Source organism: Microvirga terrae (assembly GCF_013307435.2).
GTDB lineage: Bacteria > Pseudomonadota > Alphaproteobacteria > Rhizobiales > Beijerinckiaceae > Microvirga > Microvirga terrae.
In genome coordinates this window covers 5,043,507-5,101,177 of the sequence record NZ_CP102845.1, presented here as the reverse complement: position 1 = coordinate 5,101,177, position 57,671 = coordinate 5,043,507, and the positions used below count along the sequence as shown (strand labels likewise).

Here is a 57,671-nt window from a genome sequence, read left to right as displayed (position 1 = left end):
TTCGCCCTGTGCGTGTTCAGCGGCAGCGGCGGACCTCGCGATACACGACGCGTCCGTTGGGCCGCACCACGCGCTCGCGCACCGTGCGGCAGCGCTCGACCCGGCCCCAGCCTGGCCGCACGCCGCAATCCCGCACGGTCCGGAAGACCACGCGGCCATTCGGAAGCACGGTGCGGACGCGGCGCGTGACGCACTGCACATTGTCTACAAGGCTTGGCCCCTGCAGCTGCTCGGCGCCGAAACGGGCCTGCGCCTCCTGCGGTGCAGCAAAGAAGCCGGCGCCAAGGACAAGGGCAAAGGCGGGGAGAATGATGGCTCGCATGGTCCATTCCTTATGTTGTGAGGAGGGGCTGACGACAACGACGTGTCTATGCCATGGTTCCTGAAGCTGGAATGAACCTCATGTCGTCACGCGTTATGATCCGTCCCGTTCATGTCTCGGATGCCGCCGAGCTGGTCGCTGCCAACCTCGCCAGCATCGATCTGCACGAGCCCTGGGTTTCGCCCTGCCGCGATCATGCGAGCTTCCTCGGTTATCTCAACCGCTGCGACGGCGATCGCTCCATCGGCTTCATTGCCCGTGAGCGGGCGAGCGGAAAAATCGTCGGAGTGGTGAATCTGAGCGAGGTCGTGCGCGGCTTCTTCCAAAGCGCCTATATGGGCTATTACGGCATGGCCGGCACCAGCGGGCGCGGGCTCATGAGCGAGGCGGTGAGGCTCGTGGTCTCGCATGCCTTCGGCGAGCTCGGGCTGCACCGGCTGGAGGCGAACATCCAGCCGGGGAACGGGCCATCCCGTGCGCTCGTCATGCGGCTCGGCTTCCGTCAGGAAGGCTATTCACCGCGCTATCTCAAGATCAACGGGGAATGGCGCGATCACGAGCGCTGGGCCGTGCTCGCCGACGAGTGGCGCGGCTGATCCGCATCAGGCGACGGGCCCGAGCTTCTTCTGCAGAAAGAAGCGGCTGCCGCCGACGGGATAATCCTTGAGTTCGCCGAAGATCTCGTATCCGAGGCGCCGGTAGAGTTCGAGCGCCCTGGGGTTGAGCGTGTCGATCCACGCCGAGTGGCAGCCCTTGTTTCGGGCCTCGTCCTCGGCCATCGCGATCAGCTGCGTGGCAAGTCCCATGCCGCGAAAGGCTTCAGGCACGAAAAGGAGCTCGATGGCGAGCCAACCGCCGTTCATGCGGCCGCACAGTCCCCCGACAGGCTCGCGGCTGTCGGGATCGATGATGGCAATGGCGAGATCCCGGCCCGGCGGATGGCCGGCGAAAAGAGTTCTGTTGAAGTCTCGCACGCCTTCCAGGACGATCGGATGCAGCGCGCAGGCATCGTCGACGAACGCAATTATCGGAGCCTGCTTCATGATGCGGATCTCACGCGGCAATCTGCTTGACCGTGTCCATCAGCACGCGGGCCGCCACATCCGCGTCCTCGATGGTGATCGACTCAGCCGGGTTGTGGCTGATGCCGCCCTTGCAGCGCACGAACAGCATGGCGGATGGGCAAAGGCCCGCCATTGCGACCGCATCATGACCGGCGCCCGAGGAGAGATGCAGCGGCTCGATGCCGAGGCTCCTCATGGCCTCTTCGAATTTTCCGGCCAAATCCTTGTCCATGGGCGTCGCGGGCGATTCCATGAACGGCTCGATGGCGAAAGTCACGCCGCGCCGCTGCGCGGCGGCCTGGCATTCGGTGATGATGTCTTCCACCATCGCAAGGCGCACGGCATCGTCCGGTGAGCGGGCATCGAGCGTGAAATCGACACGTGCCGGAATGACGTTGATCGCGCCGGGCTGCACCTGCGCGACGCCCACCGTCGCTACCGTGTCGGTGCGCGTCGAGCCTGCGCGCTCGACGATGCCGATCATCTCGGCCACGGCCGCGAGCGCATCGCGACGCATGGTCATCGGCACGGTGCCCGCATGGCCCGCTTCGCCGATTACGCTGCAGCGCGCCCGCGTGATGCCGTTGATGGCCGACACGATCCCGACAGGCAGATCCTTTGCTTCGAGGAGCGGCCCCTGCTCGATGTGCACTTCGAGATACCCGCGGTACCGCGCCGGATCCCGGGCAAGCGCCGCGATCCCGTCCGGGTCGCCGCCGAAGCGGATCAGCGCCTCGCGGAAAGTGGTCCCGTCCCGGTCCCGACCGTCGAGCCAGGCCGGGTTGAACCGGCCGGCAAGCGCCTGGGACGTGGAGAGGTTGCTCGGGAAGCGCACATTCTCCTCGTCGCCGAAGGCGACGACCTCGATCGGGCAGGCGGGGGCAATGCCCTGCTGCCGCAATGCCTCCACCACGGCGATGCCGAGCACCACGCCGAGGTTGCCGTCATAGCGGCCCGCATCGACCACGGAATCGATATGGGAGCCGACGAGGAGGGCAGGGGCTTGCGGATCGGTGCCCTCGATCCGACCGATGACGGATCCGAGGGCATCGATATGGGCGTTCAGCCCCGCCTCCCGCATCAGGCGGAGCGTGGCGTCCGCAGCCCGGCGATGGGCGTCGGAGAGATAGAGGCGGGTGAGGCGGCCGGGTTCGTCCGTGTGCTGGGCGAGATCCTCGATCATCGCCATCACGCGGCGGCCGAGGGTGAGATCTGTCGCGGTGGTCATGGACCGGAGAGTTTCAGGAACCGGCCTGCTTCGCAAGAGGAAGAGCAATGGCTTTGAAGGCGGAGCCGGATCGCATTGGACATCCCACGTCATCACCGGCCTTGTGCCGGTGATCTCGATCGGAAACGCTCGGGGCTCCACGGAATCGGGATGGCCGGGACAAGACCGGCCATAACGTGCAGAGTGTGTTGGTGAAAGGTCGGTGTGAAAGGCCTCAGGCCGCGACGCCGAGCTTCTTCTGCAGGCTCGTGGACGAGGTCGTGTACTGGAACAGGAGCTTCTTCTCCGGATACACGTAGCGGTGCACCTTCTGGGCCGCCAGGGCGCCCTCATGGAAGCCTGAGAGAATGAGCTTCAGCTTGCCCGGATAGGTGTTGATGTCGCCGATGGCGAAGATGCCGGGCACGTTGGTCTCGAACTTCTCCGTATCGACCGGGATCAGGTTCTCGTGCAGGTTCAGGCCCCAGTCGGCAATGGGGCCGAGCTTCATGGTGAGGCCGAAGAACGGCAGCATCACGTCGCAATCGACCGTGAACTCCGAGCCGTCGTCCTTGCGGATCACCGCGCCTTCCAGAACGGGCTCTTCGCCCTTGAGGGAGGTCACCTGGCCGAGATGCAGGTCCATCTCGCCGGACGCCACAAGGGAGCGCATCTTCTCCACCGTGTGCGGCGCAGCCCGGAAGGCGTCGCGGCGATGGAGCAGGGTCAGGCGCTTGGCGATGGGTTGCAGGTTCACGGTCCAGTCGAGGGCGGAATCGCCGCCGCCGACGATGAGGACCTTCTTGTTGCGGAACATCTCCATCTTGCGCACGGCGTAGTACACGCCGGTGCCCTCGTAGGCCTCGATGTTCTCGATCGGCGGCTTCTTGGGCTGGAACGATCCACCGCCGGCCGCGATGATGACGGCCTTGCAGGTGAAGGTGGTGCCGTTCTCGGAGGTCTTGACCCGGAACAGGGGCGCCTCGGGCGTGCCGATGGATTCCAGGCTCTCTACCATCTCGTTGAGGTGGAAGGTCGGATGAAACGGCTCGATCTGCGCCATCAGGTTGTCGACGAGCCCCTGGCCGGTCACCATCGGGAATCCCGGGATGTCGTAGATCGGCTTCTCCGGATAGAGCTCGGCGCACTGGCCGCCCACCTTGGGCAGGATGTCGATGAGGTGGCATTTGATGTCGAGGAGGCCCAGTTCGAACACGGCGAACAGGCCCACGGGCCCGGCACCGATGATGACGACGTCCGTTTCGATATGGTCGGTCATGAACAGGCTCCTTCGAGAGACCCTTTCGAAGCACGGTCTCTTCAGCTTTGGCAATGTGGCAGGGTGACGGTCAGGCCCCGGTCGGCGCGAGGGTGACCTCCAGGCCGTCGAGTTCGGGGGTCCAGAGGATCTGGCAGGAGAGGCGCGAATTGGGCTGCGTCATCACGGTGTCGAGCTGGTCCTCTTCCTCCTCGGTGGGGGGATAGAGCCTGCCGAGCCATTCCTCGGCGACGAAGACGTGGCAGGTCGCGCATTCGCAGGCACCGCCGCACAGGCCCTCGATCGGCAGGCCCCAATCCCGGATGATCTCCATCACCCGCCAGCCCTCGATGGCCTCGAGGGTGTGGCGCTGGCCGGCCCGGTCGGTCACATGGATGACGCCCATGAAGCGGGGATTCCTCTTGCGTACAGTCTGGGATGGGGCGCGGAAGGGGCTGCGCCGGATGGGCTGATATCGTCCTTTCGGCCCGCTCCGTCAACGGTTTAGGGCATCAAACCCCGAGGGTTTCCGCCCTCAGGGCCTTGTCCGCCATGAGCTCGGTCATGGAGCCCTGGAAGCGGATCTCGCCGCGCTCGATGACGCAGGCACGGTCGCTGATGCCGGCGGCGAAGGCCCAGTTCTGCTCGGACAGGAGGACCGCCACCCCCTCCGCCTTCATGGCCCGAATGGCCTCGGCCATCGTCTGGACGATAACCGGCGCGATGCCCTCGGAGGGCTCGTCGAGCAGGATCGCATCCGGGTTGCCCATGAGCGTTCGGGCGATGGACAGCATCTGCTGCTCGCCTCCGGACATCTGGTTGCCGCGCCGTCCCCGCATCTCGGCGAGATTGGGAAATAGGCGGAAAAGCCGCTCCGGTGTCCAGGGCGAGCGGCCGGCTCCGGCGAGGCGCCGTCCCGTCTCCAGGTTCTCCTCGACGGTGAGATCGGTGAAGATGCGCCGGTCCTCGGGCACATAGCCGAGCCCCAGGCGGGCGATCTTGTAGGTCGGCAGCCTGTCGAGGGAGTGCCCCTTGAAGGTGGCCTGCTTGGCCGATGCCGAGACCAGACCCATGACGGCTTTCAGGGTCGTGGTCTTGCCGGCGCCGTTGCGGCCGACGAGGGCCATGACTTCTCCCGCATGAAGGCGGAACGTCACGTCGAAGAGAACCTGGGCGCGGCCATATGAGGCGCAGAGGTTCCAGATCTCGAGCAGCGGCTTGCTCATGCGGGCCTCGTTCCCTTGGGAGCTTCAAGGGCATGCTCGTCCCCGAGATAGGCGCGCTTGACCTCTTCGTTCCGGCGGATCTCGTCGGGTGTTCCGGCCGCGATGATCCGGCCGCGCAGGAGCACGAGAACCCGTGCCGCGTGGCCGAAGACCACGTCCATGTCGTGCTCCGTGAAAAGAACGCCGATCCCTTGCGCGTCGGCAATGGACGCGGTGAGATCCATCAGCTCCGTCCGCTCGCGCGGCGCCATGCCGGCCGTGGGCTCGTCCATCAGGAGGAGCTTGGGCTCTCCGGCCAGCGCAATGGCGAGCTCCACCCGCTTCACGTCGCCGTAGGCCAGGGCGGAGCAGGGGATATCCGCGGCCTCGGCCATGCCCACCCGGGCGAGGAGCTGAACCGCTTTCTCGCGATGACGCTCCCGGGCCGGCGACCAGAGGCCGCCGCTTTGCCGCCGGCAGCTGATCAGGGCCATCTGGACATTTTCAGCAGCACTCATCGACAGGAAGGTCTGCGCCACCTGGAAGGTGCGTCCCACACCGCGACGGAATCGCTTCTGCGGCGAGGCATGGGTGATGTCGTGGCCATCGAGCAGAACCCGGCCGCGGTCCGGGCGCAGCTGGCCGCCGACCATGTTGAACACGGTGGACTTGCCCGCCCCATTGGGCCCGATGACGGCGAGCATCTCGCCGCGCCCGACGGTGAATTCCACGTCGCGGGCCGCCACCACGCCGCCAAAGGATTTCTGCAGGCCGTTCACGGCAAGAAGCGTCATTCACGCGTCTCCCACCAGTCCCGAACCGTGCCGACGAGGCCGCGCGGAAAGATCAGCACCATGGCGATGATGCTCAGGCCGAGCATCAGGCGCCAGAGCGACGTGAGCGGCATGATCCAGTCCCGCAGGGCGTGCAGGACGGCGGCCCCGACGAGCGGCCCCATGACGGTCTGGATGCCGCCGAGGAGCAGCATGGTGAGCGCATCGACGGAGGTCGAGATGCCGAGCAGGCTCGGATCCACCGAGCCGCGGGAGAAGGCATAGAGCCCGCCCGCGAGTCCGGCTGCGGCGCCGGCGATCATGAACGCGAGCCAGCGCTGTTGGCGGATCTTCAGGCCGATCGCCTCCGCGCGGGCTTCCGAGTCGCGGGCAGCCCGCAGGGCATAGCCGAAGGGCGCGTCGATGATCTGTTTCAGAATCAGCACGGCCACGACGGTCAGCGCGGCGGTCAGGAAATAATAGGACACCGGTCCGCCGGCCCAGCTCGCCGGCCAGACGCCGACGATGCCGTTGTCGCCGCCGGTCACTTCGACCCACTGGAAGGCGACAGCATAGAGGATCTGCGCGGCGGCAAGCGTCATCATGGCGAGATAGATGCCGGACAGACGGACCACGAAGGCGCCGATCAGCCCTGCGCCCAAAGCGGCCAGGGCGAGCCCGGCGGGGAGGGCGGCCTCCATCGACAGGCCGAACCACTTCACGGTGAGCGCCGCTCCGTAGGCGCCAAGACCGAAGAAGGCCGCGTGGCCGAAGCTCACGACGCCGCCAACGCCGATGAGGAGCTGCAGGCTGAAGGCGAAGAGCGCAAAGATCAGGATTTCGGTCGCAACCTTCAGCAGATAGGTATCGGCCAAGAGCGGAAGACAGGCGAGCCCTGCCACCACGGCGAGCAGAACGGTGCCGCCGCCAGGCAGGGGTTTGCGGCTGGCAATGCCCACCGCGTGGGACCCACCGATGACCTCGGTCCGGCCGAAGAAGCCGTAGGGCCGGATCGCCAGCACTACGGCCATGAGCAGGAACACCACGACGAGGGTGCTCTTCGGGAAGATCAGGATGCCAAAGGCCTGCAGCTGCCCGATGATGAGCGCGGCCAAAAACGCGCCGGGCACGCTGCCCATGCCGCCGACGACAGTGACGACGAAAGCCTCGGCGATGATCGACAGATCCATGCCAGCATGAGCCGAGACTCGCGGGATCTGAAGCGCGCCGCCCAGTCCGGCCAGGAAGGCGCCGAGGAACATCGTGCCGGTGAACAGCATCGCCTGGTTGACGCCGAGCGACGCCACCATGTCCCGATCCTGAGTGGCCGCCCGCACGAGTACGCCGAATCGCGTCCGGCGCAGGAGAAGCCAGACGAGCCCCAGAACAATAGGGCCGGCTGCGATCAGCACGAGCTCGTAGGACGGGAAGCGCCTGCCGAGAATCTCGACCGGCGCGCGCAAGCCCGGAGCGCGGGGTCCGAGAATGTCCTCGGGCCCGAAGATCTGTACCACGAGATCCTGAACCACCAGCACGACCCCGAAGGTGGCGAGCAGCTGGAAGAGTTCCGGTGCGCCGTAGATGCGGCGCAGGAGCAGGACCTCGACGATGACGCCGATGAGGCCGACGATCAGGGCCGATGCCAGGATGCCGGCCCAAAAGGTCACGGGGCCGAACGAGAGTTCGAGCAGGCGCGGTACCAGGGTGGCGGCCGTGTAGGCGCCGATCATGTAGAGCGAACCATGCGCGAAGTTCACGATACGCGTGACGCCGAACACGATGGTCAGGCCGCAGGCCGTAATGAAGAGCGATGAAGCGCTGGAAAGGCCGCTCAGGGCCTGGACGGCAAGAAAGGAGGGATCCAGCGCCAGCAATCCTCTAGTCCTTCCGCACCGCCTTCACCTCGGCCTCGGTCGGCATGAACGACGTGCCGTCCTTGTAGAACCAGTCCGTCATGCCGCCGGCGGCGCCCTTGAGCACGAGCTTGCCGACCCAGGCGCCCATGCTGGACTGGTTGTCGATGCCGCGCATGGTGACGGGCCCGATGACGGTGTCGAACTTGGCGTCCTCGAGCGCCTTGATCACGGCTTCGGTCTCGGTGGAGCCTGCACGCTCGATGGCATCGCGGATCATGTACACGACCATGTAGCCGAGGAGCGAGCCGAGGCGCGGCGTGTCGTTGTACTTGGCCCGGTAGGCATCGACGAAGGCCTTGTGCTTCGGCTCCGTGATCTGGTCCCAGGGATAGCCTGTCACGGTCCAGCCCTCCGGCACCTCGTCCTTCAGGGGCAGGAGCCATTCGGGCTCCCCGGTGAGGAGCGAGAGGACCGTCGCGCCCTCGAAGAGCCCGCGGGTGTTGCCTTCGCGAACGAACTGGGTGAGATCCGGGCCGAAGAGCACGTTGAAGATGCCGTCGGGCTTGGCCTGTTCGATCGCGGAGACGGTCGCGCCGGCCTCGATCTTGCCGAGCGCCGGATATTGTTCGACGACGATCTGCGCGCCGGGCACGCGCTCCTGGATGAGACGCTTGAACGCCTGCGCGGCCGACTGGCCATACTCGTAATTGGGCGCCACGATGGCCCAGCGCTTTGCTCCCGAGGCCTTCGCCTGATCGACCAGCATGCCCACCTGCATGGTGTTGTTGGGCCGGATGCGGAAGGTGTAGCGATTCCCCTGTGCCATCGTGATGGCATCGGTCAGGGGCTCGGCCGCGATATAGACGATCTTCTTCTGGTTGGCGTAATCGGCCATCGCGACGCCGACATTGGACAGGAACGACCCGAAGAGGAGAACCGCACCCTCACGGGTCACGAGTTCGTCGGCCACGCGGGTGGCGTCACCGGTCGTGGCGCCGTCCTCCCGGGAAACGATCTCGATCTTGCGGCCGAGAACGCCGCCCTTGCCGTTGATCTCGTCGAGCGCGAGTTGCCAGCCATTGCGGTAGGGAACCGTGAAGGCCGCTTGCCGGGCGTAGGAATTCAACTCGCCGATCTTGATCGGGGCCTGTTGCGCGTGGACCGCCGGTGCTCCGAGCGCGAGCACTGCGCCGAGGGCCAGCGAGCGAATCGCGGAAATCTTCACCATTGCGCGTTCCTTGCCATCGAGAGTCTGGGTGGATTTAGGGCCAATCCAGGTACGAAGAAAGCCCAAATTGCCAAGCTTCATGAATTCCTGCCTTGCTTGAGCCCGGGGGGCAATGACACATTCGCCGCCTTCGTTCCTTGAACACCGACAGGTCCCATGCTCCTCGACCGCGATCCTGCCCATGCTTTCATGCCTTACCCGACCGTTCCAGTCCCTCATGCCCCGAACGGTCCCCTGTCGGGCCTGACCTTCGCGGCAAAGGACCTGTTCGACGTGGCGGGCTATCCCACCAGTGCGGGATCCCCCCACATGCTGGCCATGTCTGGCATCAAGTCCCGGACCGCTCCCACGGTGCAGAAGCTCCTCGATTCGGGCGCCCGCCTCGTCGGCAAGACGATCACCGACGAACTGGCCTTTTCCATGAGCGGCAAGAACGCCCATTTCGGCACCCCGGTGAACGGCGGAGCGCCCGACCGCATTCCCGGCGGTTCGTCCTCGGGATCTGCGGCGGCCGTCTCGAACGGCTTGTGTGATTTTGCCCTCGGCACCGACACCGGAGGCTCGGTCCGGGCCCCGGCCAGCCATTGCGGCCTCTTCGGCATCCGGCCGACCCATGGGCGCGTGAGCCTCGAAGGCTGCCATGATCTGGCACCTTCCTTCGACACCTGCGGTTACTTCACCCGCGACGGTGCCACCTTCGTCAGGGTCGGCGAGGTCCTGCTCGGCCCTGACAGCCATCCCCTGCCGCAGAGCCCGCGGGTGCTCCTGGCCCAGGATGCGTTCGCTCTGCTCGACAATGACGTGCAGGAGGCGCTGGCGCCAGCCCTGCGCCGGGCGGAGGCCGTGCTGGGCACGCCGGAGCCGGTCGAGGTGGCGGCGGGAGGCTTCACGGCGCTCTACTGGACGATGCGCTACATCCAGAGCCGGGAAGCCTGGACCGTCGACGGTCCGATGATCGAGCGTTACAGGCCACCTCTCGGTCCGGGCGTAGCCGACCGGTTCGCGTTCTCGCAAGCGGTGACCGACGCCCAGGTGACGGAAGCCCAGGTGATCCGGGCGGCGTTCCGCAAACGGTTCGGTGCGCTTCTCGCCCAGGATGCCGTGCTGATTCTGCCGACCATGCCGGACGTCGCGCCGCTGCTCTCGGAGAGCGACGAGGCGCTGAACGACTATCGCAACAATGCCCTGAATCTGCTCTGCCTGTCGGTCCTGTCGGGGCTGCCCCAGGTTTCGATCCCGCTGGCCTCGCGCTCGGGTGCCCCGCTGGGGCTGTCGCTCATGGGGCCTGCCGGCTCGGACATGAGCCTCGTCGCCTTGGCGCAGCGAATTGCAGACAGCGCAACCGACTGATGGGACCCATCCCGCGCGGCCGGAGTTACCGGCAGGAGCGGGGAAGCACACACCGCCTCACAAGGGGGAAAATCATGACACATCCATCCGTTCATCCGGAAACGCCCCATGTGGCGGTCGCGAGCGCCTGCGTCCTGGGAGAGGGACCGGTCTGGGACCACCGCTCGAACACGCTCTTCTGGGTCGACATCAAGAACCCAGGCGTCTGGCGCTACCATCCCGAAACGAAGGAGCATTTCCGCGTCGACGCGCCCGAGCGGGTGGGCTTCATCGCGCTGACGCCCGATGAGGACGTGGTCATCGCCGGATTCAAGTCGGGCCTTGCCCGGTTCAACCTCAGGACCGGCGACGTGCAGCCCCTCGCGTCCCCCGACAGCGACAAGCCGAACAACCGCATCAATGACGGTCACGTTGGGCCGGACGGCGCCATCTATTTCGGCACCATGGACGACGAGGAGAAGGAGGGCTCCGGCGCCTTCTGGCGCTGGGACGGCAAGGAACTGACGCAGTTCCATTCCGGCATCATCGTCACCAACGGACCGGCCTTCAGCCCCGACGGGCAAAGGCTCTATGCGACCGATACCATCGACGGAACAGTTTATGTTCTGGACGCCCAGGGGGGGAAGATCGGCGCTCCGCAACCCTTCGTCCGCTTCGAGGAGGGATGGGCCCATCCGGACGGCATGGCGGTCGATGCGGCGGGCCATGTTTGGGTCTGCCACTGGGGCGCCTCGCGCGTCACGCGCTTCGCGCCGGACGGGTCGGTAGAGCGCATTGTGCCGGTTCCAACGGCCCAGGTGACGAAATGCGCTTTCGGTGGGCCGGATCTGACCACGCTCTACATCACCACGGCTGCCATCGGCCGCGATCCGCATATCGACGTGATGGCCGGTCATCTCTTCAAGGTCGAAACCGGTATCCGTGGCCTGCAGGCGCACATCTTCGAGGGGTAGAAATCATGACGATCGAACGTTTCGGCACCCTCAATGGTCAGGATGTCTTCCAGGTCTCCCTGGAGGGACCCGACGGCATGGCCATGCAGGTTCTCACATGGGGCGCCGTGGTGCGGGATCTGACGGTGCGCCTGGCCGGGGGCTCACAGCGCGTGGTGCTGGGTCTCAATTCCATCGAGGATTACGTCGCCCATTCTCCCTATTTCGGCGCCATCGTAGGGCGGTACGGCAACCGCATCGGGAAGGCGCAATTCACCTTGAACGGCGAGACCTGGCGACTCGATGCCAACGAAGGCGAGAACCAGCTTCACGGCGGCACGACCGGATTCGGCACGCGCCTGTGGACCATCCTCGACCACAGCGCGAGGAGCCTGACCCTAGGACTCGTCTCCGAGGATGGCGACATGGGCTATCCGGGCCGCCTTGTGGCGACCTGCATCTATACGATCCTGCCCGGATCGCGCCTTCGGATCGCCCTCGAGGCGACCAGCGACGAGCCCACGCCCGTCAACCTGACCACGCACGGCTATTTCAACCTGGACGGCAGCCCCGACATCTCCTCGCACGAACTGATGATCGCAGGGGATTTCATCACGCCCACTCGCTCCGATCTCATTCCGACGGGGGAAATCACGGCAGTTGCAGGAACCGACTATGATTTCACGGCACCGAGGCCGGTCCACGGGACTCAGCACACGCTCTACGACATCAACTATGTTCTGCGCGGATCCTATGGCGAGCTTCGGCATGCCGCGACCCTCGCCTCACGCCGGAACGGTCTCGCCATGGAATTGTGGACCACGGAGCCCGGCGTCCAGTTCTATGACGGCCATCTGATCGACATCCCGGTCAAAGGCCTGGGGGATGCCCAGTACGGGCGCCATGGCGGGCTCTGCCTTGAGCCGCAGCGTTTCCCCGACAGCCCCAATAAAGCCCATTTTCCATCGTCTATCCTGCCGCCCGGCCAGGTGTCACGGCAGGTGAGCGAACTCCGGTTTGCCGGCTGACCATGGGAACTTTGCTGTAACAGAATTGTTCTTCTTTGTAGGCGTTGCGTTTCCGGTCCGACACGAACCAAGAAGGGACAGTCCCTCATGCCGGTGCTCGATGCGAAAGCCCTGGAGATCGATCCGAAGGGAGCGGCTTTCCTGAAGAGCGTTCTGCGTCCTGTCCCGACGCCGCAGGCGCCGCCCAAAGAAGCGTCCCGCGTCGTCAAGATCCGCTTCTACGCCCTGAAACGGTCAAGGGAGCTCGCGACAGGGTCGGTGTGACGGGCCGCTGCAGGCCCGCCGGCCACGCTCACGCATCTCCGACCACGGCAGCCAATCCGCGCTTGGCGAGAAGGGCGTCTGCCGTGGGCAGGCGCCCGCGGAAGGCCTTATAGGCCTCGGCCGGGTCGCGAAGGTTGCCCGCGGAATAGATGAAGCGCTTCAGCTTGTCCGCCATGTCCCTGTTGAAGGCGTCGCCCGTCTCCTCGAAGGCGGTGAAGGCGTCCGCGTCCAGAACCTCCGACCAGAGATAGCTGTAATAGCCCGAGGAATAGCCGTCGCCGGAGAACACGTGCGTGAAGTGCGGCGTGCGATGGCGCATGATGATCTCGCGCGGCATGCCGATGGACTTCAGTGTCTCCGTCTCGAAGGCCGAGACGTCGAAATTGTTCAGATCCTGGCGCCGGTGCAGCGCGAGGTCGACGAAAGCCGAGGCCAGATACTCGACCGTGGCGAAGCCCTGGTTGAAATTGCGCGCGGCCATGAGGCGCTCGAGCAAATCCTCCGGCAGCGGTTCGCCGGTCCGATAATGAATGGCGTAACGACGAAGGATATCCGCCTGCGAGAGCCAGTGCTCGTAGAGCTGCGACGGCAGCTCCACGAAATCCGTCGAGACGGCCGTGCCCGCGAGCAGCGGGTAGGTCACGTTCGAGAGCAGGCCGTGCAGGCCATGGCCGAATTCGTGGAACAACGTGCGGGCATCGTCAAAGCTCAGGAGCGACGGCTCGCCTGCGGCGCCCTTGGCGAAGTTCATCACGTTGACGATGATCGGCCGGATGTCTCCGGTGAGCCTTTCCTGCGACCGGAAGGCGCTCATCCAGGCGCCGCTGCGCTTGGACGGGCGGGCAAAATAATCCCCGATGAAGGTGCCGATGTGATTGCCGTCCGCATCCACGACCTGCCAGGCGCGGATGTCCGGGTGATAGCGCGGGAAATCCTTCAGCTCCTCGAAGCTGAGGCCGAAGAGCCGCTGCGCCGTCTCGAAGGACGCCTCAATGATCCGGTCGAGCTGGAAGTACGGCTTGATGGTCGCCTCATCGAGGTTGTGACGGGCCATGCGGACCTGGTCCGCATAATAGCGCCAGTCCCATGGTTCAATGACGATATTGTCGCCGACCGCCTGTGCCTGCGACTGCAGATCGTCCCGTTCCTCCCTGGCGCGGGCGATCGCCGGCGTCCAGACGTCGTTCAGCAGCTTCTGCACGTTGTCGGGCGTCTTGGCCATCGTGTCGGCGAGCTTGAAGGCGGAGAACGTCTCATAGCCAAGAAGCTTTGCGCGCTCGGCCCGCAGGGCCGCCGTCTCGGCGATGATCGCCTTGTTGTCGGTCGCATCTCCGTTGTCGCCGCGGGACGCCCAGGCCTTGAAGGCCTGCTCGCGCAGGTCGCGCCGCTTGGAGAATTGCAGGAAGGGCTCAATGCTCGACCGGGAGAGGGTGATCACATGCTTGCCCTTCAGCCCGCGCTCCTCCGCAGCCTGCGCGGCCGCCTCGCGGAGAAAGGACGGCAGTCCGTCGAGATCGGCCTCGCCGTCGAGGACGAGTTGATAGGATTTCTCATCGGCTAGGACGTTCTGCGAGAACTGCGTGCCGAGGCTGGCGAGCCGCTCGGTAATGGCGGCGAGCCGCTTCTTGTCGTCTGGTCCGAGCTTCGCTCCGGCGCGCACGAAGATGGTGTGGTAGCGGTCAAGGACGCGAGCCTGCTCGTCTGAGAGTCCAAGACTGTCGCGCTTCTCGTAGAGCGCTGCCACGCGCCTGTAGAGCGCCTCGTTCATGAAGATGCTGTTGCGGTGCTTGGCGAGGACCGGCGCCATCTCGCGTTCCACCGCCTGAATTGCGTCGTTGGTATGCGAGCCGGCCAGATTGAAGAACACGCCGCCAACCTTCTTCAGCGCCTGCCCGCTCGTCTCCAGCACTTCGATGGTGTTGGCGAAGGTGGGCTCCTCCGCATGCCCGGCTATGGCGGCGATCTGCGCCTGCTGTTCGGCAAGCGCCGTCTCGAAGGCTGGCCTGTAATGGTCCGGCGCGATGCTCTCGAAGGGAGGAATGCCGAAGGGCGTGGTCCACTGCGTGAGAAGGGGATTGCCCGCGAGAGCCGCGTCTGAAGCCGTCATGATCGCTCCTGCCTCTGAATCAAGGGCCTAGTCTTAATCGCGTCATCCGTCTGCGGGAAGAGGGCCCGCGCCTGCCGGAGCCGCCGTGCCGACGAGATGCCGCCGGAGGAACGCCAAGGATCGCGCCGTCGCGTCGTCTTCCGCCGCGCCCCTGAAGCCGTGGCCCTGTCCGGGATAGACCTTGATCTCGTAAGGCACGTGCTGCTGGCGCAGGAGCGCCTCGACCGCGTAGGCGTTCGCCACCGGGACGATTGGATCGGCGGAGCCGTGCAGGACTAGGGTCGGCGGCAGCCTGGACGTCGTGGCGATCGCACCCTGCGGCAACGGTCCGAAGTAGTTCACCAGGGCCTTCACGCGCGAGTCTGTGCTCGCGGCCGCAAGCCCCAGCGCAGCTCCGAGCGAGATCCCGACGATGCCGATCCGGTGCGGGTCGACGCCTGGATGACCTGCCGCGAAGGCGAGCGCATCCTGAACCGTGCTCATCCAGGGCATGAAGTTCTGGAACAGGGTGCTGAACGAGGCCCTCCTTTCGCCGGTGCGATCGAGATAATGGACGAGATGAACCTGGTAGCCGGCGGCCGCGACGTCGCGCGCGCCCTCCCGGTATTGGCCATTATAGCTCAGGCCGTCTGCACCATGCAGCATGAGGACGGCTGGACGGGGGGCGGACACGTCCGTCTGGAACGTCTCGACGGCAATGGCCTTGCCGCCGCTCTTGAAACTGTTTCGCTGGGTGATGACGGGCATTGCGCTCGGCTTGCTCTGGAGGGCGTGGGCAGTCGGAGAGGCAGCCAGGGCTGCACCGATCAGGAGATTGCGTCGGGTAAGCGGCATGGGTATCGAGGGTCGGGGATCCGGCGGGGTCCCGACGAGATGGGGGCCGGATACCCGCGCTTGCAGATGGCAAAAGGTCCCAGCTTCGCGCCAGCTGTCGGGCCATATTGCTACGCTCAAGGATCGTTTGCCCATCGAGGGCGTTGTTTGCACGTCGGCGAGAGTGTCTCGCGACTCAGCAGAGATCCCTCGAATGCGTCCTGGCCCCAACACCACGCCCCCCACGGAGACGGAGATCGAACCTCCCGGTGTTCCAGGCCTCTCGGGCCTCATGACCTTGGCCGTCGGGGTCGTGGTGCTGGCCGCCCTCTACGTGGGACAGGATGTCTTCCTGCCTGTCGTGATGGCGATCCTGCTCGCCTTCGTGCTGGCGCCCTTCGTCGAGGTCCTACGCCGATGGCGCCTCGGCCGCGTGCCGTCCGTCATCATCGCGGTGCTCGTGGCCCTTGGAATCATCATCTCTCTCGGTACCGTCATCGGCTTCCAGCTGGCAGGTCTCGCCAGCGACCTGCCACGCTATCAGACCACGATCGAAACGAAGATCGGGTCCCTGCGCGAGGGAACGCTCGGGAAGCTGCCGAGCCTCCTGAAGGATTTCGGCCGCCGCTTCGATCGGGCCGTTGCGGAGCCGCCGCCCGGCCAGGCTCCCGCGTCACCGGCTCCTACGGCAGCGGCACCGGAGCCTCAGGAAACCGGCCCTCTTCCAGTCGAGGTCCATGAACCCGAGCCCACGCCGATGCAGATGGCTCGAGACGTGCTGCTTCCAGTGCTGGAACCGCTCGCCACCATGGGCATCGTTTTCGTGGTTCTCGTCTTCATCCTCATGCAGCGGGAGGATCTGCGCGACCGGATGATCCGCCTGTTCGGGGCGAGTGATCTCCATCGCACGACCGTGGCCATGGACGATGCGGCCCGCCGGCTCAGCCGGTACTTTTTGACCCAGCTCGCCCTGAACACCTCCTTCGGCGTCGTTGCGGCCCTCGGCCTGTGGGCGATCGGCGTGCCGAGCCCGGTCCTGTGGGGCGTTTTCGCGGCACTGATGCGCTTCGTGCCCTATATCGGCTCGTTCCTCGCGGCCCTGCCTCCGATCCTCCTGGCCGCCGCGGTCGATCCCGGCTGGTCCATGGCGCTCATGGCCTTGGCCCTGTTCCTGATCGGGGAACCCCTCATGGGCCATGTGATCGAACCCATCGTCTACGGGCAGAGCACAGGCCTCTCGCCCTTCTCGGTCGTGATCTCGGCGATCTTCTGGACGTGGCTCTGGGGCCCCGTGGGCCTCCTCATCGCTACGCCCCTGACCCTCTGCCTCGTGGTGCTGGGCCGGCATGTGGAGCGTCTGGAGTTCCTCGACGTCCTTTTGGGCGACAGGCCAGCCTTGACACCCGCGGAGAACCTGTACCAGCGCATGCTGGCGGGCGATCCGGATGAGGCTTTGGACTCGGCGGAGCTTCTGCTGAAGGAGCGCTCACTGACGTCCTATTACGACGAGGTCGCGCTGCGAGGGCTACAACTCGCCGCCAACGATGCGACCCGTGGCGTCCTCACCCAGCGCCAGCTCGATCAGGTCAAGGACGTGATCCGGGCCCTCGTGCAGGATCTCGCTCCCCACGACGATGTGGATCCTCATCCGCACGAGACCAAGGACGATCCGGTCGCGGCGCCCGCCAGCGAGAAGCCTGCCAACAAGGAGCCGGCGGTTGTGCCTCCGATCCCGCCTGAGGGCAACATCCCCGATGCCTGGCGAGCCGATGGCGCCATCCTGTGCGTTGCCGGCCGCGGGCCGCTCGATGAAGCGGCCTCCGAGATGCTCTCGCAACTCCTGAACAAGCATGGGCTCGGCACCCGTGTCATCCCGCATTCGGCCGTGTCGCGCCGGGAGATCTTCAATCTCGACATGACAAACGTGCAGATGGTTTGCATCAGCTATCTGGAGATCAGCGGCACGCCGGCCCATCTGCGCTATCTTCTGCGGCGTCTGAAGCAGAAGGCGAAAGCCCCGACCCTGGTCGGTCTCTGGCCGGCAGAGGATGCCGTGCTGAAAAGCGAGACGATGCGCGCCACGCTCGGCGCCAACTACTACGTCTCGTCTCTGAGGGATGCGGTGGTGCAATGCCTGAAGGCGGCGAGTGGCGAGGAAAAGGTCCTGGAACCGGCCAACACACCCGCCGTCGAAGAGACAACGGCAGCCAGGCGGCTGCCGTTGCCGGCATGAGCGCTCTCAGGCGGCCCGCTTGCGTGCCAGCCGCGCTTTGATGCTCGCAGGATCCGCGCGCGGCGTGGCCGCGAAGAGCGTCCTGGTGTAGTCGTGCTTCGGATCGGAGAACACCTCGTCGCGCGTGCCGTATTCGACGGCCTCGCCGAAATACATCACCATCACCTCGTCGGCGATGTAGCGGACCACCGAAAGGTCGTGGCTGATGAAGACGTAGGTGAGGTTGAACTCGTCCTGGAGATCGGCCAGCAGGTTCAGTACCTGAGCCTGGACCGAAAGGTCGAGCGCCGAAACCGGCTCGTCGAGAACGAGCAGGCTCGGATTGAGCATCAGGGCTCGGGCAATCGCGATGCGCTGGCGCTGACCGCCGGAGAACATATGCGGGTAGCGGTTGTAATGCTCTTCGCCGAGGCCGACCTTCTTCAGCATGGCCATGGCGCGATCGCGGCGCTCGTCCGCCGGAACGTTGCCGTGGATCACCAGTGGCGCGCCCAGCACATCGCCAATCTTCTGGCGTGGGTTGAGCGAGCCATAGGGGTTCTGGAACACGATCTGCACTTCGCGCCGAAGGTCCTTCGTGAGATCTCCCTTCGCAATATCGACCTTTTTCCCCTGAATGAAGAGATCGCCGGAGGTTGCCGGGTCGATCAGGGTGAGAATGCGCGCGAGCGTGGATTTCCCGCACCCGCTCTCGCCAACGATGGCAAGGGTTTTGCCCTTGTCCACCGTGAAGCTCACGCCCTTGACGGCGTGAACGGTCCTTCCTTTGGAGAAGAGGCCGCCGGCGACATGATAGTCCCGGACAATATTTCGAGCTTCGAGAACAACACTCATGATACGGCCGCTCCGGCGATCTCGCTTCCGTCCTTGAAATAATCGGCAATGGTCGGCAGGCGGTCGCCCGTCGCATTGTCGGGCAGCGCGGCCAGGAGGGCCTTCGTGTAGTTGCTGCGCGGGTTCTCGAACAGCGACAGCACGTCCGCCTCTTCCATCTTGCGGCCCTTGTACTGGACCACGACACGGTCGGCCGTCTCCGCGACCACACCCATGTTATGGGTGATCATGATCATGCCCATGCCGTGCTCGGCCTGAAGCTTCACGAGAAGGTCGAGGATCTGCTTCTGAATCGTGACGTCGAGCGCCGTGGTCGGCTCGTCGGCGATCAGCAGCTTCGGATTGCACGCGATCGCCATCGCGATCATCACACGCTGGCACTGGCCACCCGACATCTGATGCGGGAACGAGTTCAGCCGCTCGGCAGGATTGGGAATACCGACCGCAGTCAGCAACTCGATGGCCCGCGCGCGCCGCTGCGACCGTCCGAGACCGAGGTGGAAACGCAGGACCTCCTCGATCTGGAAGCCGACCGTATAACATGGATTGAGACTTGCGACCGGCTCCTGGAAGATCATCGCAATGTCCTTGCCGACGATCTTGCGGCGCTCGGAATCCGACATCCGCAGAAGATCGCGGCCGTTGAACGTCATCTTGTCGGCGGTCACCTTGGCCGTCCACGGCAGGAGACCCATGACGGCGAGCATCGACACGGATTTGCCCGAGCCGGATTCTCCGACGATGGCCAGAACCTCGCGCTCGTCGACCTTGAGCGAGACGCCGTCGACCGCCCGGAACATGCCGGCTGAGGTCTGGAACTCAACGACGAGGTTCTCGATTTCGAGAAGTGCCATGGTCAGGACCTCTTCAGTTTCGGATCGAGGGCGTCGCGAAGGCCGTCGCCCAGAAGATTGAAGGCAAGCACCGTGATCAGGATGGCCAGGCCAGGGAAGGTCACGACCCACCAGGCTCGGAGCACGAATTCGCGGGCATCCGCCAGCATGGTGCCCCATTCCGGAGACGGGGGCTGCGCGCCGAGGCCGAGGAACCCGAGCGCCGCTGCGTCCAGAATGGCGGTCGAGATTCCGAGCGACGCCTGCACGATCAGCGGAGCGGTGCAGTTCGGCAGCACCTCCTTGAACATCAGGCGCAACGTTCCCGCCCCGCTCACGCGGGCGGCCGTCACATAGTCCTTGGAGGTCTCGGTGATCACCGCTGCGCGGGCCAAGCGCACGTAATGCGGCAGGATCACAAGGGCTACCGCCAGCATGGCGTTCATCAGGCCCGGGCCCAGAACCGCCACGATCACGATGGCGAGCAGGAGGCTCGGCAGGGTAAGGACGATGTCCATCAGGCGCATGATGAAAATTTCGGTCAGGCCCCGGAAGAACCCGGCGACGAGGCCGAGCACGGTGCCCAACACGATGGAGATCGTCACCACCACGATGCCGATGAGAAGCGACAGCCGCGCGCCGTAGATCATGCGCGAGAGGATGTCCCGTCCGATCGGGTCCGTCCCGAGGGGATAGGCCAGCGAGCCACCCTCCTGCCAGAACGGAGGCTTCAGGGCGATGGAGGTGTCAGTGACATAGGGCGAGTGAGGCGCGAGCACGTCGGCGAGCAGCGCCACGAGCACGACCGCGACGATCACGACGAGGCCGGCAACGGCTCCATGATTGGCGCTGAAGTAGCTCCAGAACTCGCGGAGGGGGTGGGGAGGGGTGGCCGTGGGAGCGGCGACGGCCGGAGCTTCCATGGTTTCAGTGGTCATCGCGTATGCCTGATGCGAGGATTGATAAGCCCGTAGGCAAGATCGACGAGAAGATTCACGCTCATGACGACAACGCCCAGCAGAAGGGCACCGCCCTGCAGCACCGGATAATCGCGCCGGAAGATGGCATCGATGAGCCATTTGCCGACACCGGGCCAGGAAAAGATGGTTTCGGTCAGGATGGCGCCGGTGAACAGCACGCCTACCTGCAGGCCGATCACCGTCACGACCGGGATCAGGGCGTTGCGCAGGGCATGCAGAGCCACGATCCGGAGCCGCGGGAGGCCCTTGGCCTTGGCGGTGCGGATGTAGTCCTCACCGAGCACTTCCAGCATGGCCGAGCGGGTCATGCGGGCGATCACCGCCAGGGGCACGGTGCCGAGAACGATGGTGGGCAGGATCAGGTGGTTCACCGCCGACCAGAAGGCCTCCGGCTCATCGGACAGCAGCGTGTCGATCAGCAGGAAGCCCGTGATCGGCTCGATGTAATAGAGGACGTCGATCCGGCCCGAGACGGGTGTCAGATCGAACTGCACCGAGAACACGAGGATGAGGATGAGGCCCCACCAGAAGATCGGCATGGAGTAGCCGGTCAGCGATATGCCCATCACGCCGTGATCGAAGATAGAATTTCGTCGGATGGCCGCAATGATGCCTGCCGGAAGACCGAACACGAGAGCGAAGATGATGGCGCAGAGCGCCAGTTCGACCGTCGCCGGGAACAGCGACGAAAACTCGTTGATGACGGGCTCCTGCGTGATCATCGACTTGCCGAGATCGCCCTGCAGAACGCGCGTGAGGTAGATCCCATACTGAACGATGATCGGCTTGTCGAAGCCGTATTCCTTACGGAGCTGTTCGTGGCGGGCGGGGTCGATGCCGCGCTCGCCGGCGAGTGTTTCGATTGGATCGCCCGGCACCAGGCGGATCAGGAAGAAGGCCAGCAGCGTGATCCCGATGAAGGTCGGAATGATCAGGCTGACGCGGGTCAAAATGAATCTGAGCATCGTCTGAACATAAAAAGGCGGAGCGGCTCGAAAAGCCGCTCCGCCATAGGGTTGAAGGGATTAGCTTACTTGCCCTTGAGGTCCACGCCGTAGAAGGTGTGGCGGCCAAACGGCGAGAGCTTGAAATCCACGACTTCCTTGCGGACCGGCTTCAGCTGAACGGCGTGAGCGATCGTGAACCACGGAGCCTGCTCCTTGAAGACCTTCTGAGCTTCTTCATAGAGCTTGGTGCGCTCGGCCTGGTTCGTCACGACCTTCGCCTTCGTGACGAGATCGTCGAACGGCTTGTAGCACCACTTGGCGATGTTCGAACCCGAAGCGCTCTGCGCCGAGGCGCAGCCGAGCAGGGTGTGCAGGAAGTTGTCCGGATCACCGTTGTCGCCGGTCCAGCCGAGCTGAGCCATCTGATGCTCGCCGGCCTGGGCCCGCTTGCGGTACTCGCCCCATTCGAAGCTCTTGATCTCAGCCTTCACGCCGATCTTGGCGAGGTCGGCCTGCATGAGCTCGGCGATGCGGCGCGCATTCGGATTGTAGGGGCGCTGAACCGGCATGGCCCAGAGGTCGGTCTCGAGACCGTTGGGGTATCCGGCCTCGGCCAGGAGCTTCTTGGCCGCTTCAGGGTTGTACTCGTCGTCCTTGATCGACTTGTTGTACGACCACATGGAGGGCGGGATCGGGTTCGTGGCGGGAACGCCCGAGCCGAGGAACACGGCGTCGACGATCGCCTTCTTGTTCATGGCCATATTGAAGGCCTTGCGGACACGAACGTCGTCGAAGGGCTTCTTCGTGGTCTGGTAAGCGAGGTAGCCGATGTTGAGGCCAGCCTGCTCCATGACCGTGACGTTCGGATCCTTCTTCATGGCCTCGAGGTCAGCCGGGTTCGGATACGGCATGACGTGGCATTCGCCCTTCTGGAGCTTCGCCCAGCGGACGGAGGCATCCGGGGTGATGGCGAACACGAGATCGTCGAGCTTCGCCTTGCCGCCCCAATATTCTGGGAAGGCCTTGAAGCGGACGATGGCGTCCTTCTGGTACTGAACCAGATAGAACGGGCCCGAGCCGATCGGCTCTTGGTCGATCTTCTCCGGAGTGCCGGCCTTCATCATGGCATCGGCGTATTCCTTCGACTGGACGCCGGCCCACTGCATGGCCAGGTTCGACAGGAAGGGGGCCTCGGGCCGGTTGAGCGTGATGCGGACGGTGTAGTCGTCCACCTTCTCCACCGACTTCAGCAGCGACGGCATGCCCATGTCGGTGAAGTAGGAATGGTTCGGGCTCGTCACCTTGAAGTAAGGATTGTCTTCCTTCCACTGACGCTCGATCATGAACACGATGTCGTCGGCGTTCAGGTTGCGGGTCGGCTTGAAGTTCTTGTTGGAGTGGAACTTGGCGTTCTTGCGCAGGTGGAAGGTGTAGACCGTGCCGTCAGCCGAAATGTCCCACTTCTCGGCGAGGCCCGGGACCACCTGGGTGCCGCCGCGCTCGAAATCCACGATGTTGTCGTAGATGTGCTCGTTCACGTCGAAGGACGTACCGGTAGTGTTGATGCCGGGATAGAAGTTTTCCGGGCTGCCCTCGGAGCAGTAGACGAGGGTTTTGGCGGCCAGCGGAGCGGCGGCCAGGAAGGCCGGAACGCAGATGGCTGCGAAAAGGGCTGATTTTTTCATTACCTAGTCCTCTGAGACGGCTCTACTCGTGGCCGTTCTGTGACGGAGTTAAGGTGCGAAGCCCCGATAATGTCAATCTGTCCATGCAACAATGGATAACTTTTAAAGAAAATTAACCATTTTCGATCTCGAAGGCAGCCAAAATCGGGGGCGAAGCGTCAACTTTCCGCGATTTCGGGCCGTTTTCGGCCAAATTTGCTCAAGAGCGACTGTGCACAACCCGCCCCGGATGCCTCTCTCAGGCGGAGAGGCTTTGATCCTGCCCGCGGCGGGCCGCTTCGGTTACCTTGATTGCCAAGTCGGCGCGGCTGAAGGGCTTGTGGAGCATCAGATAGCTCTCCGGGAGCCGTTTGGGATCAGCATACCCGGTCACGAGCAGGATCCCCAGATTGGGCCGAATTTCGCGAGCCTGATCTGCCAAGTCGGTTCCCGTCATGCCGGGCATTGCAAAATCAGCGATGAGGAGGTCGAGGTGATTGTCCGCCTTCAGGATGTCGAGGGCCGATGATCCGTCCGCAGCTTCAACAACCCTATGTCCCATTTCGGTCAAATAGGCAGCGGTCACGGTTCTCACTTCCGCATCGTCATCGACGAGCAGGATGCGCACCCTAGGGGAGTCCGCCGCAACGGCTTCTTTGACTTGGCCCCCCTTCTCAGGCTCGACGACCGCCCGGGACAGGTATAGCTCGACCGTCGTCCCTTCTCCGACCTTGCTTCGGATCGTGACCGTGCCGCCGGATTGCTGGGCCAGCCCATAGACCATCGGGAGGCCGAGACCTGTTCCTTTGCCGACCTCCTTGGTGGTGAAGAACGGCTCGAGCACCCTGGTCAGCACCTCCGGCGGAATGCCGCTGCCGGTGTCCGTGACGGAGATCACCACGTACTCACCTCCGCTCAATTCGGGGATCCGTCCCTCGTCCATCGTCTCGTTGCGGGTCGAGAGCGTGAGAATCCCATTCTCGGCCATGGCATCACGAGCATTGATGCACAGGTTGAGAATCGCGAGTTCGAGCTGATCCGGATCGACCGTGGCCGCCCAGAGACCATCGTGAAGACGCCGCTCGATCCGGATGACGCCGCCGAGCGTTCGCGTCAGAAGGTCATCCATGCCGGTGATGACCTGGTTCACGTCCACGGTCTGCAGCCGCAGGTCGCGCTGGCGGCTGAAGCTGAGCAGCCGCTGGGTCAGGGAGGCGCCGCGTTCCGCCGCATAGGTGGCGTTCTGCAGCAGCCGGGTCAACCGGGGGTCGTCGGGTGCACGGCGCGAGGCGAGATCCAGACTTCCGAGGACGGCCATCAGGAGGTTGTTGAAATCGTGTGCGACGCCGCCGGCAAGCGTGCCCAGGGCCTGCATCTTGTCCGCCTGCCGCAGACGCATCTCCATCAGCTTACGCTCGGTGACGTCGCGCTCGATGGTGGCGAGATTGGTAACACTTCCCGCCTCGTTGAGGATCGGGATGTGATTGATCAGGAACCATTGCGTCGTACCGTCGGGAGCAATCCGCTCCTCGAACACTTCATCGGGAGCTCGTGCCGCGATCGCTCGCCGCTCCGCCTCCTCGATCATCGTGGCTCGCTCCGGTGCCACGTAGTCCCGCTCCTTACGCCCCAGGCAATCCTCCGAATGGCAGCCGAGGCTTCGTGCCTTGCTGGCGTTGAGGCGGACAAAACGCCCGTCCAGATCTTTGAACGAGATGAGGTCGCCCGTGCTTTCCATCAGCCCGCGCAGGAGTGCGCGCTCCGTATCGAGCTTACGGGCCAGCACGCGCCGCTGGTAGGCCGCAGCGACCATGTTCGAGAGGGCGGCTGGATCCCAGGGCTTTGGAACATAGGCCATGATCCGGCCTTTGTTCACCGCACCGATGACCGCTTTGAGATCCGCATAGCCGGTGAGAAGGATCGCATCGGCATCGGTCTCATGGCGGGCCTTGGCAAGGAACTCGTCACCCTGCATCTCGGGCATGCGCTGATCCGAGATGATGATGGCGATGTCGGGCTCGTGACGGATGATGTCGAGCGCTTGGACCGGCGATGAGGCCGTCAGAACCCGATAGTCGTTCTCGAATAGATCTTCGAGCGCGATCAGGATGTCCGGCTCGTCGTCGACGACCAGGATCGTACCATTGGTTGCAGTCATCTCGCTCGACAAGGTCATCAAACAGTATGCCTCGGGATCGTGATCGTGAAGCGGGCGCCTCCCGGAGAGCCTGAATCCACGGCAATCGACCCTTTGTGGGCCTGAACGACGCTATAAGCGATAGCCAGGCCGAGTCCAGTTCCAGACCCAACGGGCTTAGTGGTGAAGAACGGTTCGAAGATGCGCTCCCGCAATTCCCCCGGAATGCCCGGCCCCGAATCGCTGATCTTGATGGTATAGGTTGTCTCGTTGCTCTCAGTTTCAATGTCTATGCCGCCGGTTCCCTTGATCGCATCGGCGGCATTGCCGACGATGTTCATGACGACCTGGTTCAGAAGAGCTGGTGAGCAGTACAGGTCGGGGACGGCGTTGTAATGGCGGCGTACGTCGATCCGGGTGCCAAGCTTGTGGCCCAGGAGAGCCAGGACGGTCTCAATGGACTCCGGAACATTGACGGTCTGGAAGTCACCCTCGTCCAGACGGGAAAATCGTCTTAAGTTGAGCACGAGTTCCTGGATGCGGGCAAGGCCGAGCTTCATTGCGGCGACCCGATCGCGCGACTTCTGCACCTGCCTCTCGAGTCCTGCCTCTGGAGGGAGTCTCGCGGCGATTTCGGCAAGTAGCCTCTCCACGGTTCCCTGATGCGCCTGAATGAAGGCAAGCGGATTGTTGATCTCATGGGCGATACCCGCCACCAGTTCCCCGAGGGAAGCCATCTTGGCCGCCTGAACCAGCTGTGCCTGGGTGCCTTTCAGGAGATCGTTGGCTTCAGCAAGCTCATTGTTGGCTTTGGCCAACGCTTCCGCCGAGGCGGCCTCCGCCCGCGCCTTTGCGAGAGCCAGTTCGCGCTCGCGCAGTTCCGCCTCGATCCGCCAATTCTCGTCCTGCATCAGTTTGCGCCGGACGAGGGCACGGATGCGCACGCGCATCACATCGGCTTCCACCGTAGAGGGAACAATGTCATCCACGCCAGCCGCAAAAGCACGCGCAAGCAGATCCCCGCCCTCTTCATTGCCCAAACCGACAACGGAAAAGCTTGGCGCATCCGTGCCCGGCAACGACCCGAGACCGCGATAGAGGTTGAGCTGGCGGCACAATTCGATTCCATCGAAGCCTGGGCTCAGCAGATCGACCAGAATACAGTCCCACGTGGCATCCGGCGCGCGAACCAGCCGGAGGGCATCGACCGGCTCCGCGGCCGGGGTCACGGCATAGCCTTCATGGGCCAGCATGTTCTGGAGGTAGGTCCGGTGTGTCAGGCTGTCGTCGATGATCAGGATGCAAGCCCGGCGGAAGGTGCCGAAGCTCGGCGATTCCCGCTCGTCCCTGGAGTCGCCCAAGGGAGACGAACGCCGGCGCAGCAAAGCCTTGATCCGCAGGATGATCAGTTCCTGCTCGGCGGATTTCGAGATGTATGCATCCGCCCCGCTTTCCAGGCCCTGGCGCTCGACGCCCCGTTCCCGCGCTTCGGTCAGCATGATCACAGGGATCGCACGCGTGCGCACGTTGAGGCGCATCTGGCGGGTCAACTCGTCTCCGTTCATGCCGGGCAGATGGTAATCGGCGATGACGAGGTCGGGCAGCTTCTCGTTCAGACTATCGAGGGCTGCTTCGGCCGTGGAACGCCAGGAGACGCTGAAGCCGTTCGTCTCGAGCATGTGACGCAACTGCAGGGCCTGAGTTTCGGAATCTTCCACCAGGAGGATGGAGGCGGCCTGCGCAAGGGGTCCCATGCTCATTCACCGTCTCCTCGCGCGAGCCTTAGGATCCGGGGGGCAATCAGGTCGAGAGGCAGGCTCACATTGACGCCGCCCATCCGGGCCGCAGCGGCCGGCATGCCATAGACTACGGCGGTGCTCTCATCCTCCGCCAGCCCAAAGCCCCCCGCCTGACGCAACTCGACGAGGCCCTGCGCGCCGTCTTCCCCCATACCGGTGAGAATGACCCCGAGCCCTCGTCGTCCTGCCGATCGCGCCATCGACTGGAACAGCATGGTGGCGGACGGCCGCTGATTGCTTAGAGGTGGCTCGCCGCTCACCCTCAGGGTGCCCGCAGGAGACAGCAGCAGATGCCGGTCGCCGGGGGCCACATAGACATGGCCGGCCGTCGGGATCTCCTGGTCCTGCGCCAAGCGGACTTTCAAAGGCATCAGCCCGTTCAGCCACGAGGCGAAGCCCTCCATGAACGGAGCCCCCATGTGCTGGACGAGGAGGATCGGCAGTGGAAAGTCTTCAGGGAAAGCACTCAGGACCTTGGCAAGAGCGGGCGGACCGCCTGTGGAGGCGGCGATCCCCATGATGCTCGGGCGCATCGCACTCCATTCGGGATCGCGTCCGGAAGCCGAAGCGGTGCTCCTCTCCCGCCAGGGTGCGAACGAGCGCTGCCGCACCACAGGCACCTGGCTCATGATATAGAGCTGAGTGCAGATGGTGCTGGCGATGCCTGCGTAGCCGTCACTCGAGAGGCCGACAGGCTTCTCCACCACCGTGAGTGCGCCGGCCCGGAGCGCATTCATGGAGATCTTGAGAGAGGAATCCTCGATGCTGTCGGCGATGACGACGATCGGCGTCGGGTGCTCCGACATAATCCGGCGCGTCGCCTCCAACCCATCCATCCCCGGAAGGCGGATATCCATCGATACAACGTCAGGCTGCACGCGACCGATTTCCCGCAGCGCCTCCTCGGCGGAGCCGACGGCCGCGGCGACCACGAGGCGAGGATCGCTGGCGATGATATGGACGAGCAGCTGCCGGACGACGAGAGAATCCTCGACGACCATTACCCGGATCCGCGAAGGAGACGCCATACTCATCGCCTGACACTCACAATACCTGCCCGATCGTCGCCAAGAGCTCGCGCTGATCGAACTTCTGCTTGGTAATATAGGCGCTCGCGCCCAGATCGAGACCCCTGCGGACATCTTCGGGGTCCGCGCGCGACGTCATGAGGATCACGGGAAGGGTCGACAGCCGCGGGTCGTTCTTGATCGCCTGCAGCAGACTGAAGCCGTCCATGCGGGGCATCTCCACATCGGCGATCACGAGATCGACCATGGCCTCACCCGAGCGCAGCACGTGAAGGGCATCGATTCCGTCAACGCTGAGGAGAACCTCATAACCCTGGGCTTCCAGGATACTCTTCTCGAGGGTGCGCGTCGTGATGGAATCGTCGACCACGAGAATTGACCTTGCTCGGCGCTCCTCCTCGGGAGCCCGATGGGCGATTCCCAAACCGCCCGCTGCAAGCCTGCTCTCGTTCCGTATCCAGTGCTCGACCAACTTGTCCGGACTCAGGACGAGAGCCGGCAGCTCATTGTCGAGAAACGTGGTGCCTGAGACCAGTTCGGTCAGCCCGATCGCTTGGACATCGCTAACCAGCATCGTACGGACATCATGGAATGCATTGACGGCGAGCGCGCAAGAGCGCGAACCATGGCGGACGAGCACGGCCTTCACGTGTCCTGCCTCGGAGGGGAGGGGGGCATTCGGAGATCCTGTCAGGGCTGCCAGGGTGACGACTGGAACGACAACGTCCTGCCCCCCGATCTCGATCCGCGCCGTGGGGCGGCCTTCCACGCTTTCTAGCGCATTGGCAGGCAGCCGCAGGAGGCGCTCCACCGCATGGGAGGGCAGGCCGAACATCCGCTCCTCGGCTTCCAACAGGAGAAGCGGCTGGCGCGCCGCCGTGAGGGGAACGTTCAGCAGAACCTCCGTTCCATGTGGGTAGCGCGGCCGGAGGAGAACGGAACCCTGCAGCTTTCGGACAGCCTCAGCGACGACGGAGAGGCCGATCCCCCGGCCCGATAGCCGATCGACTTCGTCCGCAGTCGAGAAGCCAGGCGTGAAGACAAGGGAGAGCAACTGGTCGATCATGGGCGGTGGATGGCCCAGATCGCGGCGCTGAAGCAGCCCTCGATCGACGGCGACCCGCTCGATCCGACGGAGATCCGGGCCGCGCCCGTCGTCACGAATGCTGATGGCAAGCCGTCCGCCACGGGAGGCGAGTTCAAGGGTCACCTCGGCCCGCTCGGGCTTGCCTTTGGCTCTTCGCTCATCCGGCGGCTCGGCCCCGTGGCTCACCGCATTGCGCAAGAGGTGCATCACGGGATCCTTGAGGGCCTGAAGCACCTGCCGGTCCACTTGGACGTCGAGGCCGATGCTGCGCACGTTCACATCCCGGCCGGCTTTGCGCGCGATCTCGCGCACCATGTGGCCGAATCCGCCGAAAACCGTTTCCGCCGAGACCAGGGAAACACGGTCGATATTGTCGCGGACCTGACGGGCGGCCTGCTCGACCGACCAGCTGGACTGCCGTCTGTCGCGTGACAGGGCAGACACCCTGCGAAACAATGCTTTCAGACCTTGATCGAAATCGCGCAAGCGCGGGAGGAAGGATGGTCCGCCGCGGCTCTGCTGCGTTGGAGATGCCAGGGCATTCACCTGTGCGTGTAGGTGATCCCAGCTCCTCCTCAGGCCGCGGATCTCCAACTCGATCTGCCGCAACGCGTCATCGATTCCCGCATCGGCTTGAAGCTCTGCCAAAAGCTGGTGCATGGAATCGGAGAGTTCCTCCATCTGTTCAGCAGAAACGCGAAGATAAGACCCTGAGCCGGCATCGGCGGCGTCTGTCGTGGGAGCTCTCGGTTCGGATGCGAGCGATGCCGGGTTTGGCGCCGGAGTCGACACCGCCTGTGTGGGTTCCGGCTTCAGGACGTTCGCAACGAGATCTTCGATGAGATCAAGGCTTTGCCGCACCGTCGCGACGGTCGGTTCGTCCAGGGATTGTTGCCCGTCGAGCACGTGGGAAAAGAGCGCTTCGAGTTGGTGTGCGACCTCCTCCACGGACGGCAGGTCGACGGCGCGGGCGGCGCCTTTGAGACTGTGCGCCCGCCGGAAGACGTCCGTCAGGTCGATTTCCCCGCCGCCCATGTGGTCGAGGGCCGTTCGGATCGCCTGAAGATGCTCGCGGTGCTCCGCTTCGAAGGCTGCCAGCAGCTGCTTGCGGATATCCGTCACGATAGGGGGCTCTCCATCGCTCAGCCGCTTACAGACGATAGCGCTCGGCGAGGCCGAGCAGCTGCTGCGCAAGGCTGGACAAGTTGGCGGCTGCCGTATCGAGCTGGCGCGTGCCGGCGGCGGTCTGCTGGCTGGCTTGACGGATGTTCTGGAGAGCGCCCATCACCTGCTCGATGCCGAGTTGCTGCTGGTTCGTCGAGGCGATGATCTGCTGGAAGGTCTGGACGCTCTCCTGGATCTGGCCGGAGATCCCGGTGATGGTTTGCTGTGTGATGTCCGTCCGCTCCTTGCCGGCGGCAACGCGCTTGACCGCTTCCTCCGTGAGCATGACGGACGAATTGATGCCGCGCTGAATGTCACCCAGGATCGAGCGCACCTGCAGGGTCGCATCCTTGGCCTGATCGGCAAGAGTCTTCATCTCAGACGCGACCACTGCGAAGCTGCGCCCGTTCTCGCCCGCTGCAGCGGCTTCGATGGCTGCATTGAGGGCGAGAAGATGCGTGCGCTCGGAAATGTCGTTGACCGACGCGATGATCTCGCCGACGGCCTGCGTCTTCTCGCTCAAAGCGACGATGTTTTCCGCAACCGCCTCCGCCTGCTCGCGGATCGCATCCATTGCACGTGCGGTTTCCTCCACAGCCTGCAATCCTGAGATGCTGGTCTGCGCAGCAGCCTGCGCGGATGCGATGACTTCCTGCGCACGCTTGCCGATCTGGGTACCGGAATGCGTGATCTCGTCTACGGTCGCAGCGGTTTCCTGAACGGCTGCCAACTGCTCTTCGACCGACGCAGCCTGCTCCTGGGTCGAGGCACGGATCTCCGCAGCTGCCGCGTTCAGGTTCTCTGTCGCCTCGCGGCTCTGCTGGGCAAGCTGACGTAGGCCCTCGACCATGGTATTGAGGGTTGCGCCGAGATGGCCGATCTCGTCCTTGCCCGTCACTGCCATCTGGCCCCCCAATTCGCCCCGCCCAACCCGCTCGACGAAGTTCATGAAGACGCCGAGCGGTCCCGTGATGGACGAGCGCAGGGCGTACGTGATGAGGATGCTCAGAAGCGCAGCGCCCGCCACGGCCAGGATGATCGACATCCGGCTCTGCTCGTAGACTTCACCGATCCGTTTCTGTCCGATCGTGATCGCTTCGCCCAGGACGCTACGGGCTTGAACCAGGTTTCTGTTCCAGGACTCGCGACTGGCGTTCAGAGCGTTCTGTGTCGCCGCCACCCCTGCCAGATCGTTGCTCTGCTCTGCTGCGAACTGCCTTTCCGTCGATGAGCGGAGCTGGCGCAGGTCTCCACTGGCACGGTTGAGGATCTCGGTGATGCGACGCCAGGCTTCCGCTCTCTGGGAGGTGATCGAACGCGCGGCGAAATCGTTCACGGTTGTAAGCGCCTGCGCCATCGAGGCTTCGGCTGCGGCGGCCTGCTGCTCCCAGGAGCGCGCCAGATCGTCCCCGGCTGCCTGCTGCTGCCCGAGGGAGCGCAGGTAGAAGCGGGAGAGGATTTCCTCCCGTAGTCCACGCATGTTGTTCTGCAGATCGCCGAGATCTTCAATCTGACGCATCAAGGCGAGATCGCGTGTCACGATCGTCTCAGTCGACTGTCGGACGTCGTCGAGCTGATTGATGGCATAGATGCCGAGGCCGATCATCAGCGCGACGATGACGGCGAAGCCGAGAAGAATGCGATTGGCGATCGAGATCGTCACGTTAGACTCCAGGAACAGAAGCTGCAGGCAGGAAGGGGCGCAAGAGGCCCTCGACATCGAGAAGGGAGAGTGTTTCCTCGCGATCCGCATCCTCGGACTGGACCTTGCCATACCCGGTGACGGCGTCGTTGCGGAAGCTTGCAGCCTCCTCTCCCATTAGCGGAAGAACGTCCGCGACGGCGTAGGCCCGCTCGACCCGGAGGGCGACTTGCGGGTGTTCACGACGCAGCAGGACGAAATGATGGTTCTCGTAATCCGGAGAGGTGGGTTCGAGGCCCAGGGCTAGGTCAAGATCGATCACGCTCACAAGCCTGCCGCTCCGCCCGAACAAGCCAACCAGAGCCGGCGGTCCATCGGGAACGGGCATGCAGCTTTGAGGCGGCAGAACCTCCGCGATGGCATCGATCGGAAGACCGAAACGCTCCCGGCTTGCGCCGCATATCAGGGCGCGGGGTAAAGCTTCCGCCGGACTGTCCGCTGCATCCCTTCGAGCCGCGAGACGTTCCGTCCGCTCGTCGAAGATCTGCTGCGTGCGCTCTTCAACGGTTCGAATCCGGGCCCGTTCAATCTGCCTCAGCTTGCGACGCACCGATCTCGCCATGCTTATCTCCGGGACTTGGGCGGCTTTGCCGCTTCGAGATGGATGCGGACCAGATTGCCTAAGTCCCGAGCTGTGAGGCCATCCGCCTCCTCGAGCGGCCGGTCATCGGGCATCGCTGCCGCAATGCGGGCGGCATTGGTCAGAGCACGCCGGGCGGGATCGGATCGCCCCTCCGCAAGCAGCAGCAGTCCGAGATGGTAGTGAGCCATGGCAAAGCTTTTAGCGAGGTAGATGCATTTAAGGAAGCTCTTCTCGGCAGCATCGGGTCGCCTCAGCGCCTGCAGGACGAGACCCTGATAGAAGTGGAGGACAGCGTTCAGGGGCTGAGAGGCAATGGCTTGCCGGCACAGAGCATCGGCGGTTGCGAAAGCGCCGCCGTTCGCGCGGGCTCTGATCTCGTCCAGCAGGGCTTCCGGGGCTGGGCCCGTGGAGGTTGCAAGGTGTTTCGACGTCGTAGGGGTAGGGCGTGGCGGGGGCTGCCGTTTCGCGTGTTCGGCGGGCTTCGGAGCCGGGAGGAGCGGCACCCAATCCTTCAGAACTTGCCCGGACGGAGCAGGAGGTGGCGGAGGCGTGTCGCCTGAGCGGGGCCGGTAGGCCACTGTCCCTGGCAGATTCAGGGTCTGCATCATGGCCGAGAACGTCGGATTCGGCTCCGCGTGGCCCAGCAGCATCCAACCCTCCTCGGAGAGGCGGTCGCGTAGGGCTTCGACGATCCGGATCACGGTATCCGGATGAAAGTAGATTAGGACATTGCGGCAGAGGATCAGGTCGAAATCAGTCAGTTCCAGGGACGAGGTGCCGTCGAGCAGGCTCAGGAGATTATGCTTTTCGAACCGGACCAGGGAGCGGAATTCAGGCCGCACCTGCCACAGGTCCTTTCCGGCGTCCAGGAAGTAGCGTTTCCGCTCGGGAGCTGGCATCGACCGAAGCGCCCATTTTCCGAACTTCGCCTGCTTGGCAAGGTTGAGGAAGCTGTCATTGATGTCCGTGCCGATGATGCTGACACGCCAATTCACGAGGTTCTCGCCGAGAATCTCGTTGACCAGAATGGCTAGAGAATAGGGTTCCGCCCCGGTCGAGCAGCCTGCACTCCAGATCCTCAGCCGTCGCGTAGCGGTTTTCCTCCCGATGATCTCGGGCAGGATCGTCTCGCGCAGTGCCACAAACTGCTCCGCGTAGCGGAAGAAGAAGGTTTCACCGATGGTGATCTCGGTTTCCAGCTTGGCCCATTCGGCAGAGCCGGAGATGGCGTCGGCCAGGAGACTGAGATACTGACCTGAATTGCGAAGGCCCGTGGCGCGCAGGCGCTTGCGGACGCGCTCCCAGAGCAGTTCGTCCTTGTCTTGGTAATAGAAATGCCCCGTGCGCTCGATGATGCGGCTTTTCAATTCAGGAAAGCCGGCATCGATCGGCGGGACGGCGGAAGCGCGTACGGCCATCAGGCCGGAACCACCCATTGACCGAGCCGGTTCTGGGCCTGGCGTCCGAGCTCTGCCAGAACCTGCTGCTCCTCGGCGAGGAGGATGCGATCAACCGAGAGCAGATGGACGAGATGCCCATCCCACGTAACCTCTGCCTCCACGCAGCCGTTGAGGGACCCCTCTTCCCGGATGGGTGAGACCTGAGACGTATCCACGCTGGCCACATCGAGAACCCTGTCCACGAGGAGCGCAGCTCCCCCTGATGCGCCGAGCCGGTCGATCAGGACCAGATGGCGATAGAGATCCGCCTCGGGGCCATTTTCGCTGGGCTGAAGTCCGAACAGAACGTCAAGGCGGAGTACAGGAACCGCGTGGCCGCCCAGGTTGAAGAATCCTGCTACGGGGCGCGGCAGGACCGGCGGGCGCCACAGGTGCGGCAGCGGCAGGAACTCGCGTGCAGCGGTCCGGTGCAGGGCACATGCGATGCCACATACGTCGAACAGGATGATCTGCAGGTTCGCCATGGATTCGGATCGATGAGGGAGGGCGGAGAGGGCAGGAGCCCATTCGACCGTTAGATAGGCGTAAACCTCGGCCAGACAACCGCCTGCGCCCCACCCGCTAATAGCGCATCTGGCCGGTCACTTCGGCGATGGCATTCAGTCCGGCGGCGGCTTCCTCGGAATAGCCGGTTTGCTGAACGGCACGGAAAACCTTTTCCGCGTCGACGTAGCGACCGAGCTTGAGGTAGGACCAGCCTCGAATGAGCAGAAGATCGTTCTGCTCCGGAACGATCCGGGCCCGCTCGCTCAGGGTGAGGAGAGTTTCCACATAACGTCCGTCGCGGTAGGCCGCTAACGCTCGCTGCGTCAGGATCGAGGCGCCCAGTTCCGCGCGGCGCTCCCGCGTCTGCGGTGCTTCGGCGGCAGCGATGGCCGCTTCGGACGTCAGGTTCTTGCGCAGGTATGCGAGGGACTTGCCGTAGGCAGCCTCCTGGCGGGTGCGGCTGCTGCCGGTGGTGAGGGCTTGATCGAAGGCAGCCACGGCTTCCATGGGTCGGTTGATCTCCATGAGGCACCAGCCGCGGGTGAGGGCAGTGTCGCCTGTCAGCCCGCCGGGATTGCGCGTCATGGCGCAGTTGCGCCCGAGGGCAGAGCGGGCCTGGGTCTGCCTGCGGCGGACATTGACTTCGGTGCGGGAGAAGGTCTGCTCGGTCTCGACCCGGTCGGCGGTCACCTGACGGGACTCCGGTCGAGGCTGAACCGGCGGCGCGGCAGTCTCGACCGGCTGTGCCATAGGAATCTGCGCAACAACGGCAGGCTGCTGTCCGGAGGGCGTGCTGACCCCGTTCGCAAGGTCCGCGATCCGCTGCGAGCGGCTCCGCCATTGAGCGACGACAGCGTTGAAGCCCGCCCGGTCGTTCACACGCTGGGTCGTGAGAGCCAATCCATAGGCGGAAGGCTCGTCGTCGGCCTTCCAGGACAGGGCTGTCCGGAACCAGTCGCGCGCCGTGCGGATCTGCTGGGTGTTGTAGGAGTACCAGCCCAGGGCCTGTGCCGCGTCGGGGAAGCGCTGAGCCGTGACAACCGGGACGATTCGTGCAAGCACTTGCGGTTCGAGGCGTGGCGGCGGGTCCTGGCTGAGGAGCGCCGTGGCCACGTCGAGATAGATCTTCATGTTCTCGGGTGCACGCTCCCGCCATTCATCGGCGAAGGCTTCCGCATCCGTGATCCGCTCAAGGGCCCGCAGCGTCATGGCGTAGCCTTCTGCTGCCTTGGTTCCCCCGTTCCGGTCAAGGGCCGTCTTGAACAGTTCGAGGGCACGGGCGGGATTGCCATGGTGGTAGTTGTACCATCCGAGGATCAGCACGGGGCCGGCATCGCTCGAGTTCTGGATCACGCGCTCCATCACGCCGAGATCCTCGGCCGAGGCGGTTGCCTTGCTGTCGAGGGAAGCCCGCTCGACACGGCGACGGGCCAGTTCGTCGCGGATGGAGCTGAAATCGTCCGGTGACTCGCCCGTCTTGCGCTCGAACTGGAGCAGAGCGGCCACCTGTGTCTCGGAAAGCAGGGTCAAGGCCTTCTGCAGGGTTGCCAGGCGTTCGCCCGGATTGGCGCAATTCTGCAGGAGATAAGTGTAGACGTCCCTCGTCCTGTTCACTTGGTCGGTTCGTGCGAAAGCTTCAGCCACCCGCCAGAGCACGTCTACGTTGACGCAGGTGAGAAGACTGGGCGCTTCCGTGGCAACTTGCAGAACCGTGCGCCACTGGCCCGTGTCCGACGCATTGGTCAGGCGGCGCCGCGCCTCGACCGTCTCGAGGGCGGCGATCAGTTCCTCCGGGGGCTTCCAGTTCGAGTCAGTAGTCTGACGCTCTGCGATTGCAGCGCGGACCTCGGCGATTCGGTCTTCGCGATAGAGGTTCCACAGTCGCTCGATGAGCGGGTCGGGTGCCGCGGCGCCGGGATTCCCCGAGAGCTGCGACAGGTCACTCGGGGGTGACCAGTTGGGGTAGAGCGCGCGCAACCGTGCAATTTCCGCGTTCACGCGGCGGGTATCGCCCTGCGATGCGAAATAGCGCAAGGCGGACTCATCGACCTGCGGCTGAGACCCGTTTGCGGGAGGCGACGGCGGCGCTGCGGCGGGCGGCTGATTGCCGTCCGACCCCGTCTGCTGCGCGATTGCCGCGAAGCCCAGGATCGCGACCGCAATCGTTATGGCGCTGCCGACTAGACGCATTGCGGGTATTTTTCACCAAGCAGGGATTTGGCCAACAGATACAGGGTCGACGGATAATAGAGGCTCGGCTCGAAGGTCTTCAGCGAATCGGGAACAGGTGTTCCGTCCAGCGCACAGGCGAGGGCTGCAGGCAGAATGGCGTAACCCTGATCGGTCAGCCGCTCCCGGATCTGTCCGGTCACTACATTGACCACGGCAACCCCTTCGTTCTCCGCAGACCAGCGCTGCTTGAGAGCCCTCAGCCACTCCATGTCAGTCATCCCTGCTCTCAACAGGTAAAGCGGTATCCTTAACGAGTTGTAACCGAACTCGGGAGGAAAACCATCCGCCGGCTGGGGCTGAAGTCCGTTCTGGAGCGAAATCCAGTCGGTTGGGAGCCTGATGCGGCCCGAGGTCGCCTGCTGCAGCAGCATGACCCCGTCCCTCCAGACGCGGTTCCACTCGTATTCGGGTGCGAGGGCCGCAAGGACAGGAAAGGCTTCGAAAACCCAGTAGGAGAGGTTCACGACGGGGCCATCGGGACGGTCGCCAGGGCCGAAGCCTTGAACGCCCGGCAGGAGGACCAGGGATCGCCCGCTCCGGCTGAACGTGCTCTTGCCGATCGCCTTGGCGAGCTTCTGCGCGGCTGTCGTGTAGCGGGGCTCCTGCCAGGCGGATCCGGCCTTGGCCAACGCGTAGGCGATGAGCAGATCGCCGTCGGAGGCGTTGTTGCGATCGGTGACTCGCGGCTTGCCCGCAGGATCCCATTTCCATGCGGCCAGGTTGTCGTCCCGGATGAGAAGTTCGGTGAATGTGAAGTTCCAGATTTGCTCGAAGGAGCGTCGGTCGGCGGCCGCCAGGGCAAGCAGCAGCCCGTATCCCTGGCCCTCGCTGTGACTGATATTGCCGTTGGCCGTATCGATGACCCTTCCGGTATCGTCCACGAACCGCGAGCGATAAGCCTCCCAGTCCGCCGGGGAGATGCTCCCCATGACGTTCAATGGCTGAACTGCAACGCTCTGGGACGAAGCCATCGACACCATCAGAAAGGAAAGGGCGGTAACAAGGCAAGGCAGGAGCAGAGCGAGCGAAGGCAGCCTGTTCCTCATGAGCGGCGCCCCAGACGGTTCAGAAGCAGGGAGGTCGCGATGCCCAGGAACGTACAGCAAGCCAGCAAAAGAAGAGCGTAGGGGAGGATGTTGGCGGACATCCAGTTCGCCGCTACGAGACGCAGATTCGTCAGTGAGGGTGGCAGCGTCTGCACGAAACGGTAGTCCTTGATCGGCTCGACCTGCAGCTTCATCTCCCGAGGTTCGAGAGCCACGGCCCGGCCTGCGACCTGGGACCAGACCGTCGGATTGGCCAAGCGGGCCGTTTCGGCCGCAAGGCCCTTATCTGTCCGGGCCGTCACGAGGGTCCAGACCCCGGATGCTTCGGTGCGGCTTTGCGCAATGAGCAGAGACGCGCGCTGCGGCGGTTCATAGGGGGCCTCGCTGCGCTCATCCAGCGCCAAGGAGCCGAGGGAGAGGCTGAAGGTCCTCTCCAGCCAGTCCTGCACCGTACCGATTGTCTGCTGAATGACGCCGCGCCGTTGGAACGTTTCCGACCAGCGCTTTCGGACTTCGTCGGTTGAGGCCGCAGCGATACGGTCCGGAGAAGCCTGGGAGGCGGGAAGGCTGAAATCTGGACTGGCCGTCTGCTGACCGGCCTTCTCGCCGACCGCCGGCGTTGATGGCCAGATCATGCGCAGATGTTCCGACACCTTCACGCGGTTGAGCAGACCTGCCGGGATCTGATCGACGGCGCCGATGAAGAGCACGGATTCGTCGTCCGCCGATGCAGCGTTGGAGAACTGCGCGCGCACCGGCGTGCCGGCGCTGCGCGCCATGCGGGCAAGCAGGGTGCCGGCTGCGGAATAGTTCGGAGGGTCGAGCCGGGCTAAAACCACCGTCGTCGGAAGGTCGTCGTCCGGAAAGTGACCTGCGCTCATGACGGCGAGGTCCGGCAGCCGCCCAATCCGCCCATAGGTCGGAAACTCGAGCGTGGTCGTATCGAACAGGACGAAGCGGTTCGCCTCGGAGAGGGTTTCTCCCGGGGCGCAACGCTCGTCCGCGTCCGTCAGCAGGATAGCCTCGATGGTGATGTGGTTGAGCCCCGACTTGAAGTTCCTGAGAGGCACTCTGATCTTGTGCCGCCGGACGATGTCTCCTTGCGAGGTGATCGTCATCTGCGTGCTGATCATGCCGTTGACGAACACGTTGACATGGCTGCCCGGACGCACGGCTGACGTATACGCCGCATCGAGGTTCAGGATAGCCTCGCCATATTCCGTGGCGTAGAAATCGGATGGCAGGTTGATGGAAAAGCCGGTCTTCAACCGCCGTCCTGAGAATTCCTGCGTCGGCACACCCAGATCCGCGAAGCGGAAGGATTGCGCACCGAAGGCGGTCGGAACCTCCGGCCATTGCCACGAGGCGGTGTCGATCATGCCGCGTTCGGTCCGCGTGGCATTGATGCCTTTCGTGCCAACGATGCCGATGGCGGTGTCCAGATCCTGCCAAGTCGGCCCGGACACGACCAGGGTCGAGCCCAGGGAGCCTGTCTCCTGCATCATCATGGTCAGGGGCTGGATCATGGCGGCATCCGGCACGCCTGAAATCAGGCCGCGCAACTCGCTGGCCAAGCCCATGGCGACCTTGATCGTGCCGATGGGGGATGGACCGGGATCGGCTTCCACCACCTGGATCACAGGATGGGCATAACGTCCGCGCAGGGCGACGAGCTGTACGAGGCGCAGCAGCCGGTCGCGGACCTCCGGGCGGTAGATCTTGGGGGCGACCACGCGAATTGTCGTCACGCCTGTGTTGTCGACGCCGACGGCCGGCAGGTCGTCCAAGCCGCGCAGCGTCTTGGTCGCGCCGTCCGCGAAGACGAGCTTCGTGGAGGCCGAGTCCACGTCCGTCCAGAGCTCGTAGGTGGCCTCGATCGTGCAGTCCGTCCTGTGGCGCTGGAAGGCTTCCATCCGGATGATGTTCTGCCCGGCCCGCAGGAGACCGGGTCGGATCGAGGCCGTCATGTGCTTGACGTCGGTGGGCGACGAGATCGGCGTGTCGACGACCGATTCGCCGTTGATGGCGATTCTCAAGCGCGAGCCTTCGGGCATCGCCACGACGGCATTCTTGTAGCCGAGCGCGATGCTGGCGCCACTCGAGGCTTCATCCTGGGTGAGATGGAAGGTCCAGGATCGAGCATCCGTCTCACCCTCGAGGCGAATCGTCTCGAACGGAAGCACGGGACGTTCAATGCGGGCTGGATTGCGGACCGCTGCCGTTCCTGTTGCAGGTAGTGCGGCGGGTCTGGCGGGAGATGTTCCGGCCTGGGGCGGGGGAGACGCGGGAGCCGGACGTTGCGGGCTTACAGCGAACGGTGCTGCATTGCCGGATTGCGGCGCAGGCGCTGCTGTGGGAGGGGGCGAGGGCGACACGCCGGGCTGGCGCATCTCGAAGGGTGCCGCGGATGGGGCTTGCAGCCCGGGATCCTGCTGCGGCCCGGGCCGGATTGACGACGGTGCGCTCGGTCCACCGGGCGACATGCCGAAGGGGGCCTGGGCGACAACGTTCTGCGCGACCATGGCCTGAGCGGCCAGCAGAGGGAAGATCAAGACCCGACGCACGATAGACCTCTACTTGACGGCTGGAGCCACGGACGGCGCCGGAGGGTTGGAGGCGCCGATCCTCTGCAGGCCGAAGAAATAGGAGAGGCCTCGCCCTGTCTGATAGAACGCGACCATGAAGAACCAGAGCGTGCCGCGGAGGACACCGATATCATGGTGCCGGTTCTTCTGGAATTTGCTCCATTGATCGGCATTGGCGAAAACCAGATCGGCGATCATCCGACGATGTTCGGGCTTCTCGATCATGAAGCGGCAGCCGAGCAGCAGGCCCTTGTCGTCCATGCCGACCTTGCGGATTTCCATCGGCAGATGCTGGATCGGAAGGCTGGAGAAAGGCTGGAACTCGAGCGTGCCCGACGTGCCCTTCTTCAGCTTCGGCTCGGCGGAAGGCGGGACGTGAACCCTTGCGCCGCCGACGGAAACATCTTTCAGGACCGCATCGATGATCTCATCACCCATAATGAAGCGGCAGGGGCGTTCGACCCGGACCCGGTGGCTCTGGCGCCGTGTGGCCCGCTCCGACACCACGCCGAGGGCGCAGCCTGCGATGACGAGGTTGAGAACGTTCCAAGCGCCCGTCACCAGGGTGAGGTCGGCCTTGTAGGGCTCCGCCCAGACGCGGATGCCGGTGGCGATGACGCCCAGGATCAGGATGCCGAAAATGATGAAGTAGGGCGTTCCCAATTCCGAAACGCGGCTTTCCTCCATCGATTCGTTCTTCGCCGTGACCTTGAAGGTGGGTTTGCTGGGATTGGCGATCACCGACAGGACGGCCGGCAGAAGATAGATCGTCTGGATGTATTCATAAAGGTCCGAGATCCACGGCCAACGATAGCGACCGTAGAGATAGTTCTGCATCATGAAGTTCACCATCATGTAGGTGAAGGTGTAGGCGAGGAACTCGCCTCCGGATGCAGTGAAGATTTCGAGCGAAAAGAATAGATAGCAGAGCGGCGAGACGAGGAAGCAGAACCGCGAGAACGGAAACAGCCAGAACATGCTGCTCGACATGTAGCACAGGCGCTGCGAGATCTTCAGCCCGCGCTTGAAAGGCGGGAACTTGTAACGCAGGATCTGCATCATGCCCTGTGCCCAGCGCGACCGTTGGCCGATGAAGCTGGCGAAACTGTCGGGCTGCAGACCCGCAATCAGCGGCTTGTCCACATAGACGCTCGTCCAGCCGCGGGAATGGAGCTCCAGGGCCGTCTCGCAATCCTCGGTGATGCTCACGCCGCTGAAGCCGTTGGTCTCCTGGAGAGCCTCGCGCCGAAGCACGGCGGCCGAGCCGCAGAAGAAGGCCGCATCCCACTTGTCGAGGCCGCGCTGGATCACCCCGTAGAACATCTCGTTCTCGGACGGCATCGTCTGGAAGGTGCCCAGGTTGCGCTCGAGCGGATCGGGATTGATGAAGAAGTGCGGGGTCTGAACCAGAAACAGGTTCTTGTCCGTGGTAAAATATCCGACCGTTTCCGTCAGGAAGCTGCGCGCGGGGGCATGATCGGCATCGAACACGGCCACCAGATCGCCGGTCGAGTGCTCCAGGCCATTATTGAGATTTCCGGCCTTGGCATGCAGGTTGCGTGCCCGCGTCAGGTATTTCACGTCCATGACGGCACAAAGAGCCTGCAATTCGGCCCGCCGCTCGCGAGCCTGCTGGGCCGCGGCGGCATTGCTCGAATTGCACTTTTCGTCCGTGCCGCCGTCATCCAGAAGCCAGACCGTAACCTTGTCCGAAGGGTACGTCATGGCTTTCGCGGCCGCCAGGGTCGTGGACAGGAGATCGGCGCCTTCATTGTAGCTCGGGACGAAGACGTCGACGGTCGGCAGGTTCTCCGGGTCGATCTGCGGCGCCTTGCGCGATTTAAGGGGGCTCGACACCACGAAAAGGCTCAGGAACAGCATCATGACGCTGTACATCTCGGCGAGATACAGCAGGAAGCCCGGGATGAAGCTCGCGACTTCCGTGATCGGCGGGATCGTGCTGGTGGTGCGCCAGAAAACGTAGCGCAGGACGATCGCCGTACCGAGAGCCAGTGCGATCAGGCGCCAGATGCCTTGGGCGCGGAAGAACTTGAGGATGATCATGCAAGCCACGACGGTGAGGCCCGCAACGAGATGTGCCTGGAGGCTGATGGGGAGAGCTACGATCGAGACGATCAATACCGCCGCCACAGCCCACAAGGCCACGATAAGACCTGCCCGCATCGTCTAGATTCTCAGCTAAGATGTTCGCGTGGGAGATTGCACGCTTAAGCCAAGACTAAAGTCGGGTCTATTAATATATCGCCAGTGTTCCTTAGGCCTAATGTCACAGCGGTAAATATAGTGTTATCCCACGAAATAACGTTATATGCATGCTCGTGTCACTGGGCGGGCGGTGGCGGGACGACCGGGAACCCGGCCGGCGGCGCCGCTTCCAAGGGAGCGGGGATTGGCGTGGCAGGCGCGACCGTATCCTTGTCGATAGCCCGCCTTGGCACGCCTGCAGGAGCGGACCGGCGGTTCTCTCCAGATTCGATCCGCCGGCGGACAACCGTCGTGCTTCCTCCGCCATCACTGAGGCTTAGGGGGTACATGGGCGCATCCCGTCCCCCGAAACTTGCCGGTGGCGAGGGCGGAGTTCCATATGGATTCCACGATTCCTGGCGGTAATAGGCTGCGATCGAGTAGCCGTAGAAGACCCGCAGTAGTTGATCGATGCTGGCATCTGCATCGCAGAGACGCAACCGGACCGAGACAGCACCACCTGGCACGAAGATCGCCGGTTCGCCGGGCTCAATCCGCTGCCAAGCATAAAGACACAGGTCGCCGGTGGCGGAATGTCCCGTGGCGAAGCCGAAGGGCCCAAACCTGTTCTGAACGTAGACCAGCGAGGTTTCCATCTCGACACCCGGGATCCGCTCTTCCATCTCTCTCTGAATGCGATCCGGCGTTAGGGTAGCGAGGGACAGGGTATCGGGAATTTCCATGCTACCGGAGGTATTGTTCAGCAGGCTGACATAGAAGGCGTTCTGCCCCGTCGTCCGTGAGGCTGTCGAGAGGGCGATCTCCTGCGAGAGACCATTCTGATATTGCTGCTGCAAGACAGCAACGACAGAAGGACCGCCAGGTGGCGGAACGACGACTGCGCGGGTTGCCGGAACCTCTGCCATGAGGCTTGCAAATCCCAGATCCGACCGGCCCGCGCAAGCGGCAACCATCATCAGAGCGGCACCAGCTGCAAGGAAATCTCTGAGCTTACGAAGCTTGACTGCGTTTCGACCGATGGAACCCGACCGTGATGCGGATCGCGAAACACTCAGATTCGTCTGATGCGAAGGGATCGAGGCGGTCATGAAGAACTTTGATAACTCTGGTGCCGGCCGCCCACAGGGACAGGTCGTTGCGGATCAGCTCATCCCACTGGATGGTTAATCAGCTATGACCATTCATGGTTAACGAACCGTAAGCATTATGGTCGAGCGGACTATAATCCGGCCGTCGATGACGACTGTCTTGAACCCACGCCTTGGAAGGCTTACAAGCTGCACGCCTCCGGTTCTCACGGCCCGAGGCGCTCTCGGGTCCCCTTTGCCCGCATTGCCTGACCCGTTCCTGCCGTGGGCGGGCCGTTTTCTCTATCCCGGCTCTCCGGTCGGGGCCTAGGAAAGCCGTTTTCCATGAAATCCGCCTTTTTGCGCAATGCGCTCGTCCTCGGCATGCTCTCGGCCGTCGGGCCCTTCGCCATCGACATGTACCTGCCGTCCTTTCCGGCCATCGCCCGAGAATTCCAGGTTGACGTCAGTGCCGTGCAGATGAGCCTGATGAGCTTCTTCCTGGCGGTCGCAGTCTGTCAGATCGCCTATGGGCCGCTCTCCGACCGGTTCGGCCGCAAGTCGCCGCTCTATTTCGGACTGTGGCTCTTCGTCCTGGCAGGTATCGGGTGCAGTTTCGCGCCGAATGTCGAGACGCTCATCGCGTTCCGATTCCTCCAGGGCGTCGGCTCCTGCGCCGCCATGGTGATCCCACGGGCGATCATTCGTGATCTGCATACCGGGCACGAGGCAGCCCGCCTGATGGCAACGACCATGCTCGTCTTCAGCGTCTCGCCCATTCTGGCGCCCCTCGCCGGCAGCACTCTGACGGCATTCTTCAGCTGGCGGGCCATCTTCTGGGCCATTGCGACCATCGGCCTCGCGGGTCTCGCCGTCGTCGTTTTCCTTCTGCCTGAAACTCACCGGTCGAATGCTGGGGGGAATGGCATCGCGCAGGCCTTCGCCACCTATAGAAGTCTTCTTAAGGACCGCCGTTTTCTGGGACTTGCCTTCATCGGCGGCTTCAGCCAAGCGAGCTTTTTTGCTTATCTTGCCGGATCATCGGTGATCTTCATCGAGCATTTCGGTCTGACGCCCTCGGCGTACAGCCTGGTCTTCGCCTCGAATGCCATCGCGTTCATCGGCAGTGCGCAATTCAACAGCTTCTTCATGCGGCGTTTCGGAGCCGAGCGGGTCGTGAGAACCGCCATCTCGGCCTTTGCTGCCTTGGTGATCCTGCTGTTCGTGCTCACGGTCCTCGGTGTCGACAACGCCTATATTCTATGGGGGCTGCTCTTCGTCTCCTTCGGCTGTCTCGGCTATGTCATTCCCTCGACCGCCGTGCTGGCGCTTGAGGAGCATGGCCCCGTAGCCGGCACCGCTTCGGCGCTCATGGGTACCCTGCAGCTCAGCACGGGTGCCGTGATCATCGTGCTGGTCAGCACCTTCTACAACGGCACGCCTCTCTCGATGGTCAGTGCCATCGTGGTCTGCGGAATAGTGGCTTTCACCTTGAGCTTCCGCACCATGAAGCCGAAGCGGGTCTATCCCTGACGGATCCTCTCCAGGATCCAGTCGCGGAAGGAGCGCAGGAGCGGCGTCTCTGCCTTATGCTCCGGATAGACGAGATAATACGCGCCGCCGCTGGCGAGAGTATGAGGAAACAGGATCTCGAGGCGTCCTGAGGCGAGTTCGTCCGCGATCAGGAAATGCGGAATGAGGGCAGCGCCCAAGCCCGCCGCCGCGGCCTGGGCCACCATGGCGAATTGCTCGAAGCGGGGGCCGCGCAGAGGATTACCGACCTTAGTGTCAACGCTGGCGAACCACTCCGCCCATGCGGTCGGGCGGGTGCTTTGCTGGAGCAAGGTGGCACGGGTGAGATCCTGAGGCGACAGCAGGCTTTCCCGCTGTCGGTAGGCCGGACTGCAGACGGGCACGACCTCCTCGGTCCTGAGAAGTTCGCAGACCGCGCCAGGCCAGTGCGGTTCGCCGAAGTGGATTGCCGCATCGAAGGGTTCGGCGGCGAAGTCGAAGGGAACGAGGCGCACGCCGAAATTGACCGTTGCGCCGGGGTGCCGGGCGAAGAAGTCGGGGATGCGCGGGATGAGCCAGCGCGTGCCGAAGGTCGGCAGGGTGGCCAGGTTCAGAACGCCGCTCGTCCCGGAAAGCGCAATCGCCTGATGGGTGGCATTGGAGAGTTCCGACAGGGTGCTGCGCACTTGGGAGGCATACATGCGCCCAACATCGGTGAGCACGACCCGCTGCCGGGAGCGGCTGAACAGCGAGACCCCAAGGGACTCCTCCAGCTGCTGGATCTGACGCGATACGGCGCTCTGGGTCAGGTTCAGCTCCTCGGCGGCTCTCGATACGCTGCCGTGGCGGGCTGTGGCCTCAAAGGCCAGGAGATTGCCCACATTGGGCAGAAAGCCGCGACGAAACAAACCTTCATTCCGTTTCAGAATAACCTGCTGCGAAGATGTCGATTTACATTTCCCCTGTCCAGCGCGATTTTGCCGCTCAAATTCACAGCCTTGACGGCTGACCGCAAACGCTCTGGGAAGGATGATCGTTATGGCTGGTGCTCAGGACTACGCGAAGCTCAAGTGGGACGACCCGCTCCTCCTCGACGATCTCTTGACGGATGACGAGCGCATGATCCGCGATACGGCTCGCGCCTATGCCCAGGAGAAGCTCCTGCCGCGGGTGATCGAGGCCTATCGTGAGGAGAAGACCGATCGCTCGATCTTCAACGAAATGGGCGCATTAGGGCTTCTCGGTGTGACCCTGCCCGAGGATTACGGCTGCGCAGGCGCCTCCTACGTGGCCTACGGCCTCGTCGCACGCGAGGTCGAGCGGGTTGATTCCGGCTATCGCTCGATGATGAGCGTGCAGTCCTCCCTCGTCATGTACCCGATCTATGCGTATGGCTCCGAGGAGCAGCGCCGGCGATACCTCCCGAAGCTCGCTTCCGGCGAGTTCGTGGGCTGCTTCGGCCTCACGGAACCGGATGCGGGATCCGATCCGGCCGGCATGAAGACCCGCGCGGTCAGAACCGATGGCGGCTACCGGCTGAGCGGTTCGAAGACGTGGATCTCCAACTCTCCGATCGCGGATGTCTTCGTGGTCTGGGCTAAGTCGGAGGCTCACGACAACCAGATCCGCGGCTTCGTTCTGGAGAAGGGCATGAAGGGCCTCTCCGCGCCGAAGATCGGCGGCAAGCTCTCCCTGCGTGCCTCCATCACCGGCGAGATCGTCATGGACGGCGTCGAGGTGGGCGAGGATGCGCTGCTGCCCAATGTGTCGGGTCTGAAAGGCCCGTTCGGCTGCCTCAACAGGGCCCGATACGGCATTTCCTGGGGTTCCCTAGGCGCTGCGGAGGATTGCTGGCACCGGGCGCGCCAATATACCCTCGACCGCAAGCAGTTCGACCGGCCGCTCGCCGCAACGCAACTCGTGCAGAAGAAGCTGGCTGATATGATGACCGAGATCACGCTCGGCCTGCACGCCTCGCTTCGTGTCGGTCGCCTCTTCGACGAGGGCCGCGTCGCGCCGGAGATGATCTCGCTGGTCAAGCGCAACAATTGCGGCAAGGCTCTGGAGATCGCCCGTCAGGCCCGCGACATGCACGGCGGAAATGGTATCCAGGAGGAATATCATGTCATGCGCCATGCGCAGAACCTGGAGACCGTGAACACCTACGAGGGCACGCATGACGTGCACGCCCTGATTCTGGGCCGCGCGCAGACGGGCCTGCAGGCGTTCTTCTGAGAGAGGGCTGGTAGCGCATGTCAGTTCGGATCACCTTGGCGGGATCGACCGGCTGGGTCGGCAAGGCCCTCGTGGCGGCCATCGCCGCCTCCGACGATCTCGTGCTTGCGGGAGCGGTCAGCCGCAGCGCGGCAGGCCAGGATGCTGGCGAAGCTGTCGGGCTTGCCCGCCTCGGGGTGCCGGTCAGCGCCACGCTGGAGGAGGCCCTGGAGGCCCCGTCCGACGTGGTGATCGACTACACCAAGCCCGGCGCGGTCAAGGCCCATGCCCTGACGGCGCTTGCCCAGGGGCGGCATGTGGTCGTCGGCACGTCCGGGCTTTCCGCCGAGGATTACGCCGAGATCGACCGTCGGGCGCTCGAGGCCGAGCGCGGGGTGCTCGCGGCCGGCAACTTCTCGATCACCGCGACCCTGCTCCGCCGCTTCGCCCTGGAAGCGGCCCGCTACGTCCCGGACGTGGAAGTCATCGACTACGCCTCCGCCAAGAAGCCCGATACGCCCTCGGGGACCGCCCGGGAGCTGGCGGAGCTCCTGAGCGAGGTGCGCCTGCCGGCCACGTCGAAGCCGATCGAGGACCTGACCGGGGTTAAGGAAACCCGCGGGGGCTCCCTGGGCGGGAAGGAGCCGGTCCAGGTCCATTCGCTGCGCATGCCGTCCTTCGTGCTCTCCTGCGAGGCCGTGTTCGGGGCGGACAACGAGCGGCTGGTGATCCGCCACGATGCGGGCGCCTCGGCGGCTCCCTATGTGGCCGGCACCCTGCTGGCGGCCCGTCGCGTTCTGTCCTTCATCGGCTTGAAGCGCGGCCTCGACGCCGTGATGGACTGACTGTCATGAAACCGCTCGAAGGCCTCAAAGTCCTCGAACTCGCACGCATTCTCGCGGGCCCCTGGGTCGGCCAGCTTCTGGCCGATCTCGGCGCGGACGTGGTCAAGGTGGAGCGTCCGGGTGCCGGCGACGATACCCGCGGATGGGGCCCGCCCTTCGTCGAAGGGGCAGACGGGGGCGATCTCTCGGCGGCCTACTTCCATTCCTGCAACCGCGGCAAGCGCTCCATGGCGGTCGATTTCGAGACGCCCGAGGGGCAGGAGCTGGTCCGCAGGCTGGCAGCTCATGCGGACGTGGTGATCGAGAACTTCAAGGTCGGCGGGCTGAAGAAGTACGGCCTCGACTACGAGAGCCTGAGAAGCGTCAATCAGCGTCTCGTCTATTGCTCGATCACGGGATTCGGGCAGAACGGCCCCTATGCCGCCCGGGCCGGCTACGATTTCATGATCCAGGGCCTCGGCGGCATCATGGACCTGACGGGAGACCCTCAAGGGGAGCCGCATAAGATCGGCGTCGCCTATGTGGACATCTTCACGGGCGTTTATTCGGTCGTGGGCATCCTGGCGGCGCTTCGCCGGCGGGACCAGACCGGGCAGGGGGGGCATCTCGACATGGCCCTCCTCGACGTGCAGACGAGCGTGCTCGCCAATCAGGCCATGAACTATCTGGCGTCGGGGAAGTCCCCGCGCCGCATGGGCAACGCCCATCCCAATATCGTGCCCTACCAGGTGTTTCCTGTCGCTGACGGCCATGTGATCGTAGCGGTGGGCAATGACGGGCAGTTCGCCCGCTTCGTGTCCGTGCTCGGAAAGCCCGACCTGGCGCGGGACGAGCGCTTCCGGACCAATGCGGGCCGCGTCGGCCACCGGGCCGCGCTCGTGCCCCTGCTCACGGAGCTGACCCTGGCCTTCACCCGCGAGGATCTGCTGTCGGCCCTGGAGGGGCAGGGGGTCCCGGCCGGTCCCATCAACACGGTGGCCGACGTCTTCGACGATCCGCAGGTCGTCGCCCGGGGCATGAGGATCGACCTGCCGTCCGCGGCGGCCAAGGGCGGGGCCATCCCGTCCGTCCGCTCACCCATCGTCATGGATGGGCAGCCGATGGTGGCCGGCCGGCCTTCGCCGCGTCTCGGGGAGCACACGGACGACATCCTGAACGATCCGTCCTGGATGGCCTGAGGCCCGCCTGGGTTATTCGGCGATGCCTTTGCTGACGAGCCGGTCGATCGCCTTCACGATCCGCTCGCGGTCCTCTTCCGAGAACGGGCTGAGCTTGTGCATCTCGAGGCTGCTCAGCCCTTCGGTGGCAAGCCAGCCCAGGAGGGCGGAGTCCAGATCGTCCGAATTCGCCTTCAGCTGCTCCAGGGTGGTGCTGATCACCTGACGGACGGGGTCGAGAAGGCTCGGATTCTCGGCGGTCGCCGCCATCATGCCGGTGGCCATGTCCTGCATCTTTCCGCCGCAGCAGAAGTTCAGCAGGGTCTTCGTCACGACCCGTGCCTCGCGGTTGGGTCCCGGACCGGCCTGCTTGCGCAAAGCGTCTTTTTCGAACGCGACCTGGTCGATCATGCGCTGGATCATGGCCTGGAGAAGCGCATCCTTGGTCGGAAAATTATACAGAAGCCCGCCCTTGCTGAGCCCGGCGCGCTCGGCCACGGCGTCGAGCGTCAGCCGTCCGGCGCCGATCTCGCCGACGAGTTCTGCAGCCGCGTCCAGAATTTTTTCCCGGGAACTCTTGCGGCCTCTGGTACAGGAAAACAGCATCTACATCTCTTGTCTCGTGCGTCGCCGCACTTGCAACTAAACCGTCCAGACGGTATAGAAATTCACTCTCACGGCCTTGGCGTCAAGGTAAAGTTACGCTATTGCCGCACCCACCATAGTCGTACAGGGCTTGAGGATTGAGCCCTAACTCTCGGAAAAAGCCTATGAAACGGCGCATTGTAGTTGCTCTTGTCTTCATTCTTGCAATCGGACTTTGCGCCGGACTGGTCTGGTTCAACTTCTTCCGCGACAAGATGATCACCCAGTTCTTCGCCACCATGCAGCCGCCGCCGCAGACGATCTCGGCCGCCAAGGTCGAGGCGAAGACCTGGACCCCCAGCATCGGCGCCATCGGCACGGCCAAGGCGGCGAACGGCGTCGAGCTCGCTTTCGAGACAGCCGGCATCGTCAGCCAGATCAAGTTCAAGGCGAACCAGGAGGTCCGCCAGGGCGAGGTTCTCGTCCAGCTCGACGATACGGTCGAACGCTCCGACATTCAGGACGTTCAAGCCAACGTCAAGACGGCCGAGAGCAGCTTCGAGCGCGCCAAGGCCCTGTCGGCCCGCGGCTACGGCACGGAGGCCAATCTCGATCAGGCCAGCGCCCTGCTCGCGGCGGCCCGCTCCCGCCTCGCACGCCTGCAGGCGACGATCGAGCAGAAGGCCCTGAAGGCGCCCTTCTCGGGCGTGATCGGCATTCCGCGGATCGATGTCGGCCAGTACCTGCAGCCCGGGACCGTCATCGCGAGCTTCCAGGATCTGTCGTCGATGAAGGTCGATTTCACGGTTCCGGAGCAGCGCGCCAGCGAGGTCAAGCTCGGCCAGGAGATCCATCTCGGAACGACCGAGGGTAATCTTCCGTTCAAGGGCCGCGTCATCGGCAAGGATCCCCGCGTCGATCCCAAGACCCGGCTCGTCTCGGTCCAGGCGCTCGTCGAGAACAACAAGGACGGCGCCATCCTGCCGGGTCAGTTCCTCCACGTCGAGGTGATCCTGCCCGAGCAGCCGAATGTCATGACCGTGCCGCAGACTGCCGTCATCGCCAGCCTCTACGGCGACTACGTCTACACGATCGACGAGGAGCAGAAGGACGGCAAGCCGGTCCTCACCGCCAAGCAGGTCTTCGTGAAGACCGGCCGTCGCCGCGGCGGCGCTCTCGAGATCGTCTCCGGCGTGAATCCGGGCCAGCAGGTGGTCGCCTCGGGGCAGAACAAGCTGCAGTCCGGCGCGACCGTCAAGATCGACAACTCCATTGACGTGACGAAGCTCGACACATCCAAGCTTGCGAGCGGGCAATAGGCATCAGCCATGAGTTTCACTGAACTTTTCATCCGCCGCCCCGTCCTGTCGATGGTGGTGAGCCTCCTGATCCTGCTGCTCGGCGCGCAGGGTCTGATGAGCCTGCAGGTGCGTCAGTATCCTGAGGTCGAGGAAACCACGATCACGATCACGACGACCTATACGGGCGCTAGCGCCGACCTGATCCAGGGCTTCATCAGCACGCCTATTGCCAAGTCCGTGTCGAGCGCGGAAGGCGTGGACTACGTGACGACGCAGAGCCGTCTCGGCATCAGCACCGTGTCCGTGCGCATGCGTCTGAACACGGATCCTAACGCGGCGCTCACCGAGGTCACCGCAAAGGTGCAGCAGGTCCGCGCTCAGCTTCCCTCGGAGGCCGAGGATCCGGTGATCATGAAGGGCACGGGCCAGAGCTTCGCCCTCATGTACATCACCTTCGGCAGCACGGAGATGAATCCGGAGCAGGTCTCCGAGTTCCTGACCCGGGTGGTGCAGCCGCGCTTCGCGACGCTCGAGGGCGTCGGCAACGCCGAGATCCTCGGCGGGCGCGACTTCTCCATGCGAGTCTGGCTCGATCCCGTCCGTCTGGCCGCCCGCGGCGTGACGGCCGGCGACGTCGTTCAGGCGATCAACGCCAACAACTTCCTCGCGGCGCCCGGCAAGACCCAGAGCGAGTACGTGGCCTACCGTCTCGACATGCAGACCACCCTGCAGACGCCCGAGACCTTCAGCATGCTGCCGATCCGCTCCCAGGGGGATCAGGTCGTGCGCCTGCGCGACGTGGCGGACGTGGAACTCGGGCCCGAGAGCACCGACACGATCGTCAGCTTCAACGGCAGCCAGGGCACCTTCATCGGCATCACCCCGACCCCGTCGGCCAATCCGCTGACCGTCGCGGCCGCCGTCACGACGGCCATCGACTCGATCCGCCCGACCCTGCCGAAGGGCATGACCGTCGAGATCGTCTACGATGCGTCGAACTTCATCTCGGCTTCGATCGAGGAGGTGTTCAAGACCATCGGCGAAGCGGCGCTCATCGTCGTGGTGGTGATCCTGCTCTTCCTGGGATCCTTCCGGTCGGTGCTGATCCCGATCGTGACGATCCCGCTCTCGCTCATCGGGGTGTGCTTCTTCCTCTATGCGTTGGGCTATTCGATCAACCTCCTGACCCTGCTGGCCATGGTGCTGGCCATCGGTCTCGTGGTCGACGACGCCATCGTGGTGCTGGAGAACATCCACCGGCACATCGAGGAGGGCTTAAAACCCGTCGAGGCCGCCATCGTGGGAATGAAGGAGATCTTCATTCCGATCGTGTCAATGACGATCACCCTGGCGGCCGTGTATGCGCCGATCGGCTTCACGCAAGGCTTGACGGGTTCGCTGTTCCGGGAGTTCGCCTTCACGCTGGCGGGATCGGTGGTCATCTCGGGCATCGTCGCGGTGACGCTCTCGCCGATGATGTCCTCGAAGCTCCTGAAGCCGCATGGCGGGCAGGGCCGGTTCGCCGCCTTCGTGGACCGCACCTTCACGCGGCTCGAGAACTGGTATGGAAGGCGCCTGAGGGGGTCTCTGGATTATCGCGGCGTGACGCTGGTCATCGTGGCCGTCCTGCTCGGCACCACGGTGTTCCTGTTCACCAAGACCTCCTCCGAGCTTGCGCCGGAAGAGGATCAAGGCGCCTATCTCGGCATCGTCAACGTGCCGAAATACGCGACGGCCGATTACACTCAGGCCTTCTCGAAGCAGTTCACGAACGCAGGCGAGAAGATCCCCGAGATCGATGACAGCTTCCTCATCGTCGGCATCGACGGTGCCGGCGGCGGCTTCTTCGGCTTCAAGCTGAAGGAGTGGAGCGAGCGCGAGAAGAAGGGTGCGGTGACCAAGCAGGACATCCAGAACCTCCTGAACGAGAACGCGGGCGTGCAGGCCTTCGCCTTCGCGCCTCCGTCCCTGCCGGGCGGCGGCGACGGCCTGCCGATCCAGTATGTGCTGCGCACCATCGGCGACTCGTCGCAGGCCTTCGAGGTGGCCGAGCAGATCCGCCAGCGTGCGATGAAGTCAGGCAAGTTCATCGTCGTCCAGAACTCGCTCTCCTATGAGACCCCGCGTGCCCGCATCACCGTGGATCGTGATCGCGCCGCCGCGCTCGGCGTGCCGGTTTCCGAGATCGGCAACACGCTCGGGGCCCTCGTGGGCGGCGCGCCGATCTCCAAGTTCGACCGCGACAGCCGGAGCTACGATGTCGTCAGCCAGGTCCGGCAGGAGGACCGCCTGAACCCGGAACGCTTGGCCGAGTACTACGTCCGGGCCTCCGATGGATCCATGGTGCCGCTCTCCGCCCTGGTCAGCATCAAGACAGACGCCGCGCCAGCCGCCATCGAGCAGTTCAACCAGCTTAACTCGGCGACCGTCTCGGCGCTGCCTCTGCCTGGCGTGACCACGTCGGAAGGGCTGGCGACGCTGCGCTCCATCGGCAAGGAGGTCATGCCTCAGGGCTTCTACGAGGATTATGCCGGCCAGTCGCGCCTGGAGATCCAGGAGGGCAGCTCGATCTTCATGGCCTTTGGCCTTGCGGTCATCGTGATCTATCTGGTGCTGGCAGCGCAGTTCGAGAGCTTTCGCGATCCGTTCATCATCATGATGTCGGTGCCGCTCTCGATGTTCGGCGCCATGATCTTCCTGAACCTGGGTTTGGCGACACTGAACATCTACACGCAGGTCGGGCTGATCACCCTGGTGGGACTGATCACCAAGCACGGCATCCTGATGGTGGAGTTCGCCAACGAGCAGAAGGAGAAGCACGGCGTCAGCAAGCGTGAGGCCATCGAGGAGGCGGCGCGCGTGCGTCTTCGCCCGATCCTCATGACCACGGCCGCCATGGTGCTCGGCGTCGCCCCGCTCCTCTATGCCAGCGGCGCAGGCGCGGCGGCCCGCTTCTCCATGGGTCTCGTAATCGCGTCGGGCATGTCGATCGGCACGATCTTCACTCTCTTCGTGGTCCCGATGTTCTACACCTTCATCTCGAAGGAGACGGTGCGGGTCGCTCGGGCCGAGGAGGCGCATCCCCATCGCCAGGCTCTGGCGGCGGAATAAGGGGACGATCCCGAACGCGGGAGCCGCGTTCGGGATTCATCTCAAGCTCCAGAACGAAGAAAAGGCCGGGCAACGCCCGGCCTTTTGCGTTTCAGGCGGCGGAAGGCAGGGGCGGTTCTGCCTTTCGTCGTCCGAGCTCAGTGGGCAATCTCGCCCTCGACTTCCATGAACGGTGAAACGGACTTGAAGCCGGCCTGCTCGGCGGCCTTCCTCACGGCCTCCGCAACCTCGGTCGAATGAACCTCGATGGTCTCGCCCGTCTTGGAATCGACGAACATGATCTTCATGGCGTTCACGTCCGGCTGGCCGTGGGAGATGACGTAGGAGTTCTGGGTGGCCAGACGGTGGACGAGGCCGGCATCGCGCAGGAAGTCGAGGGCGCGATAGATCGTGACCGGGGCGAGGCGCTTCTTCTCGCTGCTGAGACGATCGACCAGGTCGTAGGCGCCGACCGGACCGCCGCTCTGGACCAGCTCGCGATAGACGCGCTCGCGGATCGGCGTGAGCCTGAGATTGTTCTGGCGGCACAGATCGTCTGCACGACGAAGGAGGTTTTCCTCTTCTTCTTTCCTGAGGGCCTTGGTGCTCATGAGCCACACTCCTGTTATTACGGAACCTATATATTCATATAGGTAAAATGCGAATCTGACAATGTGCTATCGTTACCGGCGGCACTTGCAGCTGTGCATATTCCGCAGAGGAATCTGGCGTTTGTACACAGACAGGGGGTGGAGATCTGTCAAAAGATATATAATAACGTATAAATAGGGCCTATGTTCCCGAGGGTAGGATCACTTCGCGCAGGTCTCGCACAGGCCGCGAATTTCGACCGTGACCTTCTTGGTGCAGAAGGCGTGATCGTCACCCCAATGGGAGAGGCGCTCGCTGATGTGCGGGTCGGTGAATTCCCTGACCAGGCCACAGCCCTCGCAGATGGCGAAGGCCGCCATGTCGTGCTCCTGGTGCGGATGCTTGCAGGCCACATAAGCGTTGAGGCTCTCCAGCCGATGGGCCAGCCCCTTCTCGATCAGCTTGTCCAAAGACCGGTAGACGGTCGGGGGCGTCACGGCGCCCTTGGCCCGCATCTTGTCGAGCACCTCATAGGCCGAGAGCGGGTTCTGCGCGGAGCACAGGATCCGATGCACCCGCTTCTGGGTGTCGTTCAGGTCCTCGAGGCCATGATGTTGATGCGTGGAAGCCATCTTGAAAATCGTCTCGTCCGCGTCTGGGCGTGATCACCCTATAGGTCATGATTGCGGGGACGATTTCAAGGGAGCCGCACGGGACCGGACGCCCCGGCCCCGTGCGGACCAGATCAGAGATCGACCCAGGCCGCCTTGCGCTGCGAGGAGCGCACCGCCGCCTCGATGAAGCGGACCCCGCGCACGCCGTGCTCGACCGTGGGTACCTGAAGCGAGAAGGGGCTGGGCTCGCGGCTCTCGAGCCGCGCCGCGATCTGCTCGGCCACATCCGTGTAGAGCTGGGCGAAGCCCTCGAGATACCCTTCCGGGTGCCCACCGGGAATGCGCGAGGCCGCACGGGAGACCTCGTCGGCCCCATAGCCGTTGCGGCGAATGGTGCGCGGCGGCTCGCCCAGGGGCGAGAAGGTGAGATAGTTCGGGTTCTCCTGATGCCATTCGAGCCCGGCCTTCTCGCCGTAGATGCGGATGCGCAGGCCGTTCTCGAGGCCGGCCGCCACCTGGCTGCACCAGAGCATGCCCTTGGCGCCGGACGCGAAGCGCAGCATCATGTGGGCGTTGTCGTCGAGCCTGCGACCTTCCACGAAGGTGTGCAGCTCCGCCGACAGGGACGCGACCTCGTCGCCGGCGATGAACTCGGCCAGGTTGAAGGCATGGGTGCCGATGTCGCCGACCGCGCCGGCCGGCCCCGAGCGGGCCGGATCCGTGCGCCACTCCGCCTGCTTGCTGCCGGTCTCCTCCATCCGGGTGGCGAGCCAGTCCTGCGCATATTCCACCTGCACCACCCGGATGGCTCCGAGCTCGCCCGCCTGCACCATGGCGCGGGCCTGGCGCACGAGCGGATAGCCCGTGTAGTTGTGCGTGACCGCGAAGATCAGACCTGACTCCTTCGCGAGCTTCGCCAGTTGATCGGCCTCGCGCCGCGTGGTGGTGAGCGGCTTGTCGCAGATCACGTGGATGCCCGCCTTCAGGAAGGCGCGCGCGGCCGCCGCGTGGGCGTGGTTGGGCGTGACGATCGCCACCGCGTCGATGCCGTCCTTCAGCCGCCGCTCGCGACGGGCCATCTCGTTGAAGTCGCCGTAGACCCGGTCGGGCTTCAGGAGCAGGTCCTCGCCCGAGGCCTTGGCCCGCTCGGGATCGGACGACAGCGCCCCTGCCACCAGCTCCCAGCGATCGTCGAGGCGGGCCGCGATTCGATGCACGGCGCCGATGAACGCGCCGCGCCCGCCGCCGACCATGCCCAGGCGCAGGCGGCGGTTGAGCTTCTGCTCCGGAGATCCAGCAATCGTCATGTTTCTGCCCCCTTATCCCTTACGCGGCGTCGATACCGAGCATCCGGCGATTGGCCGCCTCGTCCGTTCCGCCGGCGGCGAAGTCGTCGAAGGCCTTTTCCGTCACGCGGATGATGTGCGCCTTGATGAACTCCGCGCCTTCGCGCGCACCGTCCTCCGGGTGCTTCAGGGCGCATTCCCATTCCAGCACGGCCCAGGAATCGTAGTCGTACTCCGCGAGCTTGGAGAAGATGGCGCCGAAATCCACCTGTCCGTCGCCCAGCGAGCGGAACCGGCCGGCCCGGTTGATCCAGCTCTCGTAGCCGCCATAGACGCCGACGCGGCCCGACGGGTTGAACTCCGCGTCCTTGGCGTGGAACGCCTTGATGCGCTCGTGATAGAGGTCGATGAAGGCCACATAGTCGAGCTGCTGCAGCAGGAAATGGCTCGGATCGTAGTTGATGCAGGCGCGCCGGTGTCCGCCGACCGCATCGACGAAGCGTTCGAAGGTGGCGCCGTCGTGAATGTCCTCGCCCGGGTGGATCTCGTAGCAGACGTCGCAGCCGGCGTCCTCGTAGGCATCGAGGATCGGCTTCCAGCGGCGTCCCAGCTCCTCGAACGCGGTCTCGACGAGACCGGCGGGCCGCTGCGGCCAGGGATACATGAACGGCCAGGCGAGCGCGCCCGGGAAGGTGACGCTGGCGTTGAGGCCCAGGCGCTTGGAGGCTTTCGCCGCCATCAGCATCTGGTTGACCGCCCATTCCTGCCGGGCCTTGGGATTGCCGCGCACCTCGGGCGCCGCGAATCCGTCGAAGGCCTCGTCGTAGGCCGGATGAACCGCGACGAGCTGACCCTGCAGGTGCGTGGAGAGCTCGGTGATCTCCATGCCGTGGGAGCGCACGATGCCGGCGATCTCGTCGCAATAGGCGTCCGATTCCGCCGCTTTCTGGAGGTCGATCAGGCGCGGGTCGAAGGT

Annotated in this window: 47 protein-coding genes (1 of these 47 only partly in view); 12 read left to right on the top strand and 35 right to left on the bottom strand. The window is 64.1% G+C overall.

What is annotated here, in order from left to right; genetic code table 11:
* Nucleotides 1-16 precede the first annotated feature (16 nt).
* The gene (locus HPT29_RS23870; protein ID WP_173949458.1) at nt 17-322 is read right to left on the bottom strand and encodes a hypothetical protein; all 306 of its coding nucleotides are present in this window, start codon (nt 320-322) and stop codon (nt 17-19) included.
* 80 nt (nt 323-402) lie between these two features.
* Here HPT29_RS23870 and HPT29_RS23865 point away from each other — a divergent pair, with 80 nt between their 5' ends.
* The gene (locus tag HPT29_RS23865) at nt 403-918 is read left to right on the top strand and encodes a GNAT family N-acetyltransferase (protein ID WP_173949457.1); all 516 of its coding nucleotides are present in this window, start codon (nt 403-405) and stop codon (nt 916-918) included.
* Nucleotides 919-924: 6 nt separating this feature from the next.
* Here the strand turns inward: HPT29_RS23865 and HPT29_RS23860 are convergent, their stop codons facing one another.
* The 8 genes from HPT29_RS23860 to HPT29_RS23825 form a co-directional block, all read right to left on the bottom strand.
* Complete coding sequence (locus tag HPT29_RS23860) at nt 925-1,365, bottom strand: GNAT family N-acetyltransferase (RefSeq protein WP_173949456.1); 441 nt, start codon at nt 1,363-1,365, stop codon at nt 925-927.
* A gap of 10 nt (nt 1,366-1,375) precedes the next feature.
* Nucleotides 1,376-2,614, bottom strand: coding sequence for an allantoate amidohydrolase (locus HPT29_RS23855; protein WP_173949455.1), 1,239 nt, complete (start codon nt 2,612-2,614; stop codon nt 1,376-1,378).
* Between the two features lie 214 nt (nt 2,615-2,828).
* The gene (locus HPT29_RS23850) at nt 2,829-3,872 is read right to left on the bottom strand and encodes an NAD(P)/FAD-dependent oxidoreductase (protein WP_173949454.1); all 1,044 of its coding nucleotides are present in this window, start codon (nt 3,870-3,872) and stop codon (nt 2,829-2,831) included.
* A 70-nt stretch (nt 3,873-3,942) separates the two neighbouring features.
* On the bottom strand, nt 3,943-4,257 hold the full coding sequence (locus HPT29_RS23845; protein WP_173949453.1) for a 2Fe-2S iron-sulfur cluster-binding protein: 315 nt from the start codon (nt 4,255-4,257) through the stop codon (nt 3,943-3,945).
* A 106-nt stretch (nt 4,258-4,363) separates the two neighbouring features.
* On the bottom strand, nt 4,364-5,077 hold the full coding sequence (locus tag HPT29_RS23840; protein ID WP_173949452.1) for an ABC transporter ATP-binding protein: 714 nt from the start codon (nt 5,075-5,077) through the stop codon (nt 4,364-4,366).
* Nucleotides 5,074-5,850: an ABC transporter ATP-binding protein gene (locus HPT29_RS23835; RefSeq protein ID WP_173949451.1), complete on the bottom strand. Its 777-nt coding sequence runs from the start codon at nt 5,848-5,850 to the stop codon at nt 5,074-5,076. The genes HPT29_RS23840 and HPT29_RS23835 overlap by 4 nt, the downstream gene beginning before the upstream one ends.
* The gene (locus HPT29_RS23830) at nt 5,847-7,703 is read right to left on the bottom strand and encodes an ABC transporter permease (protein ID WP_247654745.1); all 1,857 of its coding nucleotides are present in this window, start codon (nt 7,701-7,703) and stop codon (nt 5,847-5,849) included. Before HPT29_RS23830 ends, HPT29_RS23835 begins: the two co-directional genes overlap by 4 nt.
* Nucleotides 7,704-7,707: 4 nt before the next feature.
* Entirely contained in the window at nt 7,708-8,913 is a 1,206-nt protein-coding gene (locus tag HPT29_RS23825) for an ABC transporter substrate-binding protein (RefSeq protein ID WP_173949450.1), read from the bottom strand.
* A gap of 156 nt (nt 8,914-9,069) precedes the next feature.
* On the opposite strand from HPT29_RS23825, the gene HPT29_RS23820 reads away from it, so the two are divergent.
* The 4 genes from HPT29_RS23820 (at nt 9,070) to HPT29_RS23805 (ending at nt 12,487) form a co-directional block, all read left to right on the top strand.
* Nucleotides 9,070-10,263, top strand: a complete 1,194-nt coding sequence (locus HPT29_RS23820; protein ID WP_173949449.1) for an amidase — start codon at nt 9,070-9,072, stop codon at nt 10,261-10,263.
* Nucleotides 10,264-10,337: 74 nt separating this feature from the next.
* A complete protein-coding gene (locus tag HPT29_RS23815) occupies nt 10,338-11,216 on the top strand; it encodes an SMP-30/gluconolactonase/LRE family protein (protein WP_173949448.1) in 879 nt (292 codons plus the stop codon).
* Nucleotides 11,217-11,221: 5 nt separating this feature from the next.
* Nucleotides 11,222-12,223 carry an aldose epimerase family protein gene (locus HPT29_RS23810; protein WP_173949447.1) on the top strand — a complete coding sequence of 334 codons (1,002 nt, stop codon included), beginning with the start codon at nt 11,222-11,224 and terminating at the stop codon, nt 12,221-12,223.
* An 87-nt stretch (nt 12,224-12,310) separates the two neighbouring features.
* Entirely contained in the window at nt 12,311-12,487 is a 177-nt protein-coding gene (locus tag HPT29_RS23805; protein ID WP_173949446.1) for a hypothetical protein, read from the top strand.
* Nucleotides 12,488-12,515: 28 nt separating this feature from the next.
* Here the strand turns inward: HPT29_RS23805 and HPT29_RS23800 are convergent, their stop codons facing one another.
* Both HPT29_RS23800 and HPT29_RS23795 read right to left on the bottom strand, forming a co-directional pair.
* Nucleotides 12,516-14,594 carry a M3 family metallopeptidase gene (locus HPT29_RS23800; protein WP_173949445.1) on the bottom strand — a complete coding sequence of 693 codons (2,079 nt, stop codon included), beginning with the start codon at nt 14,592-14,594 and terminating at the stop codon, nt 12,516-12,518.
* A 42-nt stretch (nt 14,595-14,636) separates the two neighbouring features.
* Entirely contained in the window at nt 14,637-15,428 is a 792-nt protein-coding gene (locus HPT29_RS23795) for a dienelactone hydrolase family protein (RefSeq protein ID WP_247654744.1), read from the bottom strand.
* A 193-nt stretch (nt 15,429-15,621) separates the two neighbouring features.
* Here HPT29_RS23795 and HPT29_RS23790 point away from each other — a divergent pair, with 193 nt between their 5' ends.
* Nucleotides 15,622-17,640, top strand: coding sequence for an AI-2E family transporter (locus HPT29_RS23790; RefSeq protein ID WP_173949444.1), 2,019 nt, complete (start codon nt 15,622-15,624; stop codon nt 17,638-17,640).
* Nucleotides 17,641-17,646: 6 nt separating this feature from the next.
* Here the strand turns inward: HPT29_RS23790 and HPT29_RS23785 are convergent, their stop codons facing one another.
* The 18 genes from HPT29_RS23785 to bcsN all read right to left on the bottom strand — a co-directional run bounded on the left by HPT29_RS23785 (nt 17,647) and on the right by bcsN (nt 43,338).
* Nucleotides 17,647-18,474 carry an ABC transporter ATP-binding protein gene (locus HPT29_RS23785; RefSeq protein ID WP_173949443.1) on the bottom strand — a complete coding sequence of 276 codons (828 nt, stop codon included), beginning with the start codon at nt 18,472-18,474 and terminating at the stop codon, nt 17,647-17,649.
* Nucleotides 18,471-19,328 (bottom strand): ABC transporter ATP-binding protein, encoded by an 858-nt coding sequence (locus tag HPT29_RS23780; RefSeq protein WP_173949442.1) that lies wholly within the window; start codon nt 19,326-19,328, stop codon nt 18,471-18,473. The genes HPT29_RS23785 and HPT29_RS23780 overlap by 4 nt, the downstream gene beginning before the upstream one ends.
* Before the next feature lie 2 nt (nt 19,329-19,330).
* The gene (locus HPT29_RS23775) at nt 19,331-20,245 is read right to left on the bottom strand and encodes an ABC transporter permease subunit (protein ID WP_173949441.1); all 915 of its coding nucleotides are present in this window, start codon (nt 20,243-20,245) and stop codon (nt 19,331-19,333) included.
* A complete protein-coding gene (locus HPT29_RS23770; protein ID WP_173949440.1) occupies nt 20,242-21,252 on the bottom strand; it encodes an ABC transporter permease subunit in 1,011 nt (336 codons plus the stop codon). Before HPT29_RS23770 ends, HPT29_RS23775 begins: the two co-directional genes overlap by 4 nt.
* A 65-nt stretch (nt 21,253-21,317) precedes the next feature.
* A complete protein-coding gene (locus HPT29_RS23765) occupies nt 21,318-22,919 on the bottom strand; it encodes an ABC transporter substrate-binding protein (RefSeq protein WP_173949439.1) in 1,602 nt (533 codons plus the stop codon).
* 238 nt (nt 22,920-23,157) lie between these two features.
* Nucleotides 23,158-25,056: a response regulator gene (locus HPT29_RS23760; RefSeq protein WP_259060324.1), complete on the bottom strand. Its 1,899-nt coding sequence runs from the start codon at nt 25,054-25,056 to the stop codon at nt 23,158-23,160.
* A 17-nt stretch (nt 25,057-25,073) separates the two neighbouring features.
* Nucleotides 25,074-26,795: a response regulator gene (locus HPT29_RS23755; protein ID WP_173949437.1), complete on the bottom strand. Its 1,722-nt coding sequence runs from the start codon at nt 26,793-26,795 to the stop codon at nt 25,074-25,076.
* On the bottom strand, nt 26,792-27,868 hold the full coding sequence (gene cheB / locus HPT29_RS23750; RefSeq protein WP_371823230.1) for a chemotaxis-specific protein-glutamate methyltransferase CheB: 1,077 nt from the start codon (nt 27,866-27,868) through the stop codon (nt 26,792-26,794). Before cheB ends, HPT29_RS23755 begins: the two co-directional genes overlap by 4 nt.
* Before the next feature lie 10 nt (nt 27,869-27,878).
* Nucleotides 27,879-30,071 (bottom strand): hybrid sensor histidine kinase/response regulator, encoded by a 2,193-nt coding sequence (locus HPT29_RS23745; protein ID WP_173949435.1) that lies wholly within the window; start codon nt 30,069-30,071, stop codon nt 27,879-27,881.
* A 28-nt stretch (nt 30,072-30,099) separates the two neighbouring features.
* Nucleotides 30,100-31,776 carry a methyl-accepting chemotaxis protein gene (locus HPT29_RS23740; RefSeq protein WP_173949434.1) on the bottom strand — a complete coding sequence of 559 codons (1,677 nt, stop codon included), beginning with the start codon at nt 31,774-31,776 and terminating at the stop codon, nt 30,100-30,102.
* Nucleotide 31,777: 1 nt separating this feature from the next.
* Nucleotides 31,778-32,377 (bottom strand): chemotaxis protein CheW, encoded by a 600-nt coding sequence (locus HPT29_RS23735; protein WP_173949433.1) that lies wholly within the window; start codon nt 32,375-32,377, stop codon nt 31,778-31,780.
* A gap of 2 nt (nt 32,378-32,379) precedes the next feature.
* A complete protein-coding gene (locus HPT29_RS23730) occupies nt 32,380-33,816 on the bottom strand; it encodes a CheR family methyltransferase (protein ID WP_173949432.1) in 1,437 nt (478 codons plus the stop codon).
* Nucleotides 33,816-34,322: a chemotaxis protein CheW gene (locus tag HPT29_RS23725; protein ID WP_173949431.1), complete on the bottom strand. Its 507-nt coding sequence runs from the start codon at nt 34,320-34,322 to the stop codon at nt 33,816-33,818. The genes HPT29_RS23730 and HPT29_RS23725 overlap by 1 nt, the downstream gene beginning before the upstream one ends.
* A gap of 97 nt (nt 34,323-34,419) precedes the next feature.
* A complete protein-coding gene (locus HPT29_RS23720) occupies nt 34,420-36,534 on the bottom strand; it encodes a tetratricopeptide repeat protein (protein ID WP_173949430.1) in 2,115 nt (704 codons plus the stop codon).
* Nucleotides 36,525-37,547 carry a family 8 glycosyl hydrolase gene (locus tag HPT29_RS23715; RefSeq protein ID WP_247654742.1) on the bottom strand — a complete coding sequence of 341 codons (1,023 nt, stop codon included), beginning with the start codon at nt 37,545-37,547 and terminating at the stop codon, nt 36,525-36,527. Before HPT29_RS23715 ends, HPT29_RS23720 begins: the two co-directional genes overlap by 10 nt.
* 71 nt (nt 37,548-37,618) lie before the next feature.
* Nucleotides 37,619-40,186 carry a cellulose biosynthesis cyclic di-GMP-binding regulatory protein BcsB gene (locus HPT29_RS23710; RefSeq protein ID WP_173949429.1) on the bottom strand — a complete coding sequence of 856 codons (2,568 nt, stop codon included), beginning with the start codon at nt 40,184-40,186 and terminating at the stop codon, nt 37,619-37,621.
* A gap of 9 nt (nt 40,187-40,195) precedes the next feature.
* Nucleotides 40,196-42,391: a UDP-forming cellulose synthase catalytic subunit gene (bcsA, locus tag HPT29_RS23705; RefSeq protein WP_173949428.1), complete on the bottom strand. Its 2,196-nt coding sequence runs from the start codon at nt 42,389-42,391 to the stop codon at nt 40,196-40,198.
* Between the two features lie 158 nt (nt 42,392-42,549).
* A complete protein-coding gene (gene bcsN / locus HPT29_RS23700) occupies nt 42,550-43,338 on the bottom strand; it encodes a cellulose biosynthesis protein BcsN (RefSeq protein WP_259060322.1) in 789 nt (262 codons plus the stop codon).
* A gap of 507 nt (nt 43,339-43,845) precedes the next feature.
* Here bcsN and HPT29_RS23695 point away from each other — a divergent pair.
* Complete coding sequence (locus HPT29_RS23695) at nt 43,846-45,033, top strand: multidrug effflux MFS transporter (RefSeq protein WP_173949426.1); 1,188 nt, start codon at nt 43,846-43,848, stop codon at nt 45,031-45,033.
* Here HPT29_RS23695 and HPT29_RS23690 read toward each other — a convergent pair.
* Nucleotides 45,024-45,920, bottom strand: coding sequence for a LysR family transcriptional regulator (locus HPT29_RS23690; protein WP_173949425.1), 897 nt, complete (start codon nt 45,918-45,920; stop codon nt 45,024-45,026). The two genes, HPT29_RS23695 and HPT29_RS23690, sit on opposite strands and share 10 nt — an antisense overlap.
* A 130-nt stretch (nt 45,921-46,050) precedes the next feature.
* Between HPT29_RS23690 and HPT29_RS23685 the strand changes: the two genes are divergently transcribed.
* Genes HPT29_RS23685 through HPT29_RS23675 form a run of 3 tightly spaced genes read left to right on the top strand, consistent with a single transcriptional unit; the run spans nt 46,051 to nt 49,249 of the window.
* On the top strand, nt 46,051-47,247 hold the full coding sequence (locus tag HPT29_RS23685) for an acyl-CoA dehydrogenase (RefSeq protein WP_173949424.1): 1,197 nt from the start codon (nt 46,051-46,053) through the stop codon (nt 47,245-47,247).
* A gap of 17 nt (nt 47,248-47,264) precedes the next feature.
* Nucleotides 47,265-48,071 (top strand): 4-hydroxy-tetrahydrodipicolinate reductase, encoded by an 807-nt coding sequence (dapB, locus tag HPT29_RS23680; protein ID WP_173949423.1) that lies wholly within the window; start codon nt 47,265-47,267, stop codon nt 48,069-48,071.
* A gap of 5 nt (nt 48,072-48,076) precedes the next feature.
* Complete coding sequence (locus HPT29_RS23675) at nt 48,077-49,249, top strand: CaiB/BaiF CoA transferase family protein (protein WP_173949422.1); 1,173 nt, start codon at nt 48,077-48,079, stop codon at nt 49,247-49,249.
* A 12-nt stretch (nt 49,250-49,261) separates the two neighbouring features.
* Here HPT29_RS23675 and HPT29_RS23670 read toward each other — a convergent pair whose 3' ends face one another.
* Nucleotides 49,262-49,834: a TetR/AcrR family transcriptional regulator gene (locus HPT29_RS23670; RefSeq protein ID WP_173949421.1), complete on the bottom strand. Its 573-nt coding sequence runs from the start codon at nt 49,832-49,834 to the stop codon at nt 49,262-49,264.
* Between the two features lie 164 nt (nt 49,835-49,998).
* Here HPT29_RS23670 and HPT29_RS23665 point away from each other — a divergent pair, with 164 nt between their 5' ends.
* Nucleotides 49,999-51,132 carry an efflux RND transporter periplasmic adaptor subunit gene (locus HPT29_RS23665; protein ID WP_173949420.1) on the top strand — a complete coding sequence of 378 codons (1,134 nt, stop codon included), beginning with the start codon at nt 49,999-50,001 and terminating at the stop codon, nt 51,130-51,132.
* Between the two features lie 9 nt (nt 51,133-51,141).
* Complete coding sequence (locus HPT29_RS23660) at nt 51,142-54,225, top strand: efflux RND transporter permease subunit (protein WP_173949419.1); 3,084 nt, start codon at nt 51,142-51,144, stop codon at nt 54,223-54,225.
* Nucleotides 54,226-54,362: 137 nt separating this feature from the next.
* Here the strand turns inward: HPT29_RS23660 and HPT29_RS23655 are convergent, their stop codons facing one another.
* The 4 genes from HPT29_RS23655 to HPT29_RS23640 form a co-directional block, all read right to left on the bottom strand.
* On the bottom strand, nt 54,363-54,815 hold the full coding sequence (locus HPT29_RS23655; protein WP_173949418.1) for a Fur family transcriptional regulator: 453 nt from the start codon (nt 54,813-54,815) through the stop codon (nt 54,363-54,365).
* A 201-nt stretch (nt 54,816-55,016) separates the two neighbouring features.
* Nucleotides 55,017-55,427, bottom strand: coding sequence for a Fur family transcriptional regulator (locus HPT29_RS23650; protein WP_173949417.1), 411 nt, complete (start codon nt 55,425-55,427; stop codon nt 55,017-55,019).
* Between the two features lie 113 nt (nt 55,428-55,540).
* A complete protein-coding gene (locus HPT29_RS23645) occupies nt 55,541-56,716 on the bottom strand; it encodes a Gfo/Idh/MocA family protein (RefSeq protein ID WP_173949416.1) in 1,176 nt (391 codons plus the stop codon).
* Nucleotides 56,717-56,735: 19 nt separating this feature from the next.
* Nucleotides 56,736-57,671 carry the 3' portion of a sugar phosphate isomerase/epimerase family protein gene (locus HPT29_RS23640; protein WP_173949415.1) on the bottom strand. The gene runs 126 nt beyond the window's last position, so the window shows 936 of its 1,062 coding nt (coding positions 127-1,062); its start codon lies beyond the right edge, outside the window — the gene reads right to left on this strand; its stop codon occupies nt 56,736-56,738.

Excerpts from the sequence above, each read along its gene's own strand:
- HPT29_RS23685 (WP_173949424.1), top strand. The coding sequence starts at position 46,051 with ATGGCTGGTGCTCAGGACTACGCGAAGCTCAAGTGGGACGACCCGCTC.
- HPT29_RS23825 (WP_173949450.1), bottom strand. The coding sequence starts at position 8,913 with ATGGTGAAGATTTCCGCGATTCGCTCGCTGGCCCTCGGCGCAGTGCTC.
- HPT29_RS23655 (WP_173949418.1), bottom strand. The coding sequence starts at position 54,815 with ATGAGCACCAAGGCCCTCAGGAAAGAAGAAGAGGAAAACCTCCTTCGT.
- dapB (WP_173949423.1), top strand. The coding sequence starts at position 47,265 with ATGTCAGTTCGGATCACCTTGGCGGGATCGACCGGCTGGGTCGGCAAG.
- HPT29_RS23870 (WP_173949458.1), bottom strand. The coding sequence starts at position 322 with ATGCGAGCCATCATTCTCCCCGCCTTTGCCCTTGTCCTTGGCGCCGGC.
- HPT29_RS23770 (WP_173949440.1), bottom strand. The coding sequence starts at position 21,252 with ATGCTCAGATTCATTTTGACCCGCGTCAGCCTGATCATTCCGACCTTC.
- HPT29_RS23805 (WP_173949446.1), top strand. The coding sequence starts at position 12,311 with ATGCCGGTGCTCGATGCGAAAGCCCTGGAGATCGATCCGAAGGGAGCG.
- HPT29_RS23720 (WP_173949430.1), bottom strand. The coding sequence starts at position 36,534 with ATGCGTCTAGTCGGCAGCGCCATAACGATTGCGGTCGCGATCCTGGGC.
- HPT29_RS23820 (WP_173949449.1), top strand. The coding sequence starts at position 9,070 with ATGCTCCTCGACCGCGATCCTGCCCATGCTTTCATGCCTTACCCGACC.
- HPT29_RS23675 (WP_173949422.1), top strand. The coding sequence starts at position 48,077 with ATGAAACCGCTCGAAGGCCTCAAAGTCCTCGAACTCGCACGCATTCTC.
- HPT29_RS23840 (WP_173949452.1), bottom strand. The coding sequence starts at position 5,077 with ATGAGCAAGCCGCTGCTCGAGATCTGGAACCTCTGCGCCTCATATGGC.
- HPT29_RS23790 (WP_173949444.1), top strand. The coding sequence starts at position 15,622 with ATGCGTCCTGGCCCCAACACCACGCCCCCCACGGAGACGGAGATCGAA.
- HPT29_RS23850 (WP_173949454.1), bottom strand. The coding sequence starts at position 3,872 with ATGACCGACCATATCGAAACGGACGTCGTCATCATCGGTGCCGGGCCC.
- cheB (WP_371823230.1), bottom strand. The coding sequence starts at position 27,868 with ATGAGTATGGCGTCTCCTTCGCGGATCCGGGTAATGGTCGTCGAGGAT.
- HPT29_RS23665 (WP_173949420.1), top strand. The coding sequence starts at position 49,999 with ATGAAACGGCGCATTGTAGTTGCTCTTGTCTTCATTCTTGCAATCGGA.
- HPT29_RS23730 (WP_173949432.1), bottom strand. The coding sequence starts at position 33,816 with ATGGCCGTACGCGCTTCCGCCGTCCCGCCGATCGATGCCGGCTTTCCT.
- HPT29_RS23725 (WP_173949431.1), bottom strand. The coding sequence starts at position 34,322 with ATGGCGAACCTGCAGATCATCCTGTTCGACGTATGTGGCATCGCATGT.
- HPT29_RS23735 (WP_173949433.1), bottom strand. The coding sequence starts at position 32,377 with ATGGCGAGATCGGTGCGTCGCAAGCTGAGGCAGATTGAACGGGCCCGG.
- HPT29_RS23815 (WP_173949448.1), top strand. The coding sequence starts at position 10,338 with ATGACACATCCATCCGTTCATCCGGAAACGCCCCATGTGGCGGTCGCG.
- HPT29_RS23645 (WP_173949416.1), bottom strand. The coding sequence starts at position 56,716 with ATGACGATTGCTGGATCTCCGGAGCAGAAGCTCAACCGCCGCCTGCGC.
- bcsA (WP_173949428.1), bottom strand. The coding sequence starts at position 42,391 with ATGCGGGCAGGTCTTATCGTGGCCTTGTGGGCTGTGGCGGCGGTATTG.
- HPT29_RS23865 (WP_173949457.1), top strand. The coding sequence starts at position 403 with ATGTCGTCACGCGTTATGATCCGTCCCGTTCATGTCTCGGATGCCGCC.
- HPT29_RS23695 (WP_173949426.1), top strand. The coding sequence starts at position 43,846 with ATGAAATCCGCCTTTTTGCGCAATGCGCTCGTCCTCGGCATGCTCTCG.
- HPT29_RS23845 (WP_173949453.1), bottom strand. The coding sequence starts at position 4,257 with ATGGGCGTCATCCATGTGACCGACCGGGCCGGCCAGCGCCACACCCTC.
- HPT29_RS23650 (WP_173949417.1), bottom strand. The coding sequence starts at position 55,427 with ATGGCTTCCACGCATCAACATCATGGCCTCGAGGACCTGAACGACACC.
- HPT29_RS23810 (WP_173949447.1), top strand. The coding sequence starts at position 11,222 with ATGACGATCGAACGTTTCGGCACCCTCAATGGTCAGGATGTCTTCCAG.
- HPT29_RS23670 (WP_173949421.1), bottom strand. The coding sequence starts at position 49,834 with ATGCTGTTTTCCTGTACCAGAGGCCGCAAGAGTTCCCGGGAAAAAATT.
- HPT29_RS23855 (WP_173949455.1), bottom strand. The coding sequence starts at position 2,614 with ATGACCACCGCGACAGATCTCACCCTCGGCCGCCGCGTGATGGCGATG.
- bcsN (WP_259060322.1), bottom strand. The coding sequence starts at position 43,338 with ATGGCAGAGGTTCCGGCAACCCGCGCAGTCGTCGTTCCGCCACCTGGC.
- HPT29_RS23795 (WP_247654744.1), bottom strand. The coding sequence starts at position 15,428 with ATGCCGCTTACCCGACGCAATCTCCTGATCGGTGCAGCCCTGGCTGCC.
- HPT29_RS23715 (WP_247654742.1), bottom strand. The coding sequence starts at position 37,547 with ATGGCTTCGTCCCAGAGCGTTGCAGTTCAGCCATTGAACGTCATGGGG.
- HPT29_RS23755 (WP_173949437.1), bottom strand. The coding sequence starts at position 26,795 with ATGAGCATGGGACCCCTTGCGCAGGCCGCCTCCATCCTCCTGGTGGAA.
- HPT29_RS23765 (WP_173949439.1), bottom strand. The coding sequence starts at position 22,919 with ATGAAAAAATCAGCCCTTTTCGCAGCCATCTGCGTTCCGGCCTTCCTG.
- HPT29_RS23860 (WP_173949456.1), bottom strand. The coding sequence starts at position 1,365 with ATGAAGCAGGCTCCGATAATTGCGTTCGTCGACGATGCCTGCGCGCTG.
- HPT29_RS23760 (WP_259060324.1), bottom strand. The coding sequence starts at position 25,056 with ATGACTGCAACCAATGGTACGATCCTGGTCGTCGACGACGAGCCGGAC.
- HPT29_RS23785 (WP_173949443.1), bottom strand. The coding sequence starts at position 18,474 with ATGAGTGTTGTTCTCGAAGCTCGAAATATTGTCCGGGACTATCATGTC.
- HPT29_RS23835 (WP_173949451.1), bottom strand. The coding sequence starts at position 5,850 with ATGACGCTTCTTGCCGTGAACGGCCTGCAGAAATCCTTTGGCGGCGTG.
- HPT29_RS23780 (WP_173949442.1), bottom strand. The coding sequence starts at position 19,328 with ATGGCACTTCTCGAAATCGAGAACCTCGTCGTTGAGTTCCAGACCTCA.
- HPT29_RS23800 (WP_173949445.1), bottom strand. The coding sequence starts at position 14,594 with ATGACGGCTTCAGACGCGGCTCTCGCGGGCAATCCCCTTCTCACGCAG.
- HPT29_RS23660 (WP_173949419.1), top strand. The coding sequence starts at position 51,142 with ATGAGTTTCACTGAACTTTTCATCCGCCGCCCCGTCCTGTCGATGGTG.
- HPT29_RS23775 (WP_173949441.1), bottom strand. The coding sequence starts at position 20,245 with ATGACCACTGAAACCATGGAAGCTCCGGCCGTCGCCGCTCCCACGGCC.